At 60.5% G+C, this 45,934-nt stretch carries 47 protein-coding genes and 1 tRNA gene; 27 read left to right on the top strand and 21 right to left on the bottom strand.

Translation table 11 applies throughout. From position 1 onward, the window contains the following. A tRNA-Asp gene (locus G5182_RS19160) sits at positions 1-77 on the top strand. Positions 78-342: 265 nt separating this feature from the next. On the opposite strand, the gene G5182_RS19155 is transcribed toward G5182_RS19160, so the two are convergent. Both G5182_RS19155 and G5182_RS19150 read right to left on the bottom strand, forming a co-directional pair. Further along, positions 343-2,925, bottom strand: coding sequence for a bifunctional acetate--CoA ligase family protein/GNAT family N-acetyltransferase (locus G5182_RS19155; protein WP_227341720.1), 2,583 nt, complete (start codon positions 2,923-2,925; stop codon positions 343-345). Between the two features lie 73 nt (positions 2,926-2,998). Continuing rightward, the gene (locus G5182_RS19150) at positions 2,999-3,190 is read right to left on the bottom strand and encodes a hypothetical protein (protein WP_124930448.1); all 192 of its coding nucleotides are present in this window, start codon (positions 3,188-3,190) and stop codon (positions 2,999-3,001) included. A gap of 192 nt (positions 3,191-3,382) precedes the next feature. On the opposite strand from G5182_RS19150, the gene G5182_RS19145 reads away from it, so the two are divergent. Continuing rightward, positions 3,383-4,243, top strand: coding sequence for a hypothetical protein (locus tag G5182_RS19145; protein WP_227341721.1), 861 nt, complete (start codon positions 3,383-3,385; stop codon positions 4,241-4,243). Here the strand turns inward: G5182_RS19145 and ilvY are convergent. Continuing rightward, entirely contained in the window at positions 4,232-5,125 is an 894-nt protein-coding gene (gene ilvY, locus G5182_RS19140) for an HTH-type transcriptional activator IlvY (protein WP_005342097.1), read from the bottom strand. The two genes, G5182_RS19145 and ilvY, sit on opposite strands and share 12 nt — an antisense overlap. Positions 5,126-5,346: 221 nt before the next feature. Between ilvY and ilvC the strand changes: the two genes are divergently transcribed. Continuing rightward, on the top strand, positions 5,347-6,828 hold the full coding sequence (ilvC, locus tag G5182_RS19135) for a ketol-acid reductoisomerase (RefSeq protein WP_005355979.1): 1,482 nt from the start codon (positions 5,347-5,349) through the stop codon (positions 6,826-6,828). A gap of 148 nt (positions 6,829-6,976) precedes the next feature. On the opposite strand, the gene pgi is transcribed toward ilvC, so the two are convergent. The 5 genes from pgi to coaBC form a co-directional block, all read right to left on the bottom strand. Next, positions 6,977-8,626: a glucose-6-phosphate isomerase gene (gene pgi, locus G5182_RS19130; protein ID WP_227341722.1), complete on the bottom strand. Its 1,650-nt coding sequence runs from the start codon at positions 8,624-8,626 to the stop codon at positions 6,977-6,979. Positions 8,627-8,973: 347 nt separating this feature from the next. After that, on the bottom strand, positions 8,974-9,810 hold the full coding sequence (locus G5182_RS19125; RefSeq protein ID WP_139735999.1) for a mechanosensitive ion channel domain-containing protein: 837 nt from the start codon (positions 9,808-9,810) through the stop codon (positions 8,974-8,976). Between the two features lie 165 nt (positions 9,811-9,975). Then, positions 9,976-10,572, bottom strand: a complete 597-nt coding sequence (gene slmA, locus G5182_RS19120) for a nucleoid occlusion factor SlmA (protein ID WP_005339495.1) — start codon at positions 10,570-10,572, stop codon at positions 9,976-9,978. A 68-nt stretch (positions 10,573-10,640) separates the two neighbouring features. Continuing rightward, the gene (gene dut / locus G5182_RS19115; protein WP_005339498.1) at positions 10,641-11,099 is read right to left on the bottom strand and encodes a dUTP diphosphatase; all 459 of its coding nucleotides are present in this window, start codon (positions 11,097-11,099) and stop codon (positions 10,641-10,643) included. A gap of 81 nt (positions 11,100-11,180) precedes the next feature. Next, entirely contained in the window at positions 11,181-12,383 is a 1,203-nt protein-coding gene (gene coaBC, locus G5182_RS19110) for a bifunctional phosphopantothenoylcysteine decarboxylase/phosphopantothenate--cysteine ligase CoaBC (protein WP_421254642.1), read from the bottom strand. Positions 12,384-12,530: 147 nt separating this feature from the next. Here coaBC and radC point away from each other — a divergent pair, with 147 nt between their 5' ends. The 6 genes from radC (at position 12,531) to G5182_RS19080 (ending at position 16,193) form a co-directional block, all read left to right on the top strand. Beyond that, positions 12,531-13,205: a RadC family protein gene (gene radC, locus G5182_RS19105; protein WP_005339502.1), complete on the top strand. Its 675-nt coding sequence runs from the start codon at positions 12,531-12,533 to the stop codon at positions 13,203-13,205. A 136-nt stretch (positions 13,206-13,341) separates the two neighbouring features. Next, positions 13,342-13,578, top strand: coding sequence for a 50S ribosomal protein L28 (gene rpmB, locus G5182_RS19100; RefSeq protein WP_005307492.1), 237 nt, complete (start codon positions 13,342-13,344; stop codon positions 13,576-13,578). Positions 13,579-13,589: 11 nt separating this feature from the next. Continuing rightward, a complete protein-coding gene (rpmG, locus tag G5182_RS19095; RefSeq protein ID WP_005307500.1) occupies positions 13,590-13,757 on the top strand; it encodes a 50S ribosomal protein L33 in 168 nt (55 codons plus the stop codon). 93 nt (positions 13,758-13,850) lie between these two features. After that, entirely contained in the window at positions 13,851-14,306 is a 456-nt protein-coding gene (locus tag G5182_RS19090; RefSeq protein ID WP_245099201.1) for a hypothetical protein, read from the top strand. A gap of 24 nt (positions 14,307-14,330) precedes the next feature. Further along, positions 14,331-15,143 (top strand): bifunctional DNA-formamidopyrimidine glycosylase/DNA-(apurinic or apyrimidinic site) lyase, encoded by an 813-nt coding sequence (mutM, locus tag G5182_RS19085; protein WP_005357390.1) that lies wholly within the window; start codon positions 14,331-14,333, stop codon positions 15,141-15,143. Positions 15,144-15,320: 177 nt separating this feature from the next. Next, complete coding sequence (locus G5182_RS19080) at positions 15,321-16,193, top strand: VirK/YbjX family protein (protein ID WP_216952390.1); 873 nt, start codon at positions 15,321-15,323, stop codon at positions 16,191-16,193. Positions 16,194-16,299: 106 nt separating this feature from the next. Here G5182_RS19080 and coaD read toward each other — a convergent pair whose 3' ends face one another. Continuing rightward, positions 16,300-16,782 (bottom strand): pantetheine-phosphate adenylyltransferase, encoded by a 483-nt coding sequence (coaD, locus tag G5182_RS19075; RefSeq protein ID WP_040069411.1) that lies wholly within the window; start codon positions 16,780-16,782, stop codon positions 16,300-16,302. Positions 16,783-16,916: 134 nt separating this feature from the next. Here coaD and G5182_RS19070 point away from each other — a divergent pair, with 134 nt between their 5' ends. Continuing rightward, the gene (locus tag G5182_RS19070) at positions 16,917-17,954 is read left to right on the top strand and encodes a glycosyltransferase family 9 protein (protein WP_227341724.1); all 1,038 of its coding nucleotides are present in this window, start codon (positions 16,917-16,919) and stop codon (positions 17,952-17,954) included. Positions 17,955-18,005: 51 nt separating this feature from the next. Here the strand turns inward: G5182_RS19070 and G5182_RS19065 are convergent, their stop codons facing one another. Next, entirely contained in the window at positions 18,006-18,782 is a 777-nt protein-coding gene (locus tag G5182_RS19065) for a glycosyltransferase family 2 protein (protein WP_227341725.1), read from the bottom strand. A 276-nt stretch (positions 18,783-19,058) separates the two neighbouring features. Between G5182_RS19065 and waaF the strand changes: the two genes are divergently transcribed. After that, complete coding sequence (gene waaF / locus G5182_RS19060; RefSeq protein WP_227341726.1) at positions 19,059-20,093, top strand: lipopolysaccharide heptosyltransferase II; 1,035 nt, start codon at positions 19,059-19,061, stop codon at positions 20,091-20,093. A 1-nt stretch (position 20,094) separates the two neighbouring features. Then, positions 20,095-21,360, top strand: a complete 1,266-nt coding sequence (gene waaA / locus G5182_RS19055) for a lipid IV(A) 3-deoxy-D-manno-octulosonic acid transferase (RefSeq protein WP_421254641.1) — start codon at positions 20,095-20,097, stop codon at positions 21,358-21,360. A 78-nt stretch (positions 21,361-21,438) separates the two neighbouring features. Here waaA and G5182_RS19050 read toward each other — a convergent pair whose 3' ends face one another. From G5182_RS19050 to G5182_RS19040, 3 genes are read right to left on the bottom strand one after another with little or no spacing between them, the layout of a single operon-like run. Further along, a complete protein-coding gene (locus G5182_RS19050; RefSeq protein WP_042030406.1) occupies positions 21,439-22,698 on the bottom strand; it encodes a PTS ascorbate transporter subunit IIC in 1,260 nt (419 codons plus the stop codon). A gap of 51 nt (positions 22,699-22,749) precedes the next feature. Next, positions 22,750-23,037 (bottom strand): PTS sugar transporter subunit IIB, encoded by a 288-nt coding sequence (locus G5182_RS19045; protein WP_227341728.1) that lies wholly within the window; start codon positions 23,035-23,037, stop codon positions 22,750-22,752. A gap of 35 nt (positions 23,038-23,072) precedes the next feature. Next, entirely contained in the window at positions 23,073-23,516 is a 444-nt protein-coding gene (locus tag G5182_RS19040) for a PTS sugar transporter subunit IIA (RefSeq protein WP_005356016.1), read from the bottom strand. A gap of 251 nt (positions 23,517-23,767) precedes the next feature. Between G5182_RS19040 and G5182_RS19035 the strand changes: the two genes are divergently transcribed. The 4 genes from G5182_RS19035 to G5182_RS19020 all read left to right on the top strand — a co-directional run bounded on the left by G5182_RS19035 (position 23,768) and on the right by G5182_RS19020 (position 26,485). Beyond that, entirely contained in the window at positions 23,768-24,790 is a 1,023-nt protein-coding gene (locus tag G5182_RS19035; RefSeq protein ID WP_115522531.1) for a LacI family DNA-binding transcriptional regulator, read from the top strand. Between the two features lie 32 nt (positions 24,791-24,822). Next, the gene (locus G5182_RS19030; RefSeq protein ID WP_227341729.1) at positions 24,823-25,803 is read left to right on the top strand and encodes an MDR family oxidoreductase; all 981 of its coding nucleotides are present in this window, start codon (positions 24,823-24,825) and stop codon (positions 25,801-25,803) included. 74 nt (positions 25,804-25,877) lie between these two features. Beyond that, entirely contained in the window at positions 25,878-26,015 is a 138-nt protein-coding gene (locus G5182_RS19025) for a hypothetical protein (protein WP_216952376.1), read from the top strand. Between the two features lie 137 nt (positions 26,016-26,152). Then, on the top strand, positions 26,153-26,485 hold the full coding sequence (locus G5182_RS19020) for a DUF2799 domain-containing protein (RefSeq protein WP_216952374.1): 333 nt from the start codon (positions 26,153-26,155) through the stop codon (positions 26,483-26,485). A gap of 18 nt (positions 26,486-26,503) precedes the next feature. Here G5182_RS19020 and G5182_RS19015 read toward each other — a convergent pair whose 3' ends face one another. Both G5182_RS19015 and G5182_RS19010 read right to left on the bottom strand, forming a co-directional pair. Then, entirely contained in the window at positions 26,504-26,668 is a 165-nt protein-coding gene (locus G5182_RS19015) for a hypothetical protein (RefSeq protein ID WP_098971330.1), read from the bottom strand. 112 nt (positions 26,669-26,780) lie between these two features. Beyond that, positions 26,781-27,221 carry a flagellar basal body-associated FliL family protein gene (locus G5182_RS19010; protein WP_216952370.1) on the bottom strand — a complete coding sequence of 147 codons (441 nt, stop codon included), beginning with the start codon at positions 27,219-27,221 and terminating at the stop codon, positions 26,781-26,783. 145 nt (positions 27,222-27,366) lie between these two features. Between G5182_RS19010 and G5182_RS19005 the strand changes: the two genes are divergently transcribed. Further along, positions 27,367-27,903: a chorismate--pyruvate lyase family protein gene (locus G5182_RS19005; protein WP_005339534.1), complete on the top strand. Its 537-nt coding sequence runs from the start codon at positions 27,367-27,369 to the stop codon at positions 27,901-27,903. Beyond that, positions 27,900-28,769: a 4-hydroxybenzoate octaprenyltransferase gene (gene ubiA, locus G5182_RS19000; RefSeq protein WP_005339536.1), complete on the top strand. Its 870-nt coding sequence runs from the start codon at positions 27,900-27,902 to the stop codon at positions 28,767-28,769. Before G5182_RS19005 ends, ubiA begins: the two co-directional genes overlap by 4 nt. A gap of 69 nt (positions 28,770-28,838) precedes the next feature. On the opposite strand, the gene plsB is transcribed toward ubiA, so the two are convergent. Further along, positions 28,839-31,262, bottom strand: a complete 2,424-nt coding sequence (gene plsB / locus G5182_RS18995) for a glycerol-3-phosphate 1-O-acyltransferase PlsB (protein WP_019446525.1) — start codon at positions 31,260-31,262, stop codon at positions 28,839-28,841. A gap of 204 nt (positions 31,263-31,466) precedes the next feature. On the opposite strand from plsB, the gene lexA reads away from it, so the two are divergent. The 4 genes from lexA (at position 31,467) to dinF (ending at position 34,991) form a co-directional block, all read left to right on the top strand. Next, positions 31,467-32,090, top strand: a complete 624-nt coding sequence (lexA, locus tag G5182_RS18990; protein ID WP_139433841.1) for a transcriptional repressor LexA — start codon at positions 31,467-31,469, stop codon at positions 32,088-32,090. Between the two features lie 484 nt (positions 32,091-32,574). After that, positions 32,575-32,790 carry a hypothetical protein gene (locus tag G5182_RS18985; protein ID WP_019446524.1) on the top strand — a complete coding sequence of 72 codons (216 nt, stop codon included), beginning with the start codon at positions 32,575-32,577 and terminating at the stop codon, positions 32,788-32,790. Positions 32,791-33,000: 210 nt separating this feature from the next. Then, positions 33,001-33,627 (top strand): SCO family protein, encoded by a 627-nt coding sequence (locus tag G5182_RS18980; protein WP_158114375.1) that lies wholly within the window; start codon positions 33,001-33,003, stop codon positions 33,625-33,627. A 2-nt stretch (positions 33,628-33,629) separates the two neighbouring features. Then, positions 33,630-34,991: an MATE family efflux transporter DinF gene (gene dinF / locus G5182_RS18975; RefSeq protein WP_227341730.1), complete on the top strand. Its 1,362-nt coding sequence runs from the start codon at positions 33,630-33,632 to the stop codon at positions 34,989-34,991. A 13-nt stretch (positions 34,992-35,004) separates the two neighbouring features. On the opposite strand, the gene trmL is transcribed toward dinF, so the two are convergent. From trmL to G5182_RS18960, 3 genes are all read right to left on the bottom strand, one after another. Next, on the bottom strand, positions 35,005-35,469 hold the full coding sequence (gene trmL / locus G5182_RS18970) for a tRNA (uridine(34)/cytosine(34)/5-carboxymethylaminomethyluridine(34)-2'-O)-methyltransferase TrmL (RefSeq protein ID WP_005339545.1): 465 nt from the start codon (positions 35,467-35,469) through the stop codon (positions 35,005-35,007). A gap of 74 nt (positions 35,470-35,543) precedes the next feature. Next, positions 35,544-36,914: an ATP-binding protein gene (locus G5182_RS18965; RefSeq protein WP_408082979.1), complete on the bottom strand. Its 1,371-nt coding sequence runs from the start codon at positions 36,912-36,914 to the stop codon at positions 35,544-35,546. Continuing rightward, on the bottom strand, positions 36,896-37,591 hold the full coding sequence (locus tag G5182_RS18960) for a response regulator (RefSeq protein WP_227341731.1): 696 nt from the start codon (positions 37,589-37,591) through the stop codon (positions 36,896-36,898). The genes G5182_RS18965 and G5182_RS18960 overlap by 19 nt, the downstream gene beginning before the upstream one ends. 85 nt (positions 37,592-37,676) lie before the next feature. Between G5182_RS18960 and G5182_RS18955 the strand changes: the two genes are divergently transcribed. The 4 genes from G5182_RS18955 to G5182_RS18940 all read left to right on the top strand — a co-directional run bounded on the left by G5182_RS18955 (position 37,677) and on the right by G5182_RS18940 (position 41,133). Continuing rightward, complete coding sequence (locus G5182_RS18955; protein ID WP_227341732.1) at positions 37,677-38,588, top strand: cation diffusion facilitator family transporter; 912 nt, start codon at positions 37,677-37,679, stop codon at positions 38,586-38,588. An 8-nt stretch (positions 38,589-38,596) separates the two neighbouring features. Then, entirely contained in the window at positions 38,597-39,376 is a 780-nt protein-coding gene (cysE, locus tag G5182_RS18950) for a serine O-acetyltransferase (protein ID WP_005339552.1), read from the top strand. A gap of 20 nt (positions 39,377-39,396) precedes the next feature. Continuing rightward, a complete protein-coding gene (locus tag G5182_RS18945; RefSeq protein WP_227341733.1) occupies positions 39,397-40,677 on the top strand; it encodes a hypothetical protein in 1,281 nt (426 codons plus the stop codon). A gap of 246 nt (positions 40,678-40,923) precedes the next feature. Further along, positions 40,924-41,133 carry a cell division protein ZapB gene (locus G5182_RS18940; protein WP_005342050.1) on the top strand — a complete coding sequence of 70 codons (210 nt, stop codon included), beginning with the start codon at positions 40,924-40,926 and terminating at the stop codon, positions 41,131-41,133. Between the two features lie 77 nt (positions 41,134-41,210). On the opposite strand, the gene elbB is transcribed toward G5182_RS18940, so the two are convergent. After that, complete coding sequence (gene elbB / locus G5182_RS18935; protein WP_227341734.1) at positions 41,211-41,861, bottom strand: isoprenoid biosynthesis glyoxalase ElbB; 651 nt, start codon at positions 41,859-41,861, stop codon at positions 41,211-41,213. 400 nt (positions 41,862-42,261) lie between these two features. Here elbB and polA point away from each other — a divergent pair, with 400 nt between their 5' ends. Then, positions 42,262-45,027, top strand: a complete 2,766-nt coding sequence (polA, locus tag G5182_RS18930; protein WP_421173177.1) for a DNA polymerase I — start codon at positions 42,262-42,264, stop codon at positions 45,025-45,027. 90 nt (positions 45,028-45,117) lie between these two features. On the opposite strand, the gene G5182_RS18925 is transcribed toward polA, so the two are convergent. Next, positions 45,118-45,657 (bottom strand): gamma carbonic anhydrase family protein, encoded by a 540-nt coding sequence (locus G5182_RS18925; protein ID WP_227341736.1) that lies wholly within the window; start codon positions 45,655-45,657, stop codon positions 45,118-45,120. Between the last annotated feature and the right edge of the window lie 277 nt (positions 45,658-45,934).

Raw genomic sequence — 45,934 nt, 5'->3', positions numbered from 1 at the left:
GGAGCGGTAGTTCAGTCGGTTAGAATACCGGCCTGTCACGCCGGGGGTCGCGGGTTCGAGTCCCGTCCGCTCCGCCAATAATTTGAAGGCCTTCCCGATTGGGAAGGCCTTTTTGCTATGGGCGATTTTGTCCATAAGACCCACAGATTTGCACACCAGAATCGACACAAAGCCCGGCTTCATAACCGGGGTTTTGTATTTTTAGCGTGTTAAACAGCCAACGTTTGGTTTTTACCTGCCAAAAGAGTGCCAGATAGCCGGTTATTTCCACCATTTTCTGGCTATATTCGAGCCTTGTCAGCTTCATTGGAAGTCACTTGGGCGAGTCTAGAGGCGGCCAAATCAGCCTTCTGCCGCCTGCTGGTTACAGGGCAGTTCCATATTGACCACCCCCTCTTCCATTTGCACGTCGATCTTGAAGCCAAGCCGTTTGGCGAGGTTGACCATGCCACGATTGCTGGGCATGGTCATGCCGGATAACTGGCCAATCCCCTGCTCTTTGGCGTAACGGATGATCTTCTCCATCATCAATTTGCCGAGCCCCACCCCTTTCAAGTCCGATCGCACCAGAATGGCAAACTCGGCATCGCTCAGGTCCGGGGTCGAGATAGCGCGCACCACGCCAAGGATCTGATCCTGCAGATTGCCATCCTGACCCACAGCAACGAATGCCATCTCCCGGTCGTAATCGATCTGGGTCATACGAGCCAGCTCTTCATGGCCCAGTTCGCCCACATCGGCAAAGAAGCGTTTGTACCTGTCTTCATCGGAGACTTGCAGTACGAACTGCTTGTGAGCCGGTTCATCTTCCGGCCGGATCGGGCGCAGCAGGATATGGCGCTGATCTTTAAGCCAGGCACCCTCCTCTAGTTCGGTAGGATAGGGGCGGATTGCCAGTCGGTTGCTGGTCGGGATGGTAGGGTCGCTCAGTGTGAGGCTGGCATCCAGCACTACCATTTCGGTACCGCACGCTTGTAGTGGATGCAGATCCAGCTCCTGAATCTCCGGAAAGGCGAGCAATAGCTCGGAGAGCTGGCAAAGCACTTGGCCCAAGGCATCGATATCCAGTCGTTCCGGCGTGGCTTGTTCGCGGATCTTGCGGCTCTTGAGGGCGCCGATGATCTGGTAACGAGCCAGTGCCTGATTGAGCGGTGGCAAGGCTGCCACCATCTCCTGCGGTTCTGCGCCTGATTCCCCCAACAGAATGACGGGGCCAAAGATGGCGTCTTGCTGGATCCGTACCCGCAGCTCCAGGCCGCCGCTGCGGCGAGCCATCCGCTGCACCAGCAAGCCTTCGATACGGGCGCCCGGATCATGCTGTTTGACCCTGTCCAGAATGGCATCTGCAGCTTGTGCCACTTCGGCCGAGGTGCGCAGATTGAGTACCACTCCGTGTACGGCAGACTTGTGCAGGATATCGGGCGAGCGCAGTTTTACCGCCACCGGGTAGCCGATCTGCTCGGCGGTGAGGGTCGCCTCGATGGCGTCGGTGACGATCCAGGTTGGCAGGGTCGAGAGACCGGCGGCTTGCAAAATGGGGTGAACGAGATGTGTATCCAGTCTCAGTTGCTTGCGCTGCTGCGCTTGGCGGATCAGCTGCTGGCACAGCTCGACATTGAGCTGGTTGCCATGTAGTGACGCCGGTGTCTCCATCAACTGCTTCTGGTTGCGGCGGTATTCCACCATGTGCATGAAGGCGGCCATGGCGCTTTCCGGTGTGCGGTAGGTCGGGAAGCCCGCCTCGGTAAAGAGTTTGCGCCCCTCCTGCGCCGAGTATTCACCCGCCCAGTTGGTGAGGATGTTGAAACGGCGCGCTCTGGGATGCTGTTTCAGATGGACGATTAGATGGCTGGCCAGCGGCGCGCTTGGCGCCGTGAGCGAGGGGGCGTGGATGATCAGGATGGCGTCGATGCCATCCTCCTGCAACACGTTGTCCAGCGCCTCCTGATAGGTGGTGATGGTGGCATCGCTGCCGATATCGAGCGGCGGGCGAGCCAGCTTGCCGCCCCGCTCCAGCAGTACATCCACTGCCATATTGGCCAGCCCGCGACCGTTGGAGATGATGGCAAGCCGCTCTCCCTTGAGGGTCATGGAGTGGCTCAAGGTTTCTACCGCGGCGAATAGTTCGTGGGTATCCCGTACCCGCAGCATGCCGGCGCGGCGGATGGCGGCATCATAGACATTGTCGAGGCCGTGGGCCGGATCGTGGCGCCCGCTTTTCAGCACCAGGATCGGCTTGTTGCGCGAGGCTGCCCGCGCTGCCGAGAGAAAGTGGCGGGCGTCGTGCAACTTGTCCATGTAGATCAAAATGGCGCGGGTGACGCTGTCGCGGGAGAGCTGATCCAGCAGCTGGCCGAAGTCGATGTCGCAGTGATCACCCAGGGAGATGAAGGCGGAGAAGCCCAGCTCATGCTGCTTGGCCCAATCCAGAATGGTGGTGCTGACGGCGGCGGATTGCGACAGAAAGGCGACCTGCCCCGGCTTGGCGGCAATGGGTGAAAAGCTGGCGTTGATCCCCTGGCCGGGCAGCAGCATCCCCATGCTGTTGGGGCCGAGCAGGCGAATGCCGTATTGTTGGCAGACCCGTTTCAGCTCCAGCCGCTCCTCGGGGGAAAAGTCGGCGGCCAGTATGATGGCCGCCCCCCCACCCTTCTGGCCGAGCGCTTCCAGCAACGGCAAGACCCGCTCCCGCCTGGTGCAGATGATGGCGAGATCCGGGGTCAGCGGCAGGCTGGCGATATCGGGATAGGCCAGCACGCCGGCGATGGCTTTGTTACGCGGGGTGACGGGGAGGATGGGCCCTTTGAAGTGGCCCGCCAGCAGGTGGCGCACTATCACATGACCCGCTTTGTGCGGATCGGTCGAGGCGCCGATGATGGCGATTGATTGGGGTTTGAACAGCCGATCCAGACCGCTTGCGTTCATGGGCACTCCCGTCGAAAGGGGGAAGATACCAGTCTAATACCTCTTTGTTGCAGGTTCTGTGACCGGCTCCCGATCACCGTTTGTTGAGGGCGTTGGCGCGCAGGTAAAAGCGCAGCTCCCCCTGTACCCGGCGAATGGCTCCCAGGTGGCGTTCCTGCAGATAGATATCCTGTTCCCGATCGAGCGCCGTGCTGGGTACGCCCATGCTTTGCAGATACTCCTCAAACAGGGTTGAACCCTTGATCTCTACCAGATGCTGTTTCATGGCTCTCCTCCCTGTGCCTTGGCGTTTGCTGATGAACGCCCAGTCTGCGATGACCTGCCGGGTTTGCCTATTGTCACTTTTGACACGAGATTTGACACGAGAGCGCTCACACATCTTTCAGAGAGGGCGCCGTTGAGGTGCTGGCTGGCGTTATAGTATGGCGAGGAGCATGAGGCACGGATGGTGCGCAGGATGATCAGAGTCTGGTGGTGGTGCATGGCACTGTGGACGGTTGGCGTATCGGCAACCGAGCAGCCTATCCGCGTCTGGAATCTGCTGCTGGATCATCCCAACCCCGCCGTCGTCCAGTTGCTGCGCCTCTCCCTCGATCTCACGGTGCCCGAATATGGCCCCTATCAGCTGGTATCCAGCCCGCAGATGGAGCAGGGGCGGGCGGTGAAGGAGCTGCGCAGCGGTGAGCTGGTTCAGGTCGGTGTCTTTGCCCCGGATGGTGAGCGAGAGCGGGAGTTGCTGGCAATCCACATTCCGCTGGCCAAGGGGCTGCTCGGCTGGCGGGTGTGTCTGGTTCGGCAGGGGGATGAGGGGCGTTTTGCCGCGATCGAGTCGTTGGCGGACTGGCATCACGCCGGGCTCTCCATCGGCCAGCACAGATCCTGGCCAGACACCCAGTTGCTGCGGGCTAACGGCCTCAAGGTGACGGTGGGCAATCTTTATGAGGCGCTCTTCAACATGCTGCGCAAGAAGCGCTTTGACTGCTTCCTGCGCTCGGTCATCGAGGTCGAGGATGAGCTCAGGCAACATCCTGATCTCGCCATCGAGCCCCGTCTGGTGTTTCGCTATCCGCTGGCGCTGCTGTTTTTCGTCTCGCCCAACTATCCGGAGCTGGCGCAGCGCATCGAGCTCGGCATGCTGCGGGCGCGGCAATCCGGCGCTTTTGACCGGGTCTTTGAAGAGGGATTTGGCCGCACCATTCGGCGGCTGAAACTGGATGAGCGGGTGCGCCTCGAGCTGCACAACCCCGACTTGCCGCAGCCCAGTCGCGTCATGATGGCCGATCCGGCCCTTATCTATAATCCGGTGTCAGCGCAGTGAGCCCTGATTCTGCGCAGTATCCCAGAAGGCGCGGATCAGCGGCTCTTCCAGCCGCTTCTTGAGCACCCCGATCCCCACATCAAATGGCTTGAAGGCGGGTTTGAGGTCGATGATCCGCACCTTGTCGCCGAGCGGGCTGTGGTCGATCACCGCCGCCGGTACCAATCCTACGCCACAGCCGAGCGCCACCATGGCGACAATCCCCTCGTTACCCGCCACTTCGGCATAGATGTTGGGCGCTATCCCCTTGTTGCGAAACCACTGATCGCTGCGTTTGCGGGCCAGCCCCTGCTCGGAGAGAATGACAGGCAGCTGCTCCCAGTCCGGCTCGCCCTGACGGAACCACTGGTTAAGCTGCGGGGCATTGCGCGGCGCGATAAAGACCAGCGGCACCAGCTGCAGGCTGGCGAATTCCAGCTTGGCGGGTAGGGCATCGGGGCGGGCGGCGATGGCGAGATCGGCCTCGTCGGCCAGGATCTTGTCCACCGCCAGCGCCGGGTCACCGGTCTCCAGCTTGATCTCCAGCTGGGGGTAGCGGCGGCGAAAGCGCTCCAGTACCTCGGGCAGCAGAAAGTAGCTGGCAGTGACCGAGCAGAACACCCGTAACCGCCCCTGCAGCGGTTCATCGCTGCGTTTGAGCTCCTGCTTGAGCTGGCGCCACTCCTGCAACAGGCCGCCACCAAACTCCCGCAGCTTCTCACCGGCGGGGGTGAGCCGCACCGAGCGGTTGTCCCGTTCGAACAGGATGCAGCCGGTCTCCTGCTCCAGTCGCTGGATGGCGCGACTCAGGGTGGAAGGGCTGACCGCCATGGCATCGGCACTCTTGCCGAAGTGGAGGGAGTCGGCGAGGTGGAGAAACAGCTCGAGATTGCGAAGGTCCATCTTTCAGCTCCTGGCGCGGCTTGTGTGCCCGATATCCAGCGGTTGGCGGCTTGCTTCTGCCATCTCGCGGTACATTCAGCAGGCGATTATGAAGGGCTAGCGTTTCAGTTATTGCAACGTACTGTTTCGAATATATCAGTTCAGGCAATAAGTGTCCCGCGCTATAGTGGTTCAGACAACGCCGCTATCCGGCATGGAATCAATCGAACGGAGCAATCACCATGGCTAACTATTTCAACACCTTGAACCTGCGTCAGCAGTTGGCCCAACTGGGCAAGTGTCGTTTCATGCAGCGCGAAGAGTTCGCGGACGGCTGCAACGTGCTGAAGGGCAAGAAGGTGGTGATTGTGGGCTGTGGTGCCCAGGGTCTGAACCAGGGTCTGAACATGCGTGACTCCGGGCTGGATATCTCCTACGCCCTGCGCAAGGCCGCCATCACCGAGAAGCGCGCCTCCTGGCAGAAAGCCACCGACAACGGCTTCGCGGTCGGTACCTATGAAGAGCTGATCCCGACCGCCGATCTGGTGCTGAACCTGACTCCGGACAAGCAGCACTCCGACGTCGTGAAAACCGTGATGCCGCTGATGAAGCAGGGCGCTGCGCTGGGCTACTCCCACGGCTTCAACGTGGTGGAAGAGGGTCAGCAGATCCGCTCTGACATCACCGTCGTGATGGTTGCGCCCAAGTGCCCGGGCACCGAGGTGCGTGAAGAGTACAAGCGTGGCTTTGGTGTGCCGACCCTGATCGCCGTTCACCCTGAAAATGACCCGAAAGGCGAAGGCATGGCCATCGCCAAGGCGTGGGCCTCTGCTACCGGCGGCGACCGTGCCGGGGTGCTGGAGTCCTCCTTCGTGGCGGAAGTGAAATCCGACCTGATGGGCGAGCAGACCATCCTCTGCGGCATGCTGCAGGCCGGTTCTCTGCTCTGCTACGACAAACTGGTTGCCGAAGGCACAGACCCGGCCTACGCCGGCAAGCTGATCCAGTTCGGCTGGGAGACCATCACCGAAGCCCTGAAGCAGGGTGGCATCAGCCTGATGATGGACCGCCTCTCCAATCCGGCCAAGCTGCGCGCTTTCGAGCTCTCCGAGCAGCTCAAGACCCTGATGCGCCCACTGTTCGAGAAGCACATGGATGACATCATTGCCGGTGAGTTCTCCCGCGGCATGATGGCCGACTGGGCCGAAGATGACGTCAAACTGTTCACCTGGCGTGAAGAGACTGGCAAGTCCGCCTTCGAAAACGCCCCGGCGTTCGCTGGCAAGATTGCCGAGCAGGAGTACTTCGACAATGGCGTGGTGATGGTGGCCATGGTCAAGGCAGGTGTCGAGCTGGCGTTCGAGACCATGGTGGCTTCCGGTATCTACGAGGAGTCTGCCTACTACGAATCCCTGCACGAGTTGCCGCTGATCGCCAACACAGTTGCTCGCAAGCGCCTGTACGAGATGAACGTGGTCATCTCCGATACCGCTGAGTACGGCAACTACCTGTTCGCCAACGCCGCCGTGCCGTTGCTGCGCGAGCACTTCATGCCGACCTTGAAAGCGGGCGATCTGGGTGCCAGCAAGGCGGAAGGGCAGAGCGTCGACAACCTGGCGCTGCTGGCGGCCAACGAAGCGACCCGTAACCACCCGATCGAGAAGATCGGTCAGGTACTGCGTGGCTACATGAAGGACATGAAACGCATCGCCGTTGGCGGTTAAGTCTGCATCGGGCTGGATGATGAAGGGGCGGGGATGACGATCCCCGTCGCCGGTCGGATTGGACAGCCGACCGGCCCACCAGAAAACCCGGCCATAAAAAAGCCCCGCTCATCGAGCGGGGCTTTTGCATTCAGAAAGGCTGGATAAATCAGGCTTTCCACGCTTTCCAGGTATTGATCAGACCGTTGGTGGAGCAGTCGTGGCTGGTGACAGCCTCGTTGTTGCCCAGCTCCGGCAGGATCTTGTTGGCCAACTGTTTGCCCAGCTCCACACCCCACTGGTCGAAGCTGAAGATGTTCCAGATTGCACCCTGTACGAAGATCTTGTGTTCGTACATGGCGATCAGGGCACCCAGGGTTTTCGGGGTCAGGCTCTTGAACAGGATGGAGTTGGTCGGGCGGTTGCCTTCGAACACCTTGAACGGCACCAGATCCTTGACCTGCTCCAGGGTTTTGCCTGCAGCCAGGAACTCGGCTTCAACCTCTTCCTTGCTCTTGCCGAAGGCCAGCGCCTCGGTCTGGGCGAAGAAGTTGGCCAGCAGTTTCGGGTGGTGGTCACCGATCGGGTTGTGGCTGATGGCCGGTGCCAGGAAGTCACAGGGGATCAGCTTGGTGCCCTGGTGGATCAGCTGGTAGAAGGCGTGCTGGCCGTTGGTGCCCGGCTCACCCCAGATGATGGGGCCAGTCTGGTAGTCAACCGGATTGCCGTTGCGATCCACGTACTTGCCGTTGGACTCCATGTTGCCCTGCTGGAAGTAGGCAGGGAAGCGGTGCATGTACTGGTCGTACGGCAGAATGGCTTCGGACTCGGCACCGTAGAAGTTGTTGTACCACAGGCCGATCAGCGCCAGCAGCACCGGCACGTTCTGCTCATAGGAGGCAGTGGCAAAGTGCATGTCCATCTCGAAGGCGCCTTGCAGCAGTGCTTCGAAGTTCTCGAAACCGACAGACAGGGCGATGGGCATGCCGATGGCAGACCAGGAGGAGTAGCGGCCGCCAACCCAGTCCCAGAACTCGAACATGTTGTTGGTGTCGATGCCAAACTCGGCCACGGCCTTGCCGTTGGTGGAGAGGGCGGCGAAGTGCTTGGCAACGTGGGCCTTGTCACCGGCGATGTTGATGAACCAGTCGCGGGCGGTCAGGGCGTTGGTCATGGTCTCCTGGGTAGTGAAGGTCTTGGAGGCCACCAGGAACAGGGTGGTTTCCGGATCGATCTTCTTCAGGGTCTCGGCGATGTGGGTGCCATCGACGTTGGAGACGAAGTGCATCTGCAGGTGGTTTTTGTAGGGACGCAGTGCCTCGGTGATCATCACCGGGCCGAGATCAGAGCCACCGATACCGATGTTGACCACATGCTGGATCGCTTTGCCGGTGTAGCCTTTCCACTCGCCTCCGATTACCTTCTCGCAGAAGCCTTTCATCTTGGCCAGCACGGCGTTCACTTCCGGCATCACATCCTTGCCGTCGCTCTCGATGGGGCGGTCGGAGCGGTTGCGCAGGGCCACGTGCAGTACGGAGCGGCCTTCGGTCATGTTGATCTTGTCGCCATTGAACATGGCATCGATCGCGCTGCGAAGATCGGTCTCTTTGGCCAGATCAACCAGCAACTTGAGGGTTTCTTCGGTGATCAGGTTCTTCGAGTAATCAACCAAGATGTCGCCGCCGAAGGTGAGGGAAAACTTGTCAAAGCGCTTCGGGTCCTGCGCGAACAGATCCTTGAGTCGGGTCTCTTTGTTTGCTGCAAAGTGGGCTTCCAGTGCCTGCCAGGCCTGGGTTTGGGTTGGATTGATATTTTTCATAGGATTCCTGAAATGCCAAGTTGTGTTTGAACCTTGCAGGCAAGGTCCCGCCAAACCTTATTATCCGAGCATTATAGCGAGCCGATAGGGCGGCCCGTGTAACAGATTTTTACCGATTGTCTTTTACCGCAATGGGTCACTGTCGGGAGCATACAACCAGAACATTGGGATTATGTGTCACGAAAGCAAGGCGGATCTTGCGCTTGCTCATGATTGGGGCCACCCCGATGGCCTGAAATTGTTTTCATCCGGTTGGCGTGGTTATGCACCGACACGGCCATGGGGTGGGGCCAGAAACGACAATGCCAGCCCGAAGGCTGGCATTGTCTGTTGCAGCAGAACCGCGATCACGCCTGCGGTTTTTGCATGTGCATCACCATCTGCGGGAAGGGGATCTCGATGCCTTCGGCATCAAAGGTCAGTTTCACCTTCTCGTGGAAGTCGAACCAGACACCCCAGTAGTCAGCGGTTTTCACCCAGGGGCGCACCACGATATTGACCGAGGAGTCGGCCAGCGCGGCAACGGCGATGGTAGCGGCCGGATCTTTCAGGATGCGCGGCTCTTCGCTCACCAGACGCTCGAGGATCTGTTTGGCCTTGCGCAGGTCAGAGCCGTAGCCGATGCCAAAGGTCATATCGACGCGGCGGGTATCCATACGCGAGTAGTTGACGATGGTGCCGTTGAGGATGGCGGAGTTCGGGACGACCACCATCTTGTTGTCACCGGAGGTGAGGGTGGTGGTAAAGAGCTGAACGGACTGCACCACACCCGCGGTGCCTGCAACTTCGATAAACTCGCCCGCCTTGATGGGGCGGAAGATGATCAGCAGGAAGCCGGCAGCGAAGTTGGAGAGCGAGCCTTGCAACGCCAGACCGATGGCCAGACCGGCGGCACCGATAATGGCGACGAAGGAGGCGGTCTGCACGCCGACACGGCCCAGCGCGGCGATCACCACGAACACCAGAATGGCGTATTTGAGGATGCTGCCGACGAAGTGGGTGACTGTAGTGTCCAGCTTGCGGGCCTGCATCACCTTGACCACGCCACCGCTGACGAGGTTGGCGGCGATATAGCCGACCAGCAGGGTCAGCAGGGCGGCGGCGATATTGACGCCGTATTCGATCAGCAGTCCCTGATTATTGACCAGCCAGGTCTGCGCTTCGGTAATGATTTCGGGTTCCATAGGATGTCCTGTCAGGTTCTAAAAGGTTTATGGTGGATAAATCTAACACCGCAGCGCGACAGTACGGGTCGCATCTGGTACTTCTTTTCTGCCATAAAAACCTGACACAAAAAAGAAGGGAGGCCAAAGCCTCCCTTCTTTTTGCTGAATGATGCGAAAAAACCATCAGCTCTGCAGCAGTTGGCTGCGGATAAATTGCCACTGATCTTCGAAACCGGCGGTGGGCTTGAGCTTGAACTCGGAGCGCACGAACTGGCTGATACGGCCTTCGGTGTAGGCCAGCAGCAGATTGGCCAGCATGGTCTCGTCGAGCTGGAAGCCTTGACCCTCGCGCAGCCGCTTCTCGCGCAGCACCTGTTTGATCTGGGTCTCCAGCTTGTCAAACAGGATGCTGATGCGATCCCGCAGCCGATCGTGCTCACCCAGCAGGGCATCGCCATTGAGGATGCGGGTGATGCCGGGATTGCGTTCGGCGAACACCAGCAGCAGCTGCAGGATATGGTGGCAGCGCGCCATGGTGTCCTTCTCTTCCGCCATGATCAGATTGACCCGTGACAGCAGGGAATCCTCGATAAAGTCGATCAGCCCCTCGAACATCCGCGCCTTGCTGGGAAAATGTCGATAGAGGGCTGCTTCAGAGACGCCGACCTCGGCCGCCAGACGGGCCGTGGTGATGCGCTGACCCGGACTGGTTTCCAGCATATGGGCGAGCGCCTGCAGGATCTGATCGCGCCGACTCTGTTTCTGATTACTGCTTGCCATGGATTCCCCTAAAAAAACAATGGCTTGATTCTGTTATTAAGCACCGCCCATCGGGCTGGTGTGGTCTGTTATTGGCGACCAGAAGAACCAAAACCGCCTTCACCCCGTTCGCTCTGATTGAACTCATCGACCAGTTGGAAGCTGGCCTGAACTACCGGCATGATCACCAGCTGGGCGATGCGCTCGCCGGGTTGCATGGTGAACTCATCCTTGCCGCGGTTCCAGACCGAGACCATCAGCTGACCCTGATAATCGGAATCGATCAGACCGACCAGGTTGCCCAGCACGATGCCGTGCTTATGGCCGAGGCCGGAGCGGGGCAGGATGGTGGCACACAGACCCGGATCCTGGATGTGAATGGCCAGACCGGTCGGCACCAGGGTGGTATCACCCGGAGCCAGAGTCAGCGGCGCATCCAGCAGTGCGCGCAGATCCATGCCGGCAGAGCCGGGAGTGGCGTAGGCGGGCAGCGGGTACTCGGTACCGATACGGGCATCCAGAATCTTCAGTTCAATTTGTGTAGTCATGAATCGCTTTTTCAGTTGGATCTTGTATTGGCGCCCCTCTTGGCAAGGCGGGGCGCCGTGAGTCTTGTTCTTTCGGGACACTCAGTGCCGGTAGTGGCGCGCAATCAGGGCGATCAGGTGACGGGCCAGCGTCAGCTTGTCGGCCAGCGGCAGCGGGGCCTGGCCCCCTTGCCAGAACACGGTCAGGGCGTTGTCATCGGCGTTGAAGCCTTGCCCCTCGCGAGACACATCGTTGGCGGCGATCATGTCCAGCCGCTTACGCTGCAACTTGTCGAGGGCGTATTGTTCCACATCCACGGTTTCGGCGGCAAATCCGACAGTGAAGGGCTTGTCTGAAAGGGCGCCGACGGCCGCGATGATGTCGGGGTTTTTCACCAGCTTCACCACCATCTGGTCGTTGTCACCAGTCTTCTTGATCTTCTGGCTGGCGACCTGCTCGGGGCGATAGTCAGCCACTGCTGCGCAGCCGATGAAGAGGTCGCACTCGCCCACCCGGCTCATTACCGCCTGATGCATCTGCTCGGCGCTCTCCACATCGACACGGGTGGCCCCTGCCGGCGTAGCCAGCGTCACCGGCCCGCTCACCAGCGTCACCTCGGCGCCCGCTTCACGGGCAGCGCGGGCGATGGCAAAGCCCATCTTGCCGGAGCTGTGGTTGCTGATGTAGCGCACCGGGTCCAGCGCCTCGCGGGTCGGGCCTGCGGTCAGCAGCAGCTTGACGCCTGCCAGCAAGGGCTCGGCGGCCAGCTGCTGACAGCAGCGATCCACCAGTTCGAGGGGGTCCAGCATCCGCCCCGGGCCCACATCGCCACAGGCTTGGCTGCCAGCATCCGGCCCCCACAGCAGAATGCCGCGGCTGGCCAGGGTCTTGAGGTTGGCCTGGGTGGCGGCGTTGAGATACATCTGCTGGTTCATTGCTGGTGCCAGCGCGATGGGCGCCGGAGTGGCCAGACAGAGGGTGGTCAGCAGTTCGTCGGCCATGCCGGCGGCCATCCGTGCCATCAGGTTGGCGCTGGCGGGGGCGATCAGTACCAAATCGGCCCACTTGGCCAGTTCGATATGGCCCATGCCCGCTTCGGCAGAGGGATCCAGCAGGCTGTAGGCCACCGGATGACCGGAGACCGCCTGCAGGGTCAGCGGGGTGATGAACTCCTTGGCGGAGCGGGTCATCACCACCCGCACTTCGGCGCCCTGATCTTTCAGGCGGCGTACCAGCTCGGCACTCTTGTAGGCGGCGATCCCGCCACTGACACCCAACAGGATGCGTTTATCGGCCAATCTCATCTGCTGTTTCTCTATCCGGCTCATTCTGACTGGTCGGCTAAGATACCACACGCAATGGATGACGACAGGGGTTGGCATCAAGGGGTGTGGTCGGGCGCGCGCAATTTTTTGCTATGTTTTTTCTCAACAGGGATGAGGGAGAGACAAATGAGCATCAAAGAGTGGCCGGAAGATGAACGCCCCAGAGAGAAGTTGCTGCGTCAGGGGCCTGCGGCGCTCTCCGATGCCGAGCTGCTCGCCATCTTTCTGCGCACCGGTGTCAATGGCCTGAGTGCAGTGGATCTTTCACGCAACTTGTTGAATCAATTCGGCTCTTTACGCAGTTTGCTGGGGGCGGATCAACGGGCATTCTGCGAGGCGCACGGCCTTGGCCCGGCCAAATATGCCCAGTTGCAGGCGGTGCTGGAGATGGCCAGACGCCATCTGGCCGAGCAGCTGCAACGGGGTGATGCGCTCACCTCGCCCCAGCTGACCCGGGACTATCTGCAAGCCCAGCTGCGGGATCGGCCGCGCGAGGTGTTTGCCCTGCTGTTGCTCGACAATCAGCACAGAGTCATTCAATTTGTTGAGCTTTTTTTCGGCACTATCGACTCGGCGAGCGTCTGGCCAAGAGAAATCGTGCAGATCGCGCTCAAACATAATGCAGCCGCAGTGATTCTGGCGCATAATCACCCGTCCGGCGTCGCCGAGCCCAGCAGGGCCGACCGCCAGATCACGGATCGGATCACGGCCGCTTTGGCCCTGATCGATATCAGAGTGCTGGATCACTTGGTGATCGGTGATGGCATCACGGTTTCTTTTGCCGAGCGCGGTTGGCTATAACTGTGCTCTGGCACCGTATTAGTTGATCTTTGATCACGGATGCTGTATAAAATGCCGCCTTCTGTTTGCCCCGCAATCGAAGGCCAGCGGGGCAGATATTTGCTCGAGCAATGAAGTAAGATTTGGAGAGACTGACATGTCTAGAGTATGCCAAGTAACCGGCAAGCGCCCGGCAGTTGGTAACAACCGTTCGCACGCTAACAACGCTACCAAGCGTCGTTTCCTGCCGAACCTGCACACTCACCGTTTCTGGGTTGAGAGTGAAAAACGCTTCGTAAGCCTGCGCGTATCCGCAAAAGGCATGCGTATCATCGACAAGCGTGGCGTTGAAGTGGTTCTGGCTGAACTGCGCGCCAGCGGTGTTAAGGTATAAGGAATTAGATCATGGCTAAAGGTATTCGCGAGAAAATTCGCCTGAACTCCAGCGCCGGTACTGGTCACTTCTATACCACTACCAAAAACAAGCGCACCATGCCCGAAAAAATGGAGATCAAAAAGTTTGATCCCGTTGTTCGTCAGCATGTGATCTACAAGGAAGGCAAAATCAAGTAATTACTTGATGCTGCATTCCCAAAAACCCGGCCTTGTGCCGGGTTTTTTTATGCGCCGAATTCAGTACACTGCCGGTTCAAAGGGAGGCTTGCCATGTTCAAATTGAGCCGCAAAGGCTGGAATAACGTGATCATTGTGGTGGTGCTGATCGTGATCACCCTGTTGCATCGTATGGAGTTGGCCCAGCAGGAGAATAGCGCCAAGCGCGCTCGCCCCTTGCTGCCTGATGCGGCTGTGGTGCTCACCTGGCAGGGGCCGAGCTGGCAGATTGAGCGGATCGGTCAGGGCTGGCGCAGCGGGCCGGATCTGGGGCTCGACAGCGCGCAGCTGGATGCCCGTCTGGCACGTTGGCAGGGCTGGTTGCTACCCCCCGGTGAAGTGGTACGCGGTGCGCCGGTGACCATCAAGGTGTGGATTGCCGGCCAGAACGATCCGGTCGAGATCGGCCTCTATCAGAATAGCGGTCAGTATGGTGCCCAGCTGCCCTCCGGTCTCTGGCTCGCCCTCACAGCCGAGCAGTATCGCGATCTGCTGCGCCCTGCCCCCTGAGTTCCTTTTCCTTGTGAGGTACCCATGCCTGAATTGCCAGAAGTTGAAGTCAGCCGTCAGGGGATCTCCCCCTGGCTCACCGGTATCAAGGTGACGCGCGTGGTGGTGCGGGATGGCCGCCTGCGCTGGCCGATCCCCGGTGAGATTCAGGAGCTGGTGGACCTCACCATCCATCGGGTGCGCCGCCGTGCCAAATACCTGCTGCTGGAGACCGATTTCGGCACCGCCATCCTCCATCTGGGGATGTCCGGCAGCCTGCGGGTACTGGATATCGGCACCCCGGCCGAGAAGCACGACCATGTGGATATCGAGCTGGAGAATGGCAAGCTGCTGCGGCTAAACGATCCGCGCCGCTTCGGCGCCCTGCTCTGGACCAGGGAACCGGCCGAAGCCCACGCGCTGCTCGCCAAGCTGGGGCCCGAGCCGCTCACCGATGCCTTCAGTGCTGATTACCTGCAGGGGCGTGCCAAGGGGCGCAGCACTGCCATCAAGCAGTTCCTGATGGACAATCAGGTGGTGGTCGGGGTAGGCAACATCTACGCCAACGAGGCGCTCTATGCCGCCGGCATTCACCCCAAACGGGCGGCGGGCAATATCAGCGCCGAGCGGCTGGGAACCCTGGTGGCCGAGATCAAGCGGGTGTTGGCCGAAGCCATCCGGCAGGGCGGCACCACCCTCAAGGATTTCACCAGTGCCGATGGCAAGCCAGGCTATTTCGTGCAGCAGTTGCAGGTCTACGGCCGTGGCGGTCAGCCCTGTTTCCACTGTCACACCCTGCTGACCGAGACAAGAATGGGGCAGCGTACCACGGTTTTTTGCAGTCATTGCCAGCGCTGAGCGTACTTTTTTCCCCGATCCGGGGGAAGTTGTAACAGCATATTTCCAGGCTGTTGAATATTTGCGCAGTCATTACTAGTATCAGCGGCCGTTCAGGCGGTTTGAGAACTAGAAATGACTTTAAAATCAATAGACTGGGAATATTTATCCCGGCAGGAGCGCTATTGCGCAAAATCCATGGCCCGCTTCCTCTACCCCGAGGGATGTGACCGGAAAACCTTCAATCGCGGCAAGTTCGTGCTGCGCAGCCTGCTCTATCGCAAGTCGCTGAGCCGGGTCTTCAGCCTGTTTCAGTGCGACTCGCTCAAGGCACTGCCAGCGGTCTATCCCGAGCTGCTCGACAAGCCTATGCGACCCTATCGCTTCGCCTGTGCCAGCGCCCGTGAGCGGGCCGAGATGCTGGAAAATCACTACCGGTTGCTGCTGGAGTGCTACCCGCAGCTGATCGACCCCCTCTATCTGGGCGAGGGGATCGCGCTGGGGCACTATCCCCAGAGTGGCTGCCGCATTCTGCTGCGCCACGATGGCACCTTCCGCCGCGAGGCCGAGCTGGCGCTCTCCATCGTCAACGGCGAGGGGCAGCGCCTCTACAGCTGCGCCTTTTCGCTGGCGGGTAGCGTGGATCGTTTGATTCTGATGATCGGCTCCATGCAGGGGCCGGAGCCTGCGGTCGACAATGCTCAGGATCGGGTGCGCGAGCTGACCAAAGAGGGACACGGCCTGCGGCCCAAATCCCTGCTGGTGCAGCTGGTGCTGCAACTGGCGCAGAGCATGGGGGCGGCGGAGGTGCTGGCGGTGCGCAAGCGTGCCCACGTGTTTCAGGCTAGGCGCTACAGCAGCAAGCAAAAAGCCAACCTGCAGGCCGATTATGACGAGCTGTGGCAGGAATTCGGCGCCCGGGATGTGGATGCCAACTTCGTCGCCCTGCAAGCCCAGCCGCGCAAGCCGCTGGAGGAGATCGCCTCCAAGAAGCGGGCCATGTACCGGCGCCGCTACGAGTGGCTCGATCTGCTGGTGCAGGAGATGAATGAGCGGTTTGCCCGTCAGTAACCGGCAAGCATGCTGACCTCTCTATAACGAGAAAGATACAACAAGGGCTACCCGTGGGTAGCCCTTGTTCGTTGTTGCCGTCGGGAATGGCCAGTGTGGAAGGGAATCACCCTTTCTGTTTGGCGGCGATGGCTTGGGCCACCACGGGGTCGACAAACTGGCGGATGTCGCCACCGTGCAGCGCCACCTCTTTCACCAGGGTGGAGGAGATAAAGGAGTTCTCCTCGGCCGGGGTGAGGAAGACGCTTTCCAGCTCAGGCATCAGGCGGCGGTTCATATTGGCCAGCTGAAACTCGTACTCGAAGTCGGAGACGGCGCGCAGGCCGCGGATCAGCACGTTGGCCTGATGCTCTTTGGCGAAATCGACCAGCAGACCGGAGAAGCCCACCACCTTGACGTTGGGAAGCGTGCTGGTCACTTGCTGGACAAGCTGGACACGTTCTGCCAGATCGAACAGAGGTCGCTTGCTCGGGCTGTTGGCGACACCGACCACCACCTCGTCAAACAGCTTGGCGGCGCGGCCGATGAGATCGGCGTGGCCATTGGTAACGGGATCAAACGTCCCGGGATAGATCACCCTGGTAGTCATCTTTGCGGTCCTGCAACCTGGAAATTTGGTCGCATTATAAGGTCGTCGCTTGAGAATAGCAGTGCATCAGGCAAGAATACGCCATCGCGCATCAAGCCTCCCTGCATTGGTGACAGGGAGCAAAGGGATTTTTTATGAAACGTATTCTGGTCGTTCGCAATGACAAGATTGGTGACTTCATGCTGGCGTGGCCGAGTTTCGCCATGCTCAAAGGCTCCATGGAGTGTCATGTGACTGCCCTGGTTCCGGCCTACACGGCCCCGCTGGCCCGGCTCTGCCCCTGGATTGACGAGGTGATCATCGATCCGGGCGTGCGGGCCGACAAGGAGCAACAGCGAGCGCTGCTGGCGCGGATCAAGGCGGCGGCGTTCGACGCGTCCATCTGCCTCTTCTCCAACTCCCGCAACGCCATGCTGGTGTGGAAGGCACACATCCCTTATCGGCTGGCGCCGGCGACCAAGCTGGCGCAGGTGCTCTACAACCAGCGACTGGTGCAGCGTCGCTCCCGTTCCCAGAAGCCGGAGTCCGAGTACAATCTGGAGCTGATCCGTCGCTTCCTGACCGATCATCAGGTCGCCGTGGTGGAGCCCAAGACCCCCTTCCTGCAGTTCGATGAGGAGACTCTGCGGCAGGTGCGCGAGCAGCTGGCGCTCAAGCTCAAGCTCGATACCAGTCGCCCCTGGCTGATGGTACATGCCGGTAGCGGCGGTTCGGCCAACAACCTCTCCATCGAGCAGTATGCTCGCATCATCATCAAGCTCAATCAGGCCTGCCCCGAGCTGCAGTGTGTGCTGACCGCAGGCCCGGGCGAGGAGAAGATGGCCGAACAGCTGGCGGCCGAGTTGCTGGCCCACGGTGGCAATGGCTGGATCTACCGCTCCAGCGATGGTCTGCCGATGTTCTGTCAGGTGCTGGCCAACGCAGCCCTGTTTATCGCTGGCAGTACCGGCCCGCTCCATATCGCCGGTGCGCTCGATGTGCCGACTATCGGTTTCTTCCCGATGCGCCGCTCCGCGACTCCGCTGCGCTGGAAGCCCCTCAACAGCGAAGGGCGTCACCTTGCCTTCAGCCCGCCGGAGGATAGCGACCATCCTGAGGATATGAGCCAGCTCGATCCCAAGACCATGGTGCCGGTGATGGCCCGCTGGGCGGCGCCTTTCTGGCGCAAATAACGTATGCAGCAATGTAAACAGGGCCCCGTGGTGCCCTGTTTCGTATGACGGTTATTCCGGCTGCTGCGGTTGCTGGCGCACCCAGAGGTCGGCGTATTTGACGAAGGTGGAGTGGGCGGAGAGGATCGCCAGCAGCAACCCCTGCTTGCCATCGAGGAAGCCAGCCTTGAGCAGGTACATCTTGATGAAGCAGCCGACGGCATGCATCAGCCCCTGACTGAGGGAGCCCTTCTTGCCGCGAGCGGTGCGCTGATCGGCCCAGGCGCGGGCATAACCGGCCGATTTGACCAGATAGTGCTCCAGATCCCGATAGGTGAAGTGGTGCAGGTCGCCGTAGAGGTTGACGATCTTCATGTTGGCGCGCACCTCCACCTTCTCGTGCACCAGCGCCTCGTTGTAGCTGGTGAGTGCCTTGGGATAGAGGCGCAGCACCCGATCCGGATACCAGCCACTGTGGCGAATAAAGCGGCCAAACACCCAGGAGAGGCGCGGGATCGAGTAGATGGTATCGCTGGCCGGATTGGTCATCACGTTGGCTATGGCGGTTTTCAGCTCGGGGGTGAGCCGCTCGTCGGCATCCAGCCACAGCACCCAGTCGGATTGCACGTGGGACTGGGCCAGTCGGCGCTGTTTGCCAAAGCCGGGCCACTTGGCGTTGACGAAGAAGCGGGCCCCAAATTCGGCGGCAATGGCCGGGGTCTCGTCCTGGCTGCCGGAGTCCAGAATGACGATCTCGTCCACCAGTCCGTCGAGGGAGGCGAGGCACTTGCGCAGGTTGTCGGCTTCATTCTTGACGATCAGAACGGCAGCCAGAGTCGGTTTTTTCACGAAATGGGGCTCACGGTTATTGCCCGGCTGGCGGGTCGAATGCGTATTGATGGGCCATTCTAACGGAAAAATGGGCCAAAGAGAGAGCCGCCATTGCCCGTTTCTATCAGCTGTTTGCCTGTCTCGTCTCGTCCGGTTGGAAGAGGGGCACCGCTGGAAAAATGGGGTGACGGCAGCGTCTGCCAAGGATCTTCTGTTATTTATCCGACCATTCTTGGGGCATAATCTCGCCCAGTGATGATTAACAGCCGGGCCAGTCCCGAGAGAAGACGCGTGATGAAAATATTGGTGATCGGCCCCTCTTGGGTCGGCGATATGGTGATGTCCCAGAGCCTCTACAAGGCGATCAAGGCCAACCATCCGGAGTGCGAACTGCACGTGATGGCCCCCGCCTGGTGCTGTGCCCTGCTGGAGCGGATGCCGGAGGTGGACAAGGCGATCACCATGCCCCTTGGCCACGGTGACTTCAAACTGGTGGCGCGCCGCCGCCTCGGCAAGCAGCTGGCAGCCGAGAAGTACGATCAGGCCATCGTCCAGCCCAACTCCATGAAGTCGGCGCTGATCCCCTGGTTTGCTCGCATTCCGGTGCGTACCGGCTGGAAGGGTGAGAGCCGCTATGGCCTGCTCAACGACCTGCGCAGCAACAAGTCCGCCTTCCCGCTGATGGTGGAGGGCTATCTGGCGCTCGCTTATCCCAAAGCGCAGATGAAGAGTCGGGCCGATATCCCGACCATTCCGTATCCGGCGCTCCATGTCGATCTGATAAACCAGAGCAAGGCGCTGGAGCGGCTGGGGCTGGATCGCGCCCGCCCGGTGCTGGTGCTCTGTCCCGGCGCCGAGTTCGGCCCGGCCAAGCGCTGGCCTGAAGGGCACTACGCCGTGGTAGCCCAGCAGCATCTGGACGAGGGGTGGCAGGTGTGGATCTTCGGTTCCAACAAGGATGTGCCGGTGGCCAATACCATCCGGGATCGGGTCAATCTGCTGACGCGCCCCAACTGCCACGTGCTGGCGGGCAAGACCAGCCTGCACGAGGCGATCGATCTGATGGCGCTGGCCAGCCGGGTCATCTCCAACGACTCCGGCCTGATGCACATCGCCGCCGCCCTCAACCGGCCGCTGGTGGGCGTCTATGGCTCCACCTCGCCACTCTACACCCCGCCGCTGGCGGATCGGGTCGAGATCGTTCACACCGACATCGAGTGTCGCCCCTGCTTCAAGCGCACCTGCAAGTTCGGCCATCTCAAGTGCCTGATCGACCTGGCGCCGGAGCAGGTGGTCGATGCCTGCAAGAAGCTGGAGCAGAGTCAGTAAGATGCCCTACCGCCTGCTCTACAACCTGCTGATCCATCTGGGATTGCCGCTGGCGCTGCTGGCCCTCTACAAGCCTAAGAAAGGCAAGCCCGGCTTTGGCAAGCGCTGGGCCGAGCATCTCGGGCGGCTGCCCGCCACCGGACAGGAGGCGCCGCTCTGGATCCATGCGGTGAGCGTGGGGGAGACGCTGGCCATCACGCCGCTCATTCGCGCCCTCAAGGCGGAGCTGCCCGATCTGCCGATCCTGCTCACCACCACCACCCGCACCGGCGCCGATCAGGCTGCCAAGCTGGGGGATCTGGTGATCCATCGCTACGCGCCACTCGACTACCCCTGGGCCATTGCCGCCTTTCTTGACACCTTCAAGCCGCGCGCGCTCTGGGTGATGGAGACCGAGCTGTGGCCGAACTGGCTGGCCGCCTGCGAGGCGCGCCACCTGCCGGTGACCATCATCAATGCCCGCCTCTCCGAGCGATCCTGCCAGCGTTATGCCCGCTTCCACGGTGCTTTCGACGCCCTGAGCCGGCCGCTGACCCATCTGCTCTGCCAGCATCAGGATGATGCCGACCGCTTCGCCCGCCTCGGCATCGATCGTTCGCGGCTGGCGGTGACCGGCTCCATCAAGTTCGACATCCAGTTTGGTGACGAGGTGCAGGCCAAAGGGCGCTCTCTGCGCCAGCTGCTGGGCGCCGAGCGGCCGGTCTGGATCGCCGCCAGCACCCATCTGGGTGAGGACGAGCAGGTGCTGGCCGCCTTCGATCTGCTGCTCAAACGCCATCCCGACGCGCTGCTCATTCTGGTGCCGCGCCACCCCGAGCGGTTCGATCGGGTGGCCGAGCAGTGTGCCCCTTATGGCTGCGTGCGGCGCACTGATGGTGCTGCGGTGAGTGCGGAGGATAAGGTCTATCTCGGCGATACCATGGGCGAGCTGCCGCTGATGCTGGCTGCGGCCGATGTGGCCTTCGTTGGCGGCAGTCTGGTGAAGATCGGCGGTCACAACCTGCTGGAGCCGGCGGCCCTCGGCAAGCCCTGCCTGACCGGTCCCGCCTACTTCAACTTCAGCGACATCACCCGCCAGCTGGTGGCTCAGGGGGGCGCCGCCATTGTGGCCGATGCCGCCGAGCTGGGCGAGCGGGTGAGCCAGCTGTTTGCCGACGGCAACGCCCGCCGCGAGATGGGGGAGCAGGCTCGCGCCGTTGTGCTGCGCAATCAGGGAGCGCTGGCGCGTACCCTCTCGCACTGCCTCACTGCGTTGGAGAACGACTGAGTGTCAGCCTTTCATACATCTCAGCCATAAAAAAACGGAGCGCGATACGCTCCGTTTTGTTTTTGGCGGTGACCGGAATTAGCGAACGATCAGCCCCAGCAGGATGCCGACCACACCGAAGTCGGAGTCGCTGAAGGTGGTGTTGGCGAAACCGAGGTCGCCCAGCACCGGCAGCAGGAACACCGGCAGAATGGTGAGCAGCAGCAGGCCGTTGGCGAAGGCACCCAGAATGGCGCCGCGACGACCACCGGTGGCGTTGCCGAATACCCCGGCAGCGGCGCCGACGAAGAAGTGCGGTACCACGCCCGGGATGATGACGGTCAGGCCCATGGCGTAGAGCAGCGCCATCCCCACCAGACCGGCGGCAAAGCTCGACAGGAAGCCGATCAGCACGGCGTTGGGGGCGTAGGGGAAGACGATCGGGCAGTCGAGTGCCGGCTTGGCGTTCGGTACCAGCTTGTCGGAGATACCCTTGAAGGCCGGTACGATCTCGGCGATGACCATCCGCACACCTTGCAGGATGACGTAGACACCGGCGGCGAAGGTGATGGACTGCATCAGGGAGAACATGAACCAGTGCTTGCCCTTGGCGACGCTGGAGACAAACTCGGGGCCGGCGAAGGCGGAGGTCACCAGGAAGATGATACCCATGGTGAAGGAGATGGCCACCGGGGTATCGCGCAGGAACAGCAGGCTCTTGGGCACCTGCACATCTTCGCAGCTGTGTGCCTTGTTGCCGAACTTGGCGCCGATCAGGGCGGAGAGCACGTAGGAGCAGGTGGAGAAGTGGCCCAGCGCCACGTCATCGGAGCCGGTGATCTGCTTCATGAAGGGGTGGGCGATGGCCGGGAAGAAGACCATGGCGACACCGACCACCAGACTGCCCACCGCGATCAGCGGCACGCCGCTCATGCCGCCGGCAGAGAGGATCACCGCCACCATCATCGACATGAACAGGGTGTGGTGACCGGTCAGGAAGATGAATTTCCACGGGGTCAGACGGGCGATCAGGATGTTCACCAGCATGGCGAAGAACATGATCATCGCCATCTCCTTGCCAAACGAGGTCTGGGCGATGGAGACGATGGCTTCGTTGTTGGGCACGACCCCCTTGATGCCGAAGGCGTGCTGGAAGATGACGGCAAAGTCACCCAGCGAGTTGATCACCAGGGTGGCACCGGCCCCCAGAATGACGAAACCCATGATGGTCTTGACCGTGCCCTTGATGCACTCGGTCACCGGTTTCTTCTGGGCAATCAGGCCGATAAGCGCGATCAGGCCGACCAGCACGGCGGGCTCGGACAGCACGTCAAACATCAGAAAGTTGAAAAATTCCATGGTCAGCTCCTGGCAATGGAAGATGCGGCCCGCAGGCCGCATGGAGGATCCTTAGAGGGCGCCCAGTTCGCGCAGGGCGGTGGCGAGCTTCTCTTTCATCGCGGCCTTGTCGACCATGTTGTCGAGGGCCACCAGACGGCTGTTGACCCCCATGGATTGGAGCTGCTCGGCGATGTCACGGGTGGCGACAAAGATCTCGGCAGTTTCGCTGCCGGCGGAGGCCAGATCGCGATGATCCACTTCGGCGGTGACTGCCAGCTCTTTCAGGATGCTCTTGATGCTCATCTCCATCATCAGGCTGGTGCCCAGACCGTGACCGCATACAACCAGAATTTTCATTGTCTCTTCCTCTGTCAGGTGCGCCTTGGCGCAGATTAGTAGCGCGCCAGAATGCGCAAGATGTCGTCTTTGGTGTCGGCCGCAATGATGGCCGCCACGTCCTCTTCATTCATAAACAGCTCGGCCAGCTGGGCGATGGTCTCCACGTGGGAGTTGCTGTCGCTGGCGGCCAGGGTGATCAGCAGCCGGATCGGGTCGTTGCCCTCGGAGTCGAAGTTGACCCCCTGCTTGATGACGGTCAGCCCCAGACCCAACCGGTTGACGCCGTCTTCGGGACGAGCGTGGGGCATAGCCAGACCGGGGCCCAGCACGTAGTAGGGGCCGAGCTCTTCATGGGAGCGAAACAGCGCCGCCACGTAGGAGGGTTCGATGGTGCCATTGGCCAGCAGGGGCGCCGTCGCCAGCTCGATGGCGTGACGCCAGTCGCGGGCTGCGGGTTCGATGCGGATGACATCCTCGGTCAGCAGTTGAGTCAGCATGGTGGTGATCCGGCTAGTTAAGATGGCGCCAATCTATCGATCTTGCGGTGGTGAAACTGTGAGGGTGATCGCGAAAGTTAGCGCTATCAGATAGCGCTAACATCAAACTGTGATAGCGCTATCACTTCACCCATTAACGGGAGTCATCTTGCCCCCGTGATCCGGGAAAGCGGGTAGAATCGGCCCTGAGCAAATAGTCAGTGGCGCTCTTTTGCCTTAAAGTGAGCAGCCGCAAGCCGAGGAAGGGATGGATGTCAGAAGCAAAGAAGCGCCGTAGCACGGGTCGGGTGACCCTCAACGATGTGGCCCAGCTGGCTGGTGTGGGGGCCATGACGGTTTCCCGTGCCCTGCGCACGCCGGAGATGGTCTCCGACAGGATGCGTGAGCGCATCGAAGCTGCGGTGGAAGAGCTCGGCTATATCCCCAATCGGGCCGCCGGGGCGTTGGCCTCTGCGACTTCCCAGACCATCGTAGTGATCGTCCCGAGTCTGGCGGAAGCGGGCTGTGGCGAGATGATCGCTGGCCTGCAACAGACCCTGCTCGAGGAGGGTTACCAGATCATGCTGGGGGATGCCCAGCATCTGAAACAGCAGGAAGAGCGCCTGCTGACCAGCTTTTTGCAGCACAATCCGGCGGCGGTGGTGCTGTTTGGTGGCGATCCCGGCGAGACGATCCGTACTCGCCTGAAAGCCTCCCGCCTGCCGGTGGTGGAAGTGGGTGCTATGGCCCGCAGCCCCATCGATATGAATGTGGGAGTCTCCAACTTCGATGCCGGTTATCAGCTCACCCGCCACCTTATCGAGCGGGGCTACCGCAATATCGGTTTTCTCTGCGCCCGTCAGGAGCAGTGGATGCTGCAACAGCGGATGCAGGGCTGGCAGAAGGCGCTGCTCGACAACTACCTCTCCCCCGATGCCATCATCAACACCTCGGAGCGGCCCAGCTTCAGTACCGGCGCCACTATGCTGGGTGAATTTCTGCTGCGTTGGCCCGAGCTGGACGCGCTGATCTGTGTCAACGACGAACTGGCGGCCGGGGTGCTGTTCGAGTGCCAGCGCCGCCATTTGAATGTGCCGGGCAAACTCGCCATCGCCGGATTTGACGATCTGGATGTGGCGCGCGCCTGTTATCCGACCCTTACTTCGGTCAGGATCCCCTATCGCAAAATGGGGCAGGAGGCTGCCGAGCTGATCCTGCGCCAACTGGCCGGGGAGCCCGTGATGGGCACCGCTCTGGCTCTCGATTTTCAACTGCAAAAGCGTCAAAGCAGCTGATCCCCGTTTCACACGTCATCAAAGAGGCAACCATGTTCAAGGCTCTGTTACTGGAAAACCAAGACGGCAAAACTGTACCGACTCTGACCCGGCTGGCCGAGAGCCAGTTGCCGGAAGGTGAAGTGCGGGTGGCGGTCGCTTACAGCTCGATCAACTACAAGGATGGGCTGGCTATCACCGGCAAGGGCAAGATCGTGCGCCAGTGGCCGCTGGTGCCCGGTATCGACTTCGCCGGTACCGTGCTCGAATCTGCCGACAGCCGCTATCAGACCGGCGACAAGGTGGTGCTGACCGGTTGGGGCGTGGGTGAAGGCCACTGGGGCGGCATGGCCGAACAGGCGCGGGTCAAAGGGGACTGGCTGGTGCCGTTGCCCGCCGGGCTGGATGAACGGCAGGCCATGTGCATCGGTACCGCCGGTCTCACCGCCATGCTCTGCGTGCTGGCACTGGAAGAGGCGGGTATTACTCCCGCAAGTGGCGAGGTGCTGGTCACCGGTGCGGCAGGCGGTGTGGGCTCCACCTCGGTTGCCCTGCTGGCGGCCCTTGGCTATCAGGTGGCGGCGCTGACCGGTCGTCCCGAAGAGCAGGACGCCATGCTCACTGCGCTGGGTGCCAGCCGCATCGTGCCGCGCAGCGAGCTGCTGGTGCCTGCCAAACCGCTGGAGAAGCAGCTTTGGGCCGGTGCCATCGATACCGTCGGCAGTCAGGTGCTGGCCAAGCTGCTGGCCCAGATGAACTATGGCGGCGCCGTGGCGGCCTGTGGGTTGGCGGGCGGTTTCGATCTGCCGACCAGTGTGATGCCCTTTATCCTGCGTAATGTGCGGTTGCAGGGGGTCGATTCGGTGATGTGCCCGTTTGAACGTCGCCAACTGGCGTGGCAGCGACTGGCACGGGATCTGCCTGCCAGCTTCTTTGAACAGGCGGTCACCGAGATTGGGCTGGAGCAGGTAGTGGAGGCCGCCGAGGCCATCACGCAAGGCCAGATCGCCGGCCGCACCTTGGTCAAACTTTGAACTCCCTCTGACTGGCGAGCCCGACAATTCCGGATAAAATTGGAGTGCGGGTGAACTATCCAAGGAGAGTGAAGATGGGTGGACACAAGCCGGATTACGACTCCTCTGATGATGATTGGGAGCCGGATTCCTGGGAAGAAGAGCTGGATCAGTGGGAAGAAGAAGGCTGGCAGGACGATGATCCCTTCGATGACCCCTTCAACAACCCGTGATCCATAGCATTGAATGAACAGGCGGGCATTGTGCCCGCCTGATTTTTTTGGTGCGCTCACAGGGTGGATGCAAGTTGCTTGTGGTCATCCCCCGGCTGGTCAAGAATGAACAGCTCAAACGACACTCAAGGATGACTATGCGACTTTCCATCATATTGCTGGCGGCCCTGCTGGGGGGCTGTGTCTCCAACGATGACCCTTGCGAGAAGGTGTGGAGCGAAGTGGGGGAGGCTGACGGCAAGCTGGGCTTCACCACCGAACGGGTTGAGTTCCATCAGGGCCAGTGTGGCAAGAAGGTGGATACCGAGCTGTGGAAGCAGGGACATCAGAAGGGATTGGCATGGTATTGCCGCCCCGAGCATCTCTATCTGGCTGGCCGCTCAGGCGAGGAGTATCGCGGTGTCTGCCCGAACGATACCCAGGCGCGCAGATTGTTCGAGCAGGGACGACAGGGTTGGACCGATCAATAGTGCACTGACCGTGAGGGGTTACTCCTCTTTCAAGCGGAGTGGCTGGCAGAGGTAACCCTTGTCATTGGCGCTGCGGGCGCACTTGCCGCAGACGAATTTCGGCTTGCGAACAATTTTGCGCAACGCTTTGAGATCAGTGGGGATCTCGTGGCGACGCCACTCACACAGGGTCTTGCTGCCCATAACGACTACCTCTAAGACTCGACGGCCGTATTGTAATCGATTTTCATTTCGAGTGAATCGGTAAAGCTCGCTTATTGGCCGTTATGCCAATAAGCGATTGTTTCGGGAGGGATTACTGGTAAAGGAACTTGGTGAAGATGAGCTCGCGCACCGCTTTCTTGCCGGTCTCTTTCACCAGCAGTTCGTTGACCTTGGTTTCGCACTCCTTGCGCAACTCTTCACGGCTGACCAGGGATTTGATCTGCTCGGCGCTCTTGCTGCCCATCAAACGAATGATGGTATCTCGGATCAGCGGGTCATGCTGCTCCAGCAGCTTGAGGTCGGCTTCGTTTTCCGCCATTAGCTCCACCGTGACTCGGACATAACCGAGGGTTTTGCCGTTGCTCAGGTAGTTGGTGATGATGTCGGGGTCGAGCGCGTGGTAGGAAAAGCCCGGCTTGGCGGCTGCGGCTGCTTCTTCTCCCTCTGCGGGCGGCTCTTCTTCGGATGAGGCTTGTACATGCAGCGCACCACAGCTCAGTAACAACACCAGCAGAATTTTGAAGATCTTCATATAGATGGCTCATCAGCAAGAGATAACCCATTTTTGATGTTGCCATCGGGGCCGTCAAGCACGGATGTTCTTACATTTCGCTATTGATTTACGGATAATAAACCGGATTTTAACCTGAACACGGAAATCTCTGGATGGTGAAGCTGTGAAGTCCGAGTTGACTGTTCCCCTCACGCCGTTAAGCGGGTGGCTGGCCCCCGAATGTTGCGAATTGCCCGCCAGCCTGCGCCCTTGGCTGCTGGAGCCCGGCTCCATGACCCGGCGGCTGCGTCAGCACAATCGCCACTTTTCGGTGGAGTGGCTGGGCAATCACCCGGTCGCCCTTACTGCCGATGAGCAGTGGCTGGTGGATTCGGCCTCGCCGGCCGGTACCTGCCGCGAGGTGATCCTGCACGGGGATCGTGGGCCCGCCGTGCTGGGCTGGACCCTGTTTGCCGATGACGCATTGCAAGGGAGCGGCATTGCCGAGCTTGGCGAGCAGCCGCTGGGTGAGCGGGTATTTGGCCATGAGCCTGCCCGCCGTGATCACCTGCAGCTGGCCCGTTTCGATATTGCCGCCAATCCTCGTTGCCCGGCCGCCACTGTCTGGGGGCGTCGTTCCCGTCTGTTTCTGGGGCAGTGGCCACTGCTGGTGCACGAGCTGTTTCTGCCCTCTCTCGTCTGTGACAAGGAGCTGGAGTGAACCTGTTAACCAAGGAGCGGGGACTTGCCTACATGCAGTTGGCCCGCGTCGACAAACCCATAGGTACTCTGCTGCTGCTGTGGCCAACCCTGTGGGCGCTCTGGCTGGCCGCTGGTGGCCTGCCCAATCTCTGGGTGCTGACCGTGTTTGTGGTCGGGGTCTTTCTGATGCGCTCGGCAGGGTGCGTCATCAACGACTATGCGGATCGCAACTTCGATGGCCACGTCAAACGCACCGCTGGTCGCCCCTTGCCTACGGGTAGAGTCAAGCCGTGGGAGGTGCTGGCGCTCTTCTTCGTGCTGGCGCTTATCTCCTTTGGTCTGGTGCTGACCATGAATCCGCTCACCATCGGTCTGTCGTTTGTCGCCCTGCTGCTGGCGGTGAGCTACCCCTTTATGAAGCGCTTTATCTCGAACCCTCAGCTGGTGCTCGGGATGGCCTTCTCCTGGTCGATCCCGATGGCCTATGCGGCGCAGGCGGATGCTCTGCCGCTGGTGGCCTGGCTGCTCTTTTTCGCCAACCTGCTCTGGACGGTGGCTTACGACACCCAGTACGCCATGGTGGATCGGGATGACGACCTCAAGATCGGCCTCAAATCCAGCGCCATCCTGTTTGGTCGTTACGACAAGCGGATCATCGGCGCACTGCAACTCTCGACGCTGCTGCTGTTGCTGGCGGTCGGGCAGCTGATGACGCTGGGGGGCTGGTATTACTGGGGATTGCTGGGGGCGGCGGTGCTGTTTGTCTATCAGCAGCGGCTCATTCGCGAGCGGCAGCGGGAAGCCTGCTTCCAGGCGTTTCTCAACAACAACTATGTGGGGGCGCTGGTGTTTGCCGGTCTGGTGCTCGATTACCTGCTGGCGTGACATGTTCCCGCGCAGACTCCGATAAAAAAGAAGGCCGCATGATGCGGCCTTCTTTGTTTGCGTTGCAGATCAGAGCTGATTGCCTGCCTGAATGGTGCGGCGGATCTTGTTGCTCAGCAGCGGCACTATATTGTCGGCCAGCGCCTGGAAGCGGCCGAGATCCGGCTTGCACTCTGGGGAGAGGTAACCCTCTTTGCGCAAGGTGTGGATCAGGGTGCTGAACAGCTTCTGGTCGAAGAACTCGGGGGCGTTGATGCCGTGCAGGGTGCCGAGGCGCTCTGCCATCATCAGGCCGTCCGCCTCCAGCTGCTCCGCTTCGATATGAGGCTGGGCCAGTACCCGGGTCAGCACGATGGCGTAGCGTTGCAGGGTCTCCTGAATACTCTCCGCCAGCAGCAGCAGGCGCATCTGGTTGGCCGGATTGACCCAGTAGCCGTCATCGCGGGTCTCGATCAGTTGCTGGGTTTGCAGCGCGTCGAGCAGGCTGTCGACCAGCGCTGGTAACTCCTCCTCTTCATAACGCAGGAACAGCTCGGTCTTGAGCAGCGGATAGATGTCGATGCAGCGGGCCATGATCTCGCTGCGGGAGATCCCCTCGCACCGTTCGATCAATGCCGCCACCAGAGAGGGCATGGCGAACAGGTGGAGAATGTTGTTGCGGTAGTAGGTCAGCAGGATCGCCTGATAGCGGTCGAGACTGATGATCTGCCCCAGCTTGTCCTCGCTCACTTCGAACTTGTTGAGCTCCATCGCCTGATCCAGCAGGGTCTTGGCATCCTCATCCGGAATGGTGCTCTGCGGGCTGTAGGGCACCGCTTTGAGCAGATCCAGATAGGTGTTGAGCTGGGCCTGCAACTCGTCGCGGGTCAGGGCGTGGCGCTCGGCGGCCAGCAGCGCCAGCGCGCTCAGGGTCAGGCCGTTGACCGCGGCAGCGCCGTTGATGCGGGTCATCAGCAGTTCGGCCAGATTGTTGACGGTGCCCGCCATCCACTCCGGACGCTCCTCTTCCCCGATGTGCTTTTTCCAGTCGGGGATGTGTTCGCTCAGGTAGCTGTTGAGAGTCAGCGGCTCGCCGAAGTTGACGAAGCCACGGCCGTAGTTGCGCAGCTTGCGCAGGATGCCGAGCACCTGCAGGAAGCTCTCTTTCTCCTTGCGACTCCCCTTGAGCTCGTTGTGGTAGGTGTTCACCTCCATCACGTGCTCGTAACCCAGATAGACCGGCACCAGAGTGACCGGCCTGTCCAGCCCGCGCATCATCGCCTGCAGGGTCATCGCCAGCATGCCGGTCTTGGGCGGCAGCAGACGGCCGGTACGGGAGCGACCGCCTTCGGTGAAGAACTCTACCGAGTAACCCTTGGCAAACAGCAGGTTGAGGTATTCCCGGAATACCGTGCTGTAGAGCGGGTTGCCCTTGAAGGTGCGGCGAATGAAGAAGGCGCCGCCGTGGCGGAAGATGGGGCCCGCCGGCCAGAAGTTGAGGTTGATGCCTGCCGCGATATGGGGCGGCACCATCCCCTGGTGGTAGATGACGTAGGAGAGCAGCAGGTAGTCCATGTGGCTGCGGTGGCAGGGGACGTAGACGATCTCGTGCCCTTCCTGCGCCAGCTGGCGTACCTTCTCGGCGCCATTGACCGACAAGCCGCGGTAGAGCTTGTTCCACAGCCAGCCAAGGAAGCTCTCGCCCAGGCGGATCAGCCGGTAAGAGAAGTTGGAGGCGATCTCGTCCATGTAGCCATGGGCGCGCTTTTGCGCCTTCTCGAGGCTGATCCCCTCGCGCTGGGCCTCCTCTTCAATCGCCTGCTGGATCACCGCGGAGTCGAGCAACTGCTTGAACAGCAGGTTGCGGTTCGGCAGTTTCGGGCCGGTAGCGGCCAGCTGCTGGCGGCTGAAGTGGGTACGGGCCACTCGTGCCAGCTTGTGGGCGATCGCCTCGTCGGTGCCGTGTTTGTCCGCCATGTAGCGCAGGGAGAGCGGCGGCGAGAAGCGCACCAGATTCTCGCGACCCTTGAGGATCACGATGAGCGCCTTCTTCAGCCGGTTCGGCGCCAGGCTGCTGATGATGTTGAGGCCGGAGGCCTCCTCGCCTTCCCGACCCGGAGCTCGGCCCCAGAACAGGGTGACGGGCACCACCTGGATATCCAGCTCGGGATCCTGCTTGTGCAGATCCAGCAGCTGGTGGAACTCCTGCAGGAAGGGGAGCGGTTTGCTGCGTTTGCCAAACAGGGGAGGCGGACGATCCAGACAGACATAGCGCGGCAGCAGCTGGCCGTTGAGCTCCAGCGGCGTGAAGGGACCGGGCAGACCGAGATCCTCGCAGCACTGCTGCAGGGTCATCAGGTCGGTGATCGAACTGGTTTTCAGGGCATAGACGATGGGTCTGGCCGGATCCAGATTGAGTTCTGTGATGGGATTTTCCGGCAGGCTCTTGTGATTGACCAAGCCGCTGACCGGCCATTGCAAGATGGCTCTGGAAATCTTCTGTCCTAGGGACATGTGCGTCTGCTCTCCAAAAAAATGCGGCGTGAGCATAGCAAATCGACAGCCCCTTGTCGCCGAGAGGTACGATGAGTCGGCTGCGCAGGATCAAAACAGTAGTAAATGAGGGGTTGGTCGCGACAAATGTCAGCTGCGCCTTGCCTTGGCCACTGCACTGTATATACTGCCAGTGTGCTGTATAAAAAGACAGGTGCCAATTCTATGAAACCCCTTACCCCCCGCCAGGCCGAAGTGCTGGAGCTGATCAAGGTGAATATGAGCGAAACCGGTATGCCGCCGACTCGTGCCGAGATTGCCCAGAAGCTTGGTTTCAAGTCGGCCAATGCGGCCGAAGAACATCTGAAGGCCCTGGCCAAAAAAGGGGTCATCGAGATCATGCCGGGCACGTCCCGCGGCATTCGCCTGTTGCTCGAAGAGGAAGAGGTGCTGGAGGAGAGCGGCCTGCCGCTTATCGGCAAGGTCGCTGCCGGTGAACCCATCCTGGCTCAGGAGCATATCGAGAGCCACTATCAGGTTGATCCTACCCTGTTCCACCCGCGCGCAGATTTTCTGCTGCGGGTGCAGGGGATGAGCATGAAGAACATCGGTATTCTGGATGGCGATCTGCTGGCGGTGCACAAGACCCAGGAGGTGCGCAACGGTCAGGTGGTAGTGGCCCGTCTCGATGAGGATGTCACCGTCAAGCGCTTCCAGCGCAAGGGCAGTCAGGTATGGCTGCTACCGGAAAATGAAGAGCTCTCCCCCATCGAGGTGGACCTCTCCTGCCAGCAGCTCACCATCGAAGGGCTGGCGGTCGGGGTGATCCGCAACGCCGACTGGATGTAATCCTCCCCGCCAACTGCGTTTGCCACACGGCCTCCTTCGGGAGGCCGTGCTGTTTCTGGCGCACTTTCCCTGTCATATCAAACAGATCATCGGCGGCGGCATTTTTGTCCTGCGCGACCGGCTACCAATCATCCATTTCAGATATATGCTCAGATCAGTGCCCTGTCGCCGAGACAGGGCTTGGCACCTCCCTCTGACCATCACAATGCATCGGTACGGAAGGGCCGGTAACAACGAGAATAGGGCAGTACACCTTCACGGGATATGAAGGGGGAGTGGGGAGATCCCGAGCCTTGTCGGGCAAAGGGAACCACTCGTAATGGTTGCAGATAGTCGTGACGGGCCTGTTCCCAGTTCAGGCCGACGAAGCAACATGACCTGTCGGTCAAGGAGGACTGGTATGGCATCAAGATCGCCATGGGATTCAGAGGCTGGGGCTGCGCCAGCGGAATCGTCAATCACCCGTTTCGTCAAAGGTAGCCGGATGACCTGGTTTTACGGTCTCTGGCTGCACCATCGTGGTTCGCACTGGACGCTCTGGCTGGGATGTCCGAAAGAGAAGGTGGTACGTCTGGTGTTGCTGTTCAAGCGTGGTCACGGTGATCGCCAGGGGGAAGAGGGCTGGCTGGCCCCCGTGATTCCCATCGGCGTGCGGGCCATCGGCAAGATGTTGCAGCAGGGGCGTAACGCTCGCCCCTGAGCAGAAGAGACAAACAAATCCATCCATAACCGGCACCCGAGGGGGCCGGTTTTTTTATGGCCGCAACTGGCGATTAATTATGCCAAATGGTCGACTCCTGACAGGGCATTGCACAAGGTTGAACCACCTTGGCGGCTCGCTGGGGTACAATGCCCCTCTCTTGTCCGGTCACTGCTGGCCATCTGCCTCGAACTGAAAGGGTCTCTTGTTATGATGAAGCTCCGCTATCCCCTGCTCTTTCTGCTGCTGACAGCCTGCCTGATCCTGGTGTTCTACGCCACGCAGCCAGAGCAGCCGGAACAGGCCGACTACTATCCGGCGGGGCGGGACATCAACGATTTTGTCTTTACCGATGCGGACAACCAGCCGTTCACCCCTGCCAACTTGAAGGGGCACTGGACTTTCCTGTTCGTCGGCTACACCTTCTGCCCCGATATCTGCCCCACCACCCTGGCAGATATGCGCTCCGTCTATGACCAGCTGAAGAAGATGGCGCCCGACAGTCAGGTGGTGTTTATCTCGGCGGATCCCCAGCGTGACGACATTCCCCGTCTCAAGACCTATACCGCCTTCTTTAATCCCGAATTCAAGGCGGCCACTGCCCCCCACGACAAGCTGTTCCCGTTCGTGCGCAATCTGGGGCTGATCTACTCCATCGCCAATCAGGGGGAGAAGGATTACCTGATCGATCACTCCGCCTCCATCGTGCTCATCAATCCCAAGGGCAAGCTGCAGGCGGTATTCCGCCCGCAGGTGGCGCCGGGTCAGGTGCCCCGGGTGCAGATGGCCACCATGCTCTCTGACTTCGCCCGCATTCTGAAGCTGGCAGGCCACTGAGCGTGACCCCAGCTGTTGCCCCCTGGTGGCGAGATCCCTCTCGCCACCGCGCCGTCTTTGCGCTCGCACTGCCCATGGTTTTCTCCAATATCACCACCCCCTTGCTGGGGCTGGTGGACACCTGGGTGATCGGTCATCTCGGTCAGGCCTGGTTTCTGGGGGGCGTTTCGGTCGGTGCAACCCTGATCAACCTCATTTTCTGGCTGCTCGGCTTTTTGCGGATGTCGACCACCGGCCTGACGGCGCAGGCGCACGGCGCCGCCGATGGTCGTGCCCAGCTCGATACCCTGCTGCGGGCGCTGGGGCTGGCCATTGCTCTCGGTCTGGCGCTGCTGTTGTTGCTCTTCCCCCTGTTGCCACGACTGATCGCCCTGAGTGGCGGCTCGCCCGAGGTGCAGCTTTATGCGGGCCAATATGTGGCGGTGCGGATCTGGAGCGCCCCGGCGGCGCTCTGCAATCTGGTGGTCATGGGCTGGCTGTTGGGGATGCAGGATGCCCGCAGCCCCATGGTAATGTTGATCCTCACCAATCTGGTCAATATGGCGCTCGATGCTCTGTTTGTGCTGGGGCTCGGCTGGCAGGTGCGGGGTGTGGCGGCGGCCTCGGTCATGGCGGACTACTGCGCGCTGGCGGTCGGGATCTGGCTGGTACGCCGTCAGCTGCGGCAACTGGCGCCGACGGTGTGGCAGGATGGCTGGCAGCGCTGGCGGCAGCTTGCGCCCATGGTGCGGTTGCTCGGCCTCAACCGCGATATCTTTCTGCGCTCCCTCTGTTTGCAGCTCTGTTTCGCCTTCATGACTCTGCAAGGGGCACGACTGGGGGATGTGGCGGTGGCCGCCAATGCGGTGCTGCTCAACTTCCTGATGCTTATCTCCTACGGACTCGATGGTTTTGCCTATGCGGTGGAGGCCATGGTAGGACGAGCCATCGGTCAGCGGGATCGGCAGAAACTGCGGGAGGCCATCGTGCTCAATCTGGGCTGGGCCGCCCTCATTGCCAGTGGTTTTACCCTGGTGTTTGCCCTCTTTGGTAGCCACCTTATCGGCTATATCACCGACATTCCGGCCGTGGTGGCGGAGGCAAATCGTCAGCTTCCCTGGCTGATCGCCATGCCCTTGCTGGCGGTCTGGTGCTTCCTGCTGGATGGCGTATTTATCGGGGCGACCCGGGCGCGGGAGATGCGCAACAGCATGTTGCTGGCCGCGTTTGGCGGCTTCTTCCCGATCTGGTGGCTCTGTCAGTCGTGGGGCGTGGCCGCGTTATGGGCGGCGATGGCGGCGCTGATGGTGGGGCGCGGTCTGTCGCTGGGGGTCACTTGCTGGCGGCTGGAGCGCAGCGGGCATCTGCTCGACGCCCGCCACTGATCATCGGTGGCGCTTACATGGCACCGTCGTAGCCGAGCTGGCGCCAGCTCTCGTAGACAAAGACAGACACCGCGTTGGAGAGGTTCATGCTGCGGCTCTGGGGCACCATAGGGATGCGCAGCCGCTGCTCGAATGGCAGACTCTCGATGATCTCGATGGGCAGGCCGCGACTCTCCGGGCCAAACAGCAGGGCGTCGCCAAGGGCATATTGTGCTGCCGAGTGCGCGGTGCGCCCCTTGGTGGTGCAGGCAAATACCCGCTTGGGCGCCACGGCGGCCAGAAAGGCCTCATAGCTCGGCCAGCGCTTCACCTCGGCAAACTCGTGATAGTCGAGTCCCGCCCGCTTTACCCGCTTGTCATCCCACTCAAATCCCAGCGGCTCGATCAGATGGAGCCGGTAACCGGTATTGGCGCAGAGCCGGATGATATTGCCGGTGTTGGGCGGAATTTCCGGCTGGTAGAGGACGATATCGAGCATGACGAGCTCCTGCAAAGAGATGTAAAGCCAAGAAGGGGCGCCAGCATACCCAGCGCCCGTCCGGATGAAAAGGATCAGGCGATGGGCAAGCGGATGGTGATGGTTAGCCCAGTCGGGTGATTGTTGCTGGCCGCAATGGTGCCGCCGTGGCGCTGGATCGCCTCCGAGGCGATGGCCAGCCCCAGCCCGGTGCCGCCAGTCTTGGCGTTGCGGGCGTCATCGACCCGGAAGAAGGGCTGGAACAGCAGCGCCTGCTGCTCGTCTGGCACCCCTGGGCCGTCATCCCGAATGGTCATCACCCACTCCAGTCCCTCCCGATACCAGTCCACCTTGATGAACTCGCGGGCATATTTGAGGGCGTTGCGCAGGGGGTTCTCCACGGCCCGGGCCAGCAGCTCTGGCCACATCTGGATCGACTCTGCGGGCAGCGGCGGCAGTCTGAGCTGTTTGCCACTCTGATTCGCTTCGAACATGGCATCTTCGAGGATGGGTTCCAGCAGGTCGGCCAGCGGATGTACCACCGGCGCCTCCACATGCTGCTGCACTCGCGACAGATCCAGCAGATCGCCGATCAGCTTGTCCAGCCGTCCGATCTCCGATTCGATCCGCGCCAGCTCGGCGCTGTCACCCTGCTTGCGGCGGATCAGCGCCTGCGCCAGTTGCATCCGGGTGAGGGGGCTGCGCAGCTCGTGGGAGATATCGGAAAGCAGCTGTTTCTGCTTCTGGATCATGCTCTTGAGTGTCTCCACCATGCGGCTGACGTTATCCGCCAGCTGACCGATCTCGTCGCCCCGTCCCAGGTTGGGGATCTGTACCTCCAGATTGCCAGCCGCCAGTTGGGAGACCGACTTCTGCAACTGCAGGATGGGGCGGGTCAGCCGCCAGGCGAGCAGCAGGCAGAGCGGGGTGCTGACCAGCATTGATATGCCCAGAATGCGGATCGGGTGATCCAGCACCTGTATGAACAGGAACAGGTAGGGGTTCTCGGCATTGAGGCCGAAATAGACGTGATAGCGATGGCCGCGGTGCTCCATCAGGAAGGGACCAGCGATCGCCTTGCGATCCTCGTTGCCCAGCATGGGGTTGGCCGGGTCATCGGCGTCCACCATAAAGCGCACCACAAACTTGCGCGGATGGGTGGTGGACTGGATCTGCCCCCTCTCGTCGCGCAGGTAGACATTGTCCACCGGGAGCATGGCGATCTTGTCCATCGTTTTGGCCAGATCGAAATCCTGATTCGGATCGGCAGCGTTGAGCAGGGCCTGCACATTTTTCTGCATTCGCACCGCCTCATGGGTCGGCAGCGGGATCTGGTTGCGAGGATCCAGAGTGGGCAGGCTGATCACGGCGGCCAGCATCACCAGCAGCATGAACCAGAACCAGAGGAAGATGTGGGTCGATATGCCGTTGAGGGAGCTGGTACTCTTTATTCTTGCTCTAGCCACAGGTAACCGCGCCCCCGTACGGTTTTGAAGCGGGGCTGGCCATCACTGCGGTCCGGCAGCTTCTTGCGCAGGTTGCTCAGGTGCATGTCGATGGCCCGATCGAAGGGCTCCAGCTTCTTGCCAAGCACCTGTTCGGAGAGGTGGCTCTTGCTGACAATCTGGCCGGGATTGCGCAGCAGGCACTCCAGCAGCCCGAATTCGGTGGCGGTCAGCTCCAGCAGTTGTACGCCGCAGCGGGCCTGCTGCAGGCCGGGTTGCAGCACGATATCCATGAAGTGCACTTCGTCGGAGGAGCTGCCACGCTGGGGCGGGGCACTCTGGGTACGACGCAGGATGGCGCGAACCCGGGCCAGCAGCTCCCGATCGTCGAACGGCTTGGCCAGATAGTCGTCGGCACCCGCTTCCAGACCGTTAACCCGATCCTGGCTGTCGCCACGAGCGGTCAACATCAGCACCGGGGTTTCATGGGTCTTGCGCAGCTTGGTCAGCATGGCAAAGCCGTTGAGCTTGGGCATCATCACATCCAGCAACACCAGATCGAAGCTCTGCTCCGCCAGCCGTTGCAGCCCCTCTTCACCATCCTCGGCGACCGTGACCTGAAATCCCTCCAGGGTCAGAATTTCGGTGAGCAGCTGGGTCAATTCAAGATCGTCGTCGACCAGGAGTATTCTGTTCATCGGGTGTTATTCCGCAGATTTTCGCGCCAAACTGACGCCGGGGTCAGGGTATAATAAGTTTTTCATCGCCAGAGGAAAGCCGGTTTTGAGCCATCAACAATATTCCCGTTGGGTTACCTTTGCCAGCATGGCGGCGGTTACCACTGCAACCTTGCTGATCACCGGCAAGCTGATCGCCTGGCTGATGACAGACTCGTCGACCCTGCTGGCGTCGCTCACCGACTCCTTCATGGATGTGAGTGCCTCCATCATCAACCTGCTGGCCATTCGCTATGCGCTGGCCCCCGCCGATGATGAACACCGCTTCGGTCACGGCAAGGCGGAGTCTCTGGCGGGGCTGATCCAGTCGGCCTTTATCTCCGGTTCCGCATTGCTGCTGGTGATGCACGGCATCTCCTCCCTGCTCAAACAGGCACCTATTGAACGGTTAGAGGCGGGTCTCTGGGTTAGTGGCGGTTCCATTGTGCTGACCCTGCTGCTGGTCAGTTTCCAGAGTTTCGTTATTCGCAAGACCAACAGCGTGGCCATCAAGGCGGACATGTTGCACTACCGCTCCGATCTGCTGCTCAACGCCGGTGTCTTGCTGGCGCTGGTGCTGGCGGGGCAGGGGTGGTACTGGGCTGACGGCCTGTTTGCCATCCTGATCGGGTTGTTCCTGTTGTGGGGGGCGGGACATATCGGCTACGAGTCGGTGCAGGCCCTGCTCGATCGTCAGTTGCCAGCGGAAGAACAAGCGAGAATAATGGCCCTCTGCTGCGCCGTCGAAGGGGTACACGGCGTACATGACCTGCGCACCCGTCAATCCGGGCCGACCCGATTCGTACAGTTGCATCTGGAACTGGATGATCAGATCCCCCTGGTCAAGGCCCATCAGATCGCCGATGAAGCCGAGCTGGCGGTTCGCCAGGCATTCGAGCGGATGGATGTCATCATCCACATGGACCCCATCTCGGTGCTGACAAAAGAACAACAGAGCCCTCACCCAGAACAACAGTAGGCTGCAACATGGATGAACTGGTTGCCAAAACTTGGCACAAAATTCAGCAAGAAGCGGAGTGCATGGCGGCCCAGGAGCCGATGCTGGCCAGCTTCTTCCACTCCACCATTCTCAATCACAAGAATCTGCGTTCGGCGCTGAGCTTCCAGCTGGCCAACAAACTCGACAGCGCCACCATGCCCGCCATCGCCCTGCGCGAGGTGATCGAGCTGGCCCTGCGCAGCGAGCCCGAGCTGCTGACGGTAGTGGCGGCCGACATCTGCGCCGTGCAGGAGCGCGATCCTGCGGTCGACCTCTTCTCCACCCCGCTGCTCTACCTCAAGGGGTTCCATGCCCTGCAGGGGTATCGGGTCGCCAACTGGCTGTGGCGTCAGGGGCGCCGCTCGCTGGCTCTTTATCTGCAGAACCAGATCTCGGTGGTGTTCGGGGTGGATGTGCACCCGGCCGCCCGCATCGGCAAGGGCATCATGTTTGACCATGCCACCGGCATAGTGGTCGGCGAGACGGCGGTGATTGAAGATGATGTCTCCATCCTGCAGAGCGTTACCCTCGGTGGTACCGGCAAGGAGAGCGGCGATCGCCACCCCAAGATCCGCGAAGGGGTGATGATAGGGGCGGGCGCCAAGGTGCTCGGCAATATCGAAGTGGGCGTGGGTGCCAAAATCGGCGCCGGCAGCGTGGTGATCAACCCGGTGCCACCTCATACCACGGTTGCTGGCGTACCCGCCAAGATCGTCGGCCGTCCGGAGTGCGACAAGCCTTCACTGGATATGGATCAGTGTCTCTGATCTCCTGACCGGAGGCGTCGATGGCCAAACGCTGGTCGGGTTATCTGATTTTGGGGATGTGGCTGCTCAACCTGCTTCATCTCTATCTGGGTCTCTCCCCCTGGCCCGCGGCCATTGCAGCCTGGGGGGCGTCACTGCTCACCTGGCCCTGGCTGGTAGGGGCCGCCAGGCGGCAGGCGCTGGCCCTGTATAGTGCCGCCCTGCTGCTGTTGATCTTCTCCTGGTGGCAGGGCGCGACCCTCATTGCCGGTGACTGGCTGCTGCCCAATATCAATATGCTCACCATGTTTGCCGCGGTGAGCACCCTCAACCTTGCCACTTCCGGCTTGCTGACCGGCACCACCTCCTGGACCGGGCGCAAGGGGCTGTGGAGCACCATGGCCAGCCTCAATCTGCTGGGGGCGGTCATCAATCTCTCGGTGCTCTTTATCATCGGCGATCGGCTGGAGCGTAATGGCACCCTGGAGCGGCGTCAGGTGATGGTGCTGAGCCGGATCTTCTGTGCCGCCGCCTTCTGGTCACCCTTCTTTGTCGCCATGGCGGTGGCGCTCACCTATGCGCCGGGCTTGCAGCTCTCCCATATTCTGCCGTTCGGGATCCTCGCCGCCTTGCTGGCGATGGGGCTGACTGCCTGGCAGGTGGAGAGGATCGGAGTGGCCGACTTTGCCGGTTATCCGCTGCGGTTGCAGACACTGGGGTTGCCAGTCACGCTGGCGTTGCTGGTACTGCTCATCAAGCAGATCTGGCCCCAGCTCGGCATTCTGGCGGTGATCGCACTGGTGGCCCCGCTGCTGGCGCTGCTCTTTATGCCGAGGACAGGGCGCAAGGCGGCCCTCAAGCGGCAGGTGGTGGAGCGTTTCCCCGCCATCGGCGGTCAGCTGGTGCTGTTTCTGGGGGCCGGTTTGTTGGCGGCAGGCATCAACAGTGCGCTGTCGGTCATCGATTTCGGTGCCGGTCACGGCCTGCCGCTGTTCAATCACTTTGGCTGGCTGGAGGCATCCCTCACTCTGCTGCTGATCCTGCTGGTGGCCATCGTCGGGGTGCATCCGCTCATCAGTATCTCCGGGCTGGCGCCACTGCTCTGGCCGCTGGCGCCGGATCCCAGCCTGCTCGGTATGTGTTTCCTGCTGGGATGGGGGCTTGCCACCGGCACCAGTCCGCTCTCCGGATCCAATCTGGCGCTGGCCTCCCGTTACAACCTCAGTGCCGGGCTGATCCTGCGCTGGAACCTGCTTTACGGCCTGCTGATGTATGTGGTCGCCTGTCTGTTGCTGGGGGCTTATATCGCCTTGCATGGATAGCGACCGTGCCATCAGGATGGCATCAATGATGCGTTGGTAGCGGCGCTTTTTAGGTACGGTTTAGAGTGTTGTCGCGGCTCTGGCGCAGGATGCGAGAAAAATAGACGCATATTTAGACAATACATCTATGGAAGGCGCATTTTACAGCGCTCTGGCTTGTTTGTGCCGATAGGCTCGGGGTATGCTGGCTCCACGCGCTTGAATCGCCCTCTGTGGGGCATCGCAATTGAACAAACAGGTATGCATATGTCACTAGAAGTCCTTGAGCAACTCGAATCCAAAGTACAATCCGCTGTCGACAACATCTCCCTGCTGAAGATGGAGCTGGACGAGCTGAAAGAACAGAACAGCAAGCTGCAAGACGAGAACCATCAGCTGCGTAACGAGCACGCTGCATGGCAGGAGCGTCTGCGTGCCCTGCTGGGTAAAATGGATCAGATGGGCGAAACCATCTAATTCATCGCCTTCAGGCAGAATTGAAAACGGGCCGCTCTATGAGCGGCCCGTCTATTTTTGTTTTGGCGGGATGGGAATTACAGCGCCAGCAGTTGTTTGACTGTCTTCTCGATGCCGTCCGCGGCTTCGACTATGTTGTTGGCCAGCATGTAGGCGGGGGTGGAGATCACCTTGCGCTCCTGATCCACCACAAACTCGTTGACCGGGCAGTTGAGATGGCTGCCACCCATCTCCTCGATGGCGTTGGCGGTACCCTCGTCATGGCCGATGGTCGCCAGCGTTCCAGCACCATATATCAGCGGGATCATGGCGGGCGCGATGCAGATATAGGCGGCCGGTTTATTGGCTTTGGCAAAGCTCTGGCACGCTTTCAGCACATCGGGCTGGATCTGGCATTCGGCGCCCCTGATTGCGAAGTCGCACAGGTTTTTGGCAGCGCCAAAGCCACCGGGCACCAGCAGGGCGTCATAATCTACCGCATCCAGCTCGGCCACATCCTTGATCTGGCCACGGCAGATGCGGGCCGCTTCGACCAACACGTTGCGGCTCTCTCCCTTGCTCACTTCACCGGTCAGGTGGTTGATGACATGGAGCTGCGCCACGTTCGGAGCGAAGCACTGGACGGCGGCTCCCTGACGGGCCAGCGCCAGCAGGCTGATGACGGCCTCATGGATTTCGGCTCCGTCAAAGACACCGCAGCCACTCAAAATCACGGCCACTTTTTTCATGGCAAACTCCTCGTTGTTGAAAATGTGAGCCAAGATGGATTGTTGTACTTTTGTATGGTTATCGCTCGCCATCTGCTGGTCAAGTCATCTTGCTGTGCTAGGATTGTTTCGTTTTGGATCCTGCCGTACCTACTCCCTTAAATCTTTTTCCACATTGATCGAGATCATTCTAACTGTCTTGCGATCGGTTTTTGCGATCTCAATATATTGTTTTTAATGGTTTTTTATATTCTTATGCACAGCTTTGTCACTGTGCACTCTGATGCACTCCATTTTTGAACACAGAGTTATCCACAGGCTGAGTCCATTTATCAGGCGTTGTGTACTGTTGCTACGCCCCTTGGTGTGAGGGGGGGCCTGTGGCATCCTAGCGGCTGTTTATCTCTGGCAGGACGATTTCATGGCCCCTAGCAACCCCCTTATTCTGGTCGACGGCTCCTCTTATCTTTACCGCGCCTTCTTCGCCTCCCAGCAGGCCGATCTGCGCACATCGACCGGTTTGCCAAGCGGCGCCGTCCGTGTCATGGCCAACATGATGCGCAGCCTGCGCAAGCAATATCCTGACTGTCATGTGGCCGTGGTGTTTGATGCCAAGGGCAAGACCTTCCGCGATGACATCTATCCCGAGTACAAGGCGACCCGTGCCAGCATGCCGGACGATCTGCGCAGCCAGGTCGCGCCTATCCACCAGATGATCAAGGCGATGGGCTTCCCCTTCCTGATGGTGGAGGGGGTGGAGGCTGACGACGTGATCGGCACCCTGGCCCGCCAGGCGACCGAGAAGCAGCTGCCGGTACTGATCAGCACAGGTGACAAGGATATGGCACAGCTGGTCTCCGACCATGTCACCCTGATCGACACCATGAAAGATGTGAAGACCGATAGGGAAGGGGTGATCGAGAAGTTTGGCGTACCGCCCGAGCTCATCATCGACTATCTGGCTCTGATGGGGGACAAGGTCGACAACATTCCCGGCATGACCGGCGTCGGTGAAAAGACTGCACTGGCCCTGTTGCAGGGGATTGGCAGCATCGACGAGATTGCCGCCAACCTCGACAAGGTAGCTGCGCTCGGCTTCCGTGGCTCCAAGGCGTTCGCCGACAAGTTTCGCGAGCAGGAGGAGCAGGTTCGCCTCTCCTATCGACTGGCGACCATCAAGACCGATGTCGAGCTGGAACAGAGTCTGGAAGAGCTGTTGCTCAAGCCGGTCGACAAGGAGTCCCTGCTGGCGGTCTATCGCGAATACGAGCTGCGCAACCTGATCAAGGAGCTGGAATCCGGTGGTGAAGAGGGCAGCGAGAGCGCCGGACAAGACGAGGCTGGCGATGAGAGCGCCGCTCCGGTTGCCGCCATCGAAACCGACTACCGCTGCATTCTGGACGAAGCCGAGTTTGACGGCTGGCTGGAACAGCTGAAAGCGGCACCGTTGTTTGCCTTTGATACCGAAACCACCAGTCTCGACTATATGGAGGCGCGGATCGTCGGCGTCTCCTTCGCGGTTGAGCCGGGCAAGGCTGCTTATGTGCCGTTTGGCCATGACTATCTGGGGGCACCGTTACAGCTGAGCGAGGCTGTGGTGTTGGGCAAGCTCAAACCGCTGCTGGAAGATCCGACCCGTCTCAAGGTGGGGCAGAATCTCAAGTACGATCGCAACGTGCTGCTCAACCACGACATCGACCTGCAGGGCATTGCCTACGACACCATGCTCGAATCCTATGTGCTCAACTCCACCGCCAGTCGTCACGATATGGATTCGCTGGCCAAGCGTTACCTCGGGGTCGAGACCACCTCGTTTGAAGATATCGCCGGCAAGGGAGTGAAACAGCTCACCTTTAACCAGATCGAGCTGGAGCAGGCCGCTCCCTATGCGGCGGAAGATGCCGATATCACCCTGCGTCTACACCAGACCCTGTGGGGTCAGCTGGAGGCCGTGCCGGGTCTCGCCAAGGTATTCAGCGAGATCGAGCTGCCGCTGTTACCTGTACTGGCGCGGATGGAGTTGCTCGGTACCACCATCGATCCCAAGCTGCTGCACCAGCAGAGCCAGGAGATCGAAGTGCGTCTGGCGGAGCTGGAGAAGCAGGCCCACGAGCTGGCCGAACAGGAGTTCAACCTCTCCTCACCCAAGCAGCTTGGGGAGATCCTCTTCACCAAGCTGGGGCTGCCGATCATCAAAAAGACCCCCAAGGGGGCGCCATCCACTGCGGAAGAGGTGCTGGCCGAGCTGGCGGAGACCTATGAGCTGCCGCGCCTCCTGATGGAGCACCGTGGGTTGGCCAAACTGAAGTCCACCTACACCGACAAGCTGCCGCTGATGATCAAGCCGCAGACCGGACGGGTACACACCTCCTATCATCAGGCGGTGGCGGCGACCGGTCGGCTCTCCTCCACCGATCCCAACCTGCAGAACATCCCGGTACGCAACGAACAGGGACGCCGCATCCGGCAGGCCTTCATCCCATGCGCCGGTTATAAGCTGGTGGCGGCGGACTACTCCCAGATCGAGCTGCGTATCATGGCGCACCTCTCCGGTGACAAGGGGCTGCTGACCGCCTTTGCCGAGGGCAAGGATATCCACAAGGCGACTGCCGCCGAGGTGTTTGGTGTAGCGCTTGATGCGGTGACCAGTGACATGCGCCGCAGTGCCAAGGCGATCAACTTCGGTCTCATCTACGGCATGAGTGCCTTTGGTCTGGCCAAGCAGTTGGGTATCGGCCGTGCCGAGGCGCAGAAGTACATGGATCTCTACTTCGAGCGCTATCCGGGCGTACTGGAGTATATGGAGCGCACCCGTCAGCAGGCGGAGGCCCAGGGTTATGTCGAAACCCTGTTTGGCCGTCGTTTATATCTACCGGATATCAAGTCCCGCAACGCCGGTCTGCGCAAGGCTGCCGAACGGGCAGCCATCAACGCGCCCATGCAGGGTACGGCTGCCGATATCATCAAGCGCGCCATGATCAACGTGGACAGCTGGATCCGCGGGATAGAAGATGAGTCGATCCGCATGCTGATGCAGGTACACGATGAACTGGTGTTCGAGATCCGCGAAGAGAAGCTGGAGGAGTACATCGCCATCATCAAGGAGAAGATGTCAGCCGCAGCCGAACTGGATGTGCCGCTGGTGGTGGAAGCGGGCACCGGCGACAACTGGGATCAGGCCCACTGATTTCCAGCCAGCCTTTCTGAGCTGCTATATAGCTATATAAGAAGCGAAGCCCGGCATCATGCCGGGCTTCTTGTTTATGGTGGCGGGGTGTCAGGCTTCTTGCAGATACTCGTCCTTGAGCAGCACATAATTGTCGGCCGAGGTTTTGAGGAAGGCGATCTCGGCAGGTTTAAGTGGGCGAGCCTGTTTGACGGGATTACCTATATATAGAAAGCCTGACTCGAGTCGCTTGCCCGGCGGCACCAGACTGCCAGCTCCGATCATCACATCATCTTCAACCACGACGCCATCAAGCAGAATGGCTCCCATACCGACCAATACCCGGTTGCCGATGGTACAGCCGTGCAGCATCGCCTTATGGCCGACCGTGACATCTTCACCGATCAGCAGTGGATAGCCGGTCGGATTGCTGGCGCTCTTGCGGGTCAGGTGCAGCACAGTGCCGTCCTGAATGTTGCTGCGGGCACCGATACAGATATGATTCACATCCCCCCGTGCCGCCACCATGGGCCAGATACTGGTATCGTCACCCAGCTCGATATCGCCCACCAGGGTGGCGCAGGGGTCTACATATACCCGTTTGCCCAATTGCGGGCGTTGTCCTTTGTAGGGTCTCAGTCGCAAGTCCATCTTTGCCTCCTTGTTTTCGGCCATTCTAACAACCTGGAGACTGTTTCTGTGGATAAGTTTGTATAAAAGCTGTGGTTGGAGATGAATAACTAAAAAAGTGCCCTTTTTTGCAATTTTATTGCAGGAGAGGGGTTGCCAGAACGAATTCACTCCCTATAATGCGCCTCCATCGACAGGGCAAGCGGCAACGCAGAAAGCCAAGTCGATAACCTCGAAAAGCCTTTGAAAATAAGGCTTGACTCGAGAAGGCGGTTGAGTAGAATTCCACTCCCGCAGC

Source organism: Aeromonas sp. 600948, assembly GCF_049174875.1.
Lineage (GTDB): Bacteria > Pseudomonadota > Gammaproteobacteria > Enterobacterales > Aeromonadaceae > Aeromonas > Aeromonas veronii_A.
The sequence above is the reverse complement of the archived record's forward strand: the minus strand, read 5'-3'. Positions and strand labels throughout refer to the sequence as shown.

What these genes read in the sequence shown, in the direction of transcription:
- rpmG (WP_005307500.1), top strand. Translation starts at nt 13,590, where the DNA reads ATGGCTAAAGGTATTCGCGAGAAAATTCGCCTGAACTCCAGCGCCGGT.
- G5182_RS19025 (WP_216952376.1), top strand. Translation starts at nt 25,878, where the DNA reads ATGGGTGGACACAAGCCGGATTACGACTCCTCTGATGATGATTGGGAG.
- G5182_RS18960 (WP_227341731.1), bottom strand. Translation starts at nt 37,591, where the DNA reads ATGAACAGAATACTCCTGGTCGACGACGATCTTGAATTGACCCAGCTG.
- coaBC (WP_421254642.1), bottom strand. Translation starts at nt 12,383, where the DNA reads ATGAGATTGGCCGATAAACGCATCCTGTTGGGTGTCAGTGGCGGGATC.
- G5182_RS19015 (WP_098971330.1), bottom strand. Translation starts at nt 26,668, where the DNA reads ATGGGCAGCAAGACCCTGTGTGAGTGGCGTCGCCACGAGATCCCCACT.
- radC (WP_005339502.1), top strand. Translation starts at nt 12,531, where the DNA reads ATGAGCATCAAAGAGTGGCCGGAAGATGAACGCCCCAGAGAGAAGTTG.
- G5182_RS18925 (WP_227341736.1), bottom strand. Translation starts at nt 45,657, where the DNA reads ATGGACTTGCGACTGAGACCCTACAAAGGACAACGCCCGCAATTGGGC.
- G5182_RS18980 (WP_158114375.1), top strand. Translation starts at nt 33,001, where the DNA reads ATGATGAAGCTCCGCTATCCCCTGCTCTTTCTGCTGCTGACAGCCTGC.
- G5182_RS19010 (WP_216952370.1), bottom strand. Translation starts at nt 27,221, where the DNA reads ATGAAGATCTTCAAAATTCTGCTGGTGTTGTTACTGAGCTGTGGTGCG.
- plsB (WP_019446525.1), bottom strand. Translation starts at nt 31,262, where the DNA reads ATGTCCCTAGGACAGAAGATTTCCAGAGCCATCTTGCAATGGCCGGTC.
- mutM (WP_005357390.1), top strand. Translation starts at nt 14,331, where the DNA reads ATGCCTGAATTGCCAGAAGTTGAAGTCAGCCGTCAGGGGATCTCCCCC.
- coaD (WP_040069411.1), bottom strand. Translation starts at nt 16,782, where the DNA reads ATGACTACCAGGGTGATCTATCCCGGGACGTTTGATCCCGTTACCAAT.
- G5182_RS18945 (WP_227341733.1), top strand. Translation starts at nt 39,397, where the DNA reads ATGGCCAAACGCTGGTCGGGTTATCTGATTTTGGGGATGTGGCTGCTC.
- G5182_RS19035 (WP_115522531.1), top strand. Translation starts at nt 23,768, where the DNA reads ATGTCAGAAGCAAAGAAGCGCCGTAGCACGGGTCGGGTGACCCTCAAC.
- cysE (WP_005339552.1), top strand. Translation starts at nt 38,597, where the DNA reads ATGGATGAACTGGTTGCCAAAACTTGGCACAAAATTCAGCAAGAAGCG.
- pgi (WP_227341722.1), bottom strand. Translation starts at nt 8,626, where the DNA reads ATGAAAAATATCAATCCAACCCAAACCCAGGCCTGGCAGGCACTGGAA.
- trmL (WP_005339545.1), bottom strand. Translation starts at nt 35,469, where the DNA reads ATGCTCGATATCGTCCTCTACCAGCCGGAAATTCCGCCCAACACCGGC.
- G5182_RS19145 (WP_227341721.1), top strand. Translation starts at nt 3,383, where the DNA reads ATGATCAGAGTCTGGTGGTGGTGCATGGCACTGTGGACGGTTGGCGTA.
- G5182_RS19080 (WP_216952390.1), top strand. Translation starts at nt 15,321, where the DNA reads ATGGCCCGCTTCCTCTACCCCGAGGGATGTGACCGGAAAACCTTCAAT.
- G5182_RS19070 (WP_227341724.1), top strand. Translation starts at nt 16,917, where the DNA reads ATGAAACGTATTCTGGTCGTTCGCAATGACAAGATTGGTGACTTCATG.
- ilvC (WP_005355979.1), top strand. Translation starts at nt 5,347, where the DNA reads ATGGCTAACTATTTCAACACCTTGAACCTGCGTCAGCAGTTGGCCCAA.
- polA (WP_421173177.1), top strand. Translation starts at nt 42,262, where the DNA reads ATGGCCCCTAGCAACCCCCTTATTCTGGTCGACGGCTCCTCTTATCTT.
- G5182_RS18985 (WP_019446524.1), top strand. Translation starts at nt 32,575, where the DNA reads ATGACCTGGTTTTACGGTCTCTGGCTGCACCATCGTGGTTCGCACTGG.
- lexA (WP_139433841.1), top strand. Translation starts at nt 31,467, where the DNA reads ATGAAACCCCTTACCCCCCGCCAGGCCGAAGTGCTGGAGCTGATCAAG.
- G5182_RS19040 (WP_005356016.1), bottom strand. Translation starts at nt 23,516, where the DNA reads ATGCTGACTCAACTGCTGACCGAGGATGTCATCCGCATCGAACCCGCA.
- G5182_RS19125 (WP_139735999.1), bottom strand. Translation starts at nt 9,810, where the DNA reads ATGGAACCCGAAATCATTACCGAAGCGCAGACCTGGCTGGTCAATAAT.
- slmA (WP_005339495.1), bottom strand. Translation starts at nt 10,572, where the DNA reads ATGGCAAGCAGTAATCAGAAACAGAGTCGGCGCGATCAGATCCTGCAG.
- waaF (WP_227341726.1), top strand. Translation starts at nt 19,059, where the DNA reads ATGAAAATATTGGTGATCGGCCCCTCTTGGGTCGGCGATATGGTGATG.
- rpmB (WP_005307492.1), top strand. Translation starts at nt 13,342, where the DNA reads ATGTCTAGAGTATGCCAAGTAACCGGCAAGCGCCCGGCAGTTGGTAAC.
- G5182_RS18940 (WP_005342050.1), top strand. Translation starts at nt 40,924, where the DNA reads ATGTCACTAGAAGTCCTTGAGCAACTCGAATCCAAAGTACAATCCGCT.
- G5182_RS19090 (WP_245099201.1), top strand. Translation starts at nt 13,851, where the DNA reads ATGTTCAAATTGAGCCGCAAAGGCTGGAATAACGTGATCATTGTGGTG.
- dut (WP_005339498.1), bottom strand. Translation starts at nt 11,099, where the DNA reads ATGACTACACAAATTGAACTGAAGATTCTGGATGCCCGTATCGGTACC.
- G5182_RS19030 (WP_227341729.1), top strand. Translation starts at nt 24,823, where the DNA reads ATGTTCAAGGCTCTGTTACTGGAAAACCAAGACGGCAAAACTGTACCG.
- ilvY (WP_005342097.1), bottom strand. Translation starts at nt 5,125, where the DNA reads ATGGACCTTCGCAATCTCGAGCTGTTTCTCCACCTCGCCGACTCCCTC.
- G5182_RS19150 (WP_124930448.1), bottom strand. Translation starts at nt 3,190, where the DNA reads ATGAAACAGCATCTGGTAGAGATCAAGGGTTCAACCCTGTTTGAGGAG.
- G5182_RS19050 (WP_042030406.1), bottom strand. Translation starts at nt 22,698, where the DNA reads ATGGAATTTTTCAACTTTCTGATGTTTGACGTGCTGTCCGAGCCCGCC.
- elbB (WP_227341734.1), bottom strand. Translation starts at nt 41,861, where the DNA reads ATGAAAAAAGTGGCCGTGATTTTGAGTGGCTGCGGTGTCTTTGACGGA.
- G5182_RS19045 (WP_227341728.1), bottom strand. Translation starts at nt 23,037, where the DNA reads ATGAAAATTCTGGTTGTATGCGGTCACGGTCTGGGCACCAGCCTGATG.
- G5182_RS19155 (WP_227341720.1), bottom strand. Translation starts at nt 2,925, where the DNA reads ATGAACGCAAGCGGTCTGGATCGGCTGTTCAAACCCCAATCAATCGCC.
- waaA (WP_421254641.1), top strand. Translation starts at nt 20,095, where the DNA reads ATGCCCTACCGCCTGCTCTACAACCTGCTGATCCATCTGGGATTGCCG.
- G5182_RS19020 (WP_216952374.1), top strand. Translation starts at nt 26,153, where the DNA reads ATGCGACTTTCCATCATATTGCTGGCGGCCCTGCTGGGGGGCTGTGTC.